The sequence below is a fragment of the Rhodococcus quanlei genome, from assembly GCF_055231015.1.
The window spans coordinates 1-56167 of record NZ_JBUYWD010000024.1; the positions used below are offsets into that span (position 1 = coordinate 1).

The 56167-nt window shown below is 64.5% G+C and carries 57 protein-coding genes (1 of these 57 cut by a window edge); 31 read left to right on the forward strand and 26 right to left on the reverse strand.

The genetic code is table 11. The features are described 5' to 3' along the window. Window positions 1-413: 413 nt before the first annotated feature. Together ACZI8Q_RS17200 and ACZI8Q_RS17205 are read left to right on the forward strand one after the other, a co-directional pair. Window positions 414-785, forward strand: a complete 372-nt coding sequence (locus tag ACZI8Q_RS17200) for a DUF3054 domain-containing protein (protein WP_463374783.1) — start codon at window positions 414-416, stop codon at window positions 783-785. A 40-nt stretch (window positions 786-825) separates the two neighbouring features. Next, entirely contained in the window at window positions 826-2298 is a 1473-nt protein-coding gene (locus ACZI8Q_RS17205) for a peptide MFS transporter (RefSeq protein WP_463374784.1), read from the forward strand. 30 nt (window positions 2299-2328) lie between these two features. Here ACZI8Q_RS17205 and ACZI8Q_RS17210 read toward each other — a convergent pair whose 3' ends face one another. Together ACZI8Q_RS17210 and ACZI8Q_RS17215 are read right to left on the reverse strand one after the other, a co-directional pair. Next, a complete protein-coding gene (locus ACZI8Q_RS17210; RefSeq protein WP_463374785.1) occupies window positions 2329-4017 on the reverse strand; it encodes an NTF2-like N-terminal transpeptidase domain-containing protein in 1689 nt (562 codons plus the stop codon). Between the two features lie 96 nt (window positions 4018-4113). Continuing rightward, window positions 4114-5886: a penicillin-binding transpeptidase domain-containing protein gene (locus ACZI8Q_RS17215; RefSeq protein ID WP_463374786.1), complete on the reverse strand. Its 1773-nt coding sequence runs from the start codon at window positions 5884-5886 to the stop codon at window positions 4114-4116. 77 nt (window positions 5887-5963) lie between these two features. Between ACZI8Q_RS17215 and ACZI8Q_RS17220 the strand changes: the two genes are divergently transcribed. The 4 genes from ACZI8Q_RS17220 (at window position 5964) to ACZI8Q_RS17235 (ending at window position 10248) form a co-directional block, all read left to right on the forward strand. Next, window positions 5964-6521, forward strand: coding sequence for a hypothetical protein (locus ACZI8Q_RS17220; protein WP_463374787.1), 558 nt, complete (start codon window positions 5964-5966; stop codon window positions 6519-6521). 166 nt (window positions 6522-6687) lie between these two features. Next, complete coding sequence (locus ACZI8Q_RS17225) at window positions 6688-8274, forward strand: ABC-F family ATP-binding cassette domain-containing protein (protein ID WP_463374901.1); 1587 nt, start codon at window positions 6688-6690, stop codon at window positions 8272-8274. Next, a complete protein-coding gene (locus ACZI8Q_RS17230; RefSeq protein ID WP_463374788.1) occupies window positions 8271-9089 on the forward strand; it encodes an alpha/beta fold hydrolase in 819 nt (272 codons plus the stop codon). Before ACZI8Q_RS17225 ends, ACZI8Q_RS17230 begins: the two co-directional genes overlap by 4 nt. 73 nt (window positions 9090-9162) lie before the next feature. Beyond that, the gene (locus ACZI8Q_RS17235; RefSeq protein WP_463374789.1) at window positions 9163-10248 is read left to right on the forward strand and encodes a class I SAM-dependent methyltransferase; all 1086 of its coding nucleotides are present in this window, start codon (window positions 9163-9165) and stop codon (window positions 10246-10248) included. Between the two features lie 4 nt (window positions 10249-10252). On the opposite strand, the gene ACZI8Q_RS17240 is transcribed toward ACZI8Q_RS17235, so the two are convergent. Next, window positions 10253-11482, reverse strand: coding sequence for an acyl-CoA dehydrogenase family protein (locus tag ACZI8Q_RS17240; protein ID WP_463374790.1), 1230 nt, complete (start codon window positions 11480-11482; stop codon window positions 10253-10255). A 108-nt stretch (window positions 11483-11590) separates the two neighbouring features. Between ACZI8Q_RS17240 and ACZI8Q_RS17245 the strand changes: the two genes are divergently transcribed. After that, complete coding sequence (locus ACZI8Q_RS17245) at window positions 11591-12190, forward strand: phosphoribosylanthranilate isomerase (protein ID WP_463374902.1); 600 nt, start codon at window positions 11591-11593, stop codon at window positions 12188-12190. A 71-nt stretch (window positions 12191-12261) separates the two neighbouring features. Next, the gene (locus ACZI8Q_RS17250) at window positions 12262-12708 is read left to right on the forward strand and encodes a hypothetical protein (RefSeq protein ID WP_463374791.1); all 447 of its coding nucleotides are present in this window, start codon (window positions 12262-12264) and stop codon (window positions 12706-12708) included. 37 nt (window positions 12709-12745) lie between these two features. Here the strand turns inward: ACZI8Q_RS17250 and ACZI8Q_RS17255 are convergent, their stop codons facing one another. From ACZI8Q_RS17255 to map, 3 genes are read right to left on the reverse strand one after another with little or no spacing between them, the layout of a single operon-like run. Further along, window positions 12746-13675 carry an alpha/beta fold hydrolase gene (locus tag ACZI8Q_RS17255; RefSeq protein ID WP_463374792.1) on the reverse strand — a complete coding sequence of 310 codons (930 nt, stop codon included), beginning with the start codon at window positions 13673-13675 and terminating at the stop codon, window positions 12746-12748. After that, a complete protein-coding gene (locus tag ACZI8Q_RS17260) occupies window positions 13672-14310 on the reverse strand; it encodes an alpha/beta hydrolase family protein (RefSeq protein WP_463374793.1) in 639 nt (212 codons plus the stop codon). Before ACZI8Q_RS17260 ends, ACZI8Q_RS17255 begins: the two co-directional genes overlap by 4 nt. A 9-nt stretch (window positions 14311-14319) precedes the next feature. After that, window positions 14320-15090: a type I methionyl aminopeptidase gene (map, locus tag ACZI8Q_RS17265; protein ID WP_463374794.1), complete on the reverse strand. Its 771-nt coding sequence runs from the start codon at window positions 15088-15090 to the stop codon at window positions 14320-14322. A 101-nt stretch (window positions 15091-15191) separates the two neighbouring features. On the opposite strand from map, the gene ACZI8Q_RS17270 reads away from it, so the two are divergent. The 6 genes from ACZI8Q_RS17270 to ACZI8Q_RS17295 all read left to right on the forward strand — a co-directional run bounded on the left by ACZI8Q_RS17270 (window position 15192) and on the right by ACZI8Q_RS17295 (window position 21256). Continuing rightward, window positions 15192-15458, forward strand: coding sequence for a helix-turn-helix domain-containing protein (locus ACZI8Q_RS17270; protein ID WP_463374795.1), 267 nt, complete (start codon window positions 15192-15194; stop codon window positions 15456-15458). Window positions 15459-15540: 82 nt separating this feature from the next. Beyond that, window positions 15541-16503: a pirin family protein gene (locus ACZI8Q_RS17275; RefSeq protein ID WP_463374796.1), complete on the forward strand. Its 963-nt coding sequence runs from the start codon at window positions 15541-15543 to the stop codon at window positions 16501-16503. Window positions 16504-16562: 59 nt separating this feature from the next. Continuing rightward, on the forward strand, window positions 16563-17342 hold the full coding sequence (locus ACZI8Q_RS17280; protein ID WP_463374797.1) for a pirin family protein: 780 nt from the start codon (window positions 16563-16565) through the stop codon (window positions 17340-17342). Between the two features lie 88 nt (window positions 17343-17430). Continuing rightward, entirely contained in the window at window positions 17431-18198 is a 768-nt protein-coding gene (locus ACZI8Q_RS17285) for a pirin family protein (protein WP_463374798.1), read from the forward strand. Window positions 18199-18305: 107 nt separating this feature from the next. Further along, complete coding sequence (locus ACZI8Q_RS17290) at window positions 18306-19250, forward strand: intradiol ring-cleavage dioxygenase (protein WP_463374799.1); 945 nt, start codon at window positions 18306-18308, stop codon at window positions 19248-19250. Window positions 19251-19306: 56 nt separating this feature from the next. Beyond that, window positions 19307-21256, forward strand: coding sequence for a M13 family metallopeptidase (locus ACZI8Q_RS17295; RefSeq protein ID WP_463374800.1), 1950 nt, complete (start codon window positions 19307-19309; stop codon window positions 21254-21256). Between the two features lie 99 nt (window positions 21257-21355). Here ACZI8Q_RS17295 and ACZI8Q_RS17300 read toward each other — a convergent pair whose 3' ends face one another. From ACZI8Q_RS17300 to ACZI8Q_RS17320, 5 genes are all read right to left on the reverse strand, one after another. Beyond that, window positions 21356-21682 (reverse strand): YnfA family protein, encoded by a 327-nt coding sequence (locus tag ACZI8Q_RS17300; RefSeq protein WP_463374801.1) that lies wholly within the window; start codon window positions 21680-21682, stop codon window positions 21356-21358. 26 nt (window positions 21683-21708) lie between these two features. Next, window positions 21709-22662: a L,D-transpeptidase gene (locus tag ACZI8Q_RS17305; protein ID WP_463374802.1), complete on the reverse strand. Its 954-nt coding sequence runs from the start codon at window positions 22660-22662 to the stop codon at window positions 21709-21711. Window positions 22663-22805: 143 nt separating this feature from the next. Continuing rightward, entirely contained in the window at window positions 22806-24485 is a 1680-nt protein-coding gene (locus ACZI8Q_RS17310; RefSeq protein WP_463374803.1) for an FAD-dependent oxidoreductase, read from the reverse strand. 86 nt (window positions 24486-24571) lie between these two features. Continuing rightward, a complete protein-coding gene (locus tag ACZI8Q_RS17315) occupies window positions 24572-24793 on the reverse strand; it encodes a dodecin (protein ID WP_463374804.1) in 222 nt (73 codons plus the stop codon). A gap of 75 nt (window positions 24794-24868) precedes the next feature. Continuing rightward, window positions 24869-25384 carry a DUF6764 family protein gene (locus ACZI8Q_RS17320; RefSeq protein WP_463374805.1) on the reverse strand — a complete coding sequence of 172 codons (516 nt, stop codon included), beginning with the start codon at window positions 25382-25384 and terminating at the stop codon, window positions 24869-24871. A gap of 120 nt (window positions 25385-25504) precedes the next feature. Here ACZI8Q_RS17320 and ACZI8Q_RS17325 point away from each other — a divergent pair, with 120 nt between their 5' ends. Next, a complete protein-coding gene (locus tag ACZI8Q_RS17325) occupies window positions 25505-26779 on the forward strand; it encodes a flavin monoamine oxidase family protein (protein ID WP_463374806.1) in 1275 nt (424 codons plus the stop codon). A 22-nt stretch (window positions 26780-26801) separates the two neighbouring features. On the opposite strand, the gene ACZI8Q_RS17330 is transcribed toward ACZI8Q_RS17325, so the two are convergent. The 4 genes from ACZI8Q_RS17330 to ACZI8Q_RS17345 are packed head-to-tail and all read right to left on the reverse strand — an operon-like array spanning window position 26802 to window position 29316. Continuing rightward, the gene (locus ACZI8Q_RS17330; RefSeq protein ID WP_463374807.1) at window positions 26802-27830 is read right to left on the reverse strand and encodes a DNA polymerase domain-containing protein; all 1029 of its coding nucleotides are present in this window, start codon (window positions 27828-27830) and stop codon (window positions 26802-26804) included. Continuing rightward, window positions 27830-28876 (reverse strand): ATP-dependent DNA ligase, encoded by a 1047-nt coding sequence (locus ACZI8Q_RS17335; RefSeq protein WP_463374808.1) that lies wholly within the window; start codon window positions 28874-28876, stop codon window positions 27830-27832. Before ACZI8Q_RS17335 ends, ACZI8Q_RS17330 begins: the two co-directional genes overlap by 1 nt. A gap of 41 nt (window positions 28877-28917) precedes the next feature. Further along, a complete protein-coding gene (locus ACZI8Q_RS17340) occupies window positions 28918-29073 on the reverse strand; it encodes a hypothetical protein (RefSeq protein WP_463374809.1) in 156 nt (51 codons plus the stop codon). A gap of 39 nt (window positions 29074-29112) precedes the next feature. Next, window positions 29113-29316: a hypothetical protein gene (locus ACZI8Q_RS17345; protein WP_463374810.1), complete on the reverse strand. Its 204-nt coding sequence runs from the start codon at window positions 29314-29316 to the stop codon at window positions 29113-29115. 287 nt (window positions 29317-29603) lie between these two features. Here ACZI8Q_RS17345 and ACZI8Q_RS17350 point away from each other — a divergent pair, with 287 nt between their 5' ends. Beyond that, entirely contained in the window at window positions 29604-30287 is a 684-nt protein-coding gene (locus tag ACZI8Q_RS17350; protein ID WP_463374811.1) for an exonuclease domain-containing protein, read from the forward strand. 8 nt (window positions 30288-30295) lie between these two features. On the opposite strand, the gene ACZI8Q_RS17355 is transcribed toward ACZI8Q_RS17350, so the two are convergent. Further along, the gene (locus ACZI8Q_RS17355; RefSeq protein ID WP_463374812.1) at window positions 30296-31147 is read right to left on the reverse strand and encodes a helix-turn-helix transcriptional regulator; all 852 of its coding nucleotides are present in this window, start codon (window positions 31145-31147) and stop codon (window positions 30296-30298) included. Between the two features lie 144 nt (window positions 31148-31291). Between ACZI8Q_RS17355 and ACZI8Q_RS17360 the strand changes: the two genes are divergently transcribed. The 4 genes from ACZI8Q_RS17360 to ACZI8Q_RS17375 all read left to right on the forward strand — a co-directional run bounded on the left by ACZI8Q_RS17360 (window position 31292) and on the right by ACZI8Q_RS17375 (window position 35916). Then, window positions 31292-32929: an AMP-binding protein gene (locus ACZI8Q_RS17360; RefSeq protein ID WP_463374813.1), complete on the forward strand. Its 1638-nt coding sequence runs from the start codon at window positions 31292-31294 to the stop codon at window positions 32927-32929. 55 nt (window positions 32930-32984) lie between these two features. Beyond that, window positions 32985-33695 carry a TetR family transcriptional regulator gene (locus tag ACZI8Q_RS17365; protein ID WP_463374814.1) on the forward strand — a complete coding sequence of 237 codons (711 nt, stop codon included), beginning with the start codon at window positions 32985-32987 and terminating at the stop codon, window positions 33693-33695. Window positions 33696-33828: 133 nt separating this feature from the next. Next, entirely contained in the window at window positions 33829-34989 is a 1161-nt protein-coding gene (locus ACZI8Q_RS17370) for an acyl-CoA dehydrogenase (protein WP_463374815.1), read from the forward strand. A 78-nt stretch (window positions 34990-35067) separates the two neighbouring features. After that, the gene (locus ACZI8Q_RS17375; RefSeq protein ID WP_463374816.1) at window positions 35068-35916 is read left to right on the forward strand and encodes a 3-hydroxybutyryl-CoA dehydrogenase; all 849 of its coding nucleotides are present in this window, start codon (window positions 35068-35070) and stop codon (window positions 35914-35916) included. A gap of 64 nt (window positions 35917-35980) precedes the next feature. Here the strand turns inward: ACZI8Q_RS17375 and ACZI8Q_RS17380 are convergent, their stop codons facing one another. Further along, window positions 35981-36424 carry a DoxX family protein gene (locus tag ACZI8Q_RS17380; RefSeq protein ID WP_463374817.1) on the reverse strand — a complete coding sequence of 148 codons (444 nt, stop codon included), beginning with the start codon at window positions 36422-36424 and terminating at the stop codon, window positions 35981-35983. 275 nt (window positions 36425-36699) lie between these two features. Between ACZI8Q_RS17380 and ACZI8Q_RS17385 the strand changes: the two genes are divergently transcribed. Both ACZI8Q_RS17385 and ACZI8Q_RS17390 read left to right on the forward strand, forming a co-directional pair. Next, a complete protein-coding gene (locus ACZI8Q_RS17385; RefSeq protein WP_463374818.1) occupies window positions 36700-37689 on the forward strand; it encodes an LLM class flavin-dependent oxidoreductase in 990 nt (329 codons plus the stop codon). Window positions 37690-37728: 39 nt separating this feature from the next. After that, entirely contained in the window at window positions 37729-38379 is a 651-nt protein-coding gene (locus ACZI8Q_RS17390; RefSeq protein ID WP_463374819.1) for an SDR family oxidoreductase, read from the forward strand. Here the strand turns inward: ACZI8Q_RS17390 and ACZI8Q_RS17395 are convergent. Both ACZI8Q_RS17395 and ACZI8Q_RS17400 read right to left on the reverse strand, forming a co-directional pair. Further along, complete coding sequence (locus ACZI8Q_RS17395) at window positions 38376-39011, reverse strand: NAD(P)-dependent oxidoreductase (protein WP_463374820.1); 636 nt, start codon at window positions 39009-39011, stop codon at window positions 38376-38378. The genes ACZI8Q_RS17390 and ACZI8Q_RS17395 overlap by 4 nt on opposite strands. Continuing rightward, window positions 39011-39946: an EamA family transporter gene (locus ACZI8Q_RS17400; RefSeq protein ID WP_463374821.1), complete on the reverse strand. Its 936-nt coding sequence runs from the start codon at window positions 39944-39946 to the stop codon at window positions 39011-39013. Before ACZI8Q_RS17400 ends, ACZI8Q_RS17395 begins: the two co-directional genes overlap by 1 nt. Window positions 39947-40047: 101 nt before the next feature. Between ACZI8Q_RS17400 and ACZI8Q_RS17405 the strand changes: the two genes are divergently transcribed. From ACZI8Q_RS17405 to ACZI8Q_RS17420, 4 genes are read left to right on the forward strand one after another with little or no spacing between them, the layout of a single operon-like run. Next, window positions 40048-40578: a MarR family winged helix-turn-helix transcriptional regulator gene (locus tag ACZI8Q_RS17405; RefSeq protein ID WP_463374822.1), complete on the forward strand. Its 531-nt coding sequence runs from the start codon at window positions 40048-40050 to the stop codon at window positions 40576-40578. 54 nt (window positions 40579-40632) lie between these two features. Beyond that, entirely contained in the window at window positions 40633-41067 is a 435-nt protein-coding gene (locus ACZI8Q_RS17410; protein WP_463374823.1) for a MerR family transcriptional regulator, read from the forward strand. Further along, the gene (locus tag ACZI8Q_RS17415; RefSeq protein ID WP_463374824.1) at window positions 41064-42098 is read left to right on the forward strand and encodes an aldo/keto reductase; all 1035 of its coding nucleotides are present in this window, start codon (window positions 41064-41066) and stop codon (window positions 42096-42098) included. Before ACZI8Q_RS17410 ends, ACZI8Q_RS17415 begins: the two co-directional genes overlap by 4 nt. Before the next feature lie 18 nt (window positions 42099-42116). Next, entirely contained in the window at window positions 42117-42500 is a 384-nt protein-coding gene (locus ACZI8Q_RS17420; protein WP_463374825.1) for an RNA-binding S4 domain-containing protein, read from the forward strand. Window positions 42501-42508: 8 nt separating this feature from the next. On the opposite strand, the gene ACZI8Q_RS17425 is transcribed toward ACZI8Q_RS17420, so the two are convergent. The 7 genes from ACZI8Q_RS17425 to ACZI8Q_RS17455 all read right to left on the reverse strand — a co-directional run bounded on the left by ACZI8Q_RS17425 (window position 42509) and on the right by ACZI8Q_RS17455 (window position 52397). Further along, window positions 42509-43408, reverse strand: a complete 900-nt coding sequence (locus ACZI8Q_RS17425) for a diacylglycerol kinase (RefSeq protein ID WP_463374826.1) — start codon at window positions 43406-43408, stop codon at window positions 42509-42511. After that, window positions 43405-44985: an FAD-binding oxidoreductase gene (locus ACZI8Q_RS17430; protein WP_463374903.1), complete on the reverse strand. Its 1581-nt coding sequence runs from the start codon at window positions 44983-44985 to the stop codon at window positions 43405-43407. The genes ACZI8Q_RS17425 and ACZI8Q_RS17430 overlap by 4 nt, the downstream gene beginning before the upstream one ends. Before the next feature lie 78 nt (window positions 44986-45063). Further along, complete coding sequence (locus ACZI8Q_RS17435) at window positions 45064-46812, reverse strand: FAD-dependent oxidoreductase (RefSeq protein ID WP_463374827.1); 1749 nt, start codon at window positions 46810-46812, stop codon at window positions 45064-45066. Window positions 46813-46832: 20 nt separating this feature from the next. Continuing rightward, window positions 46833-47855 (reverse strand): AurF N-oxygenase family protein, encoded by a 1023-nt coding sequence (locus tag ACZI8Q_RS17440; protein WP_463374828.1) that lies wholly within the window; start codon window positions 47853-47855, stop codon window positions 46833-46835. Window positions 47856-47979: 124 nt separating this feature from the next. Then, window positions 47980-49314 (reverse strand): MFS transporter, encoded by a 1335-nt coding sequence (locus tag ACZI8Q_RS17445; RefSeq protein WP_463374829.1) that lies wholly within the window; start codon window positions 49312-49314, stop codon window positions 47980-47982. 431 nt (window positions 49315-49745) lie between these two features. After that, complete coding sequence (locus ACZI8Q_RS17450) at window positions 49746-50741, reverse strand: aldo/keto reductase (protein ID WP_463374830.1); 996 nt, start codon at window positions 50739-50741, stop codon at window positions 49746-49748. 123 nt (window positions 50742-50864) lie between these two features. Continuing rightward, window positions 50865-52397 carry a phytoene desaturase family protein gene (locus ACZI8Q_RS17455; RefSeq protein ID WP_463374831.1) on the reverse strand — a complete coding sequence of 511 codons (1533 nt, stop codon included), beginning with the start codon at window positions 52395-52397 and terminating at the stop codon, window positions 50865-50867. Window positions 52398-52516: 119 nt separating this feature from the next. On the opposite strand from ACZI8Q_RS17455, the gene ACZI8Q_RS17460 reads away from it, so the two are divergent. The 5 genes in view from ACZI8Q_RS17460 to ilvD are tightly spaced (at most 38 nt apart) and all read left to right on the forward strand, a layout consistent with a single transcriptional unit that may run on beyond the window. After that, window positions 52517-52972: a helix-turn-helix domain-containing protein gene (locus tag ACZI8Q_RS17460; RefSeq protein WP_463374832.1), complete on the forward strand. Its 456-nt coding sequence runs from the start codon at window positions 52517-52519 to the stop codon at window positions 52970-52972. Then, window positions 52969-53829, forward strand: a complete 861-nt coding sequence (locus ACZI8Q_RS17465; protein WP_463374833.1) for an alpha/beta fold hydrolase — start codon at window positions 52969-52971, stop codon at window positions 53827-53829. Before ACZI8Q_RS17460 ends, ACZI8Q_RS17465 begins: the two co-directional genes overlap by 4 nt. Next, window positions 53826-54197 (forward strand): DUF4180 domain-containing protein, encoded by a 372-nt coding sequence (locus tag ACZI8Q_RS17470; RefSeq protein ID WP_463374834.1) that lies wholly within the window; start codon window positions 53826-53828, stop codon window positions 54195-54197. Before ACZI8Q_RS17465 ends, ACZI8Q_RS17470 begins: the two co-directional genes overlap by 4 nt. A gap of 19 nt (window positions 54198-54216) precedes the next feature. Beyond that, entirely contained in the window at window positions 54217-54783 is a 567-nt protein-coding gene (locus tag ACZI8Q_RS17475) for a TIGR03086 family metal-binding protein (RefSeq protein WP_463374835.1), read from the forward strand. A gap of 38 nt (window positions 54784-54821) precedes the next feature. Continuing rightward, window positions 54822-56167, forward strand: the 5' portion of a protein-coding gene (ilvD, locus tag ACZI8Q_RS17480) for a dihydroxy-acid dehydratase (RefSeq protein WP_463374836.1). 355 nt of this gene lie beyond the right edge of the window; only the first 1346 of its 1701 coding nucleotides appear in the window; it begins with the start codon at window positions 54822-54824; its stop codon lies beyond the right edge, outside the window.

Sequence of the window (56167 nt, forward strand, 5' to 3'; positions counted from 1 at the left end):
TCTCCGGCTCGCCGGCCACGACAACATCGCCGCCGCGTTACGACACCACAGCCGCAACCCGCACCGGCCGATCGACCTACTTCACACCACCTGACATGGGTCTAAACGACTTTGCCGGGGCCCTGGGTTCAGGTTGCCGGCCACTACGGCTACCACTATGTCGGCGATCGCCCGTCCAGGTGGACCAGATACAAGATCGAGCACGTCTTCGTCCGGTCGAGCACGCCCCCGCCGCTTCCGGTCCCGCAACTACGACAGCGATGGGGATACGGCCCCCGATGATCGATTGTGTGGACCACGCCCGTCCTGCGGGACTGAGTGCACACAAATCGACTTCACCGACCGGATTCCGTCACGGAACGCTGCCTGTGTGCACTGAGTCCCACTCGGCTGCACAAGTAGAGTCGATCGCTGTGAAGAAGTACTCCATCGCTCTACTGGTCGACGTCGTGCTCGTCCTCATCTTCTGTGCCATCGGACGCAGCACACATGATGAATCCAACGCACTGGTCGGCCTGCTCACCACCGCGTGGCCGTTCCTGTCCGGCCTGGCACTCGGGTGGATTGCCACGATCGCCCTGTACCGGGACAAGTTCGACCCATATCTGATGCTGCCGACCGGCGTGATCGTGTGGGTCACCACCGTCGGCGTGGGAATGCTGTTGCGCGTGGTCAGCAGCCAGGGGACCGCCTTCAGCTTCATCATCGTGGCGAGTACCGTCTTGGCGGTGTTCCTGATCGGGTGGCGTGCGGTTGTGGCAGCGATTCGGAAACGACAGCGCTGACACGGCACGAATTGCCCCTTCAACTGGAACAGTCTTCAACATGAGCGAGACCGTCGATCAACCGCAGGAATCGAAGAGCGAGGACCACCGCTTCTTCGGCCAGCCGCTCCCCCTCGCCAACCTGTTCGGCGTGGAGATGTGGGAGCGATTCTCCTTCTACGGGATGCAAGGCATCCTCATCTACTACCTGTACTACTCGGTCAGCGACGGCGGTCTCGGCATTGCAGAATCGTCCGCGACCAGCATCGTCGGTGCCTACGGCGGCACGGTGTACCTGTCGACCATCCTGGGCGCCTGGATCGCAGACCGCGTCCTGGGCTCCGAACGCACCCTGTTCTACAGCGCGATCCTCATCATGTTCGGCCACATTTCACTGGCGGCCTTCCCCGGACTGTGGGGCGTCGGAATCGGCCTCACCCTGATCGCCTTCGGCAGCGGCGGCCTGAAAGCGAACGCCACCTCGCTCGTCGGCGACCTGTACTCGGAGAACGACGACCGACGCGACGCCGGCTTCTCGTTGTTCTACATGGGCATCAACATCGGCGCCTTGATCGGCCCACTGCTCACTGGTTGGGCGCAAGACCGCATCGGGTTCCATGCCGGGTTCGCTCTCGCCGCCGTCGGCATGGCGCTCGGACTGATCCAATACACGCTCGGCCGCAAGCAACTCCACGGCATCGGCAGCAATGTGCCCAACCCGCTGCCACAGCACGAACGCAACAAGTTCATGGGCATCGGCGCAGCCGCCGTCCTCGCCGTGGCGGTGCTCTCCCTGACGGGCCTGATCACGGCTGCGAACATGTCCGACGTCGTGGTGGCACTCACCGTCGTTGCAACAGTCATCTACTTCGCGGTCATCCTGGCGAGCAAGCACATCACGTCGATCGAGCGCAGCCGCGTGATCTCATTCATTCCGTTGTTCATCGCCAGCGCCGTGTTCTGGTCGCTGTTCCAGCAGCAGTTCACGATGGTGGCGATGTACGCGGACAAGCGCCTCGACCGCACCCTGTTCGGCTGGGAGTTTCCCGCCGCCTGGGTGCAATCGATCAACCCCGTCTTCATCATCATCTTCGCCGGTGTATTCGCGGCCGCCTGGACCAAACTCGGTCCTCGCCAGCCCGGCACCCCCCTGAAGTTCGCCGCGGGCACGATCCTGATGGGTGTGGCATTCCTGGCCTTCATCCCCATGGCAGGCGGCGGACCGAACAGCGCACCACTCCTCGGCCTGGCAGGCATCCTGCTGCTCTTCACCTTCGCCGAACTGTTCCTCTCGCCGGTCGGCCTGTCCATTTCGACGAAGCTCGCCCCGAAGGTGTTCCACACCCAGATGGTCGCCTTGTTCTTCCTGTCGGTAGCCCTCGGCACCGCGATGGCCGGCACGCTCGCCGGGTACTACGACGAAACGAACGAGGTGCCGTACTACCTGTGGATCGGCATCGGGTCCATCGCGGTGGGTGTCCTGCTGGCCATCTGTTCACCGTGGATCAAGAAGATGATGAAGGGCGTCCACTAGCGCGCGCATGACGTGCCGGTCGCGGGCCGTCTACTTGTTGGCGCGCTCCGCCATCTCGATCAGCAGGCGGTCTGCCATCTTCACCGCACGATCGCTGCCGTCGGCGTCGGCAACAAGCACGGCGAACGCGAAATCGCCGCGCGAACCGAAGAACCAGCGGTCGTCACCGCTCTCTGCGGTCATGCCCATCAGTCCGGGATGACCCTTCAGGTACGAGCCGCCGCCTCGCGCGATGTTGTCGCGCATCATGTTGCGAAGCTGTTCGTTGATCTCCGGTGACAGCGGGGGCGCCTGGATCTCCGTAGTAGCAGGCTGACCGTGCACGATCTTCGGCACGGGGGCGCTGCCGCGCGAGATGGATGCCGCCAACATCGCCATGCCGAAGGGTGTGACGGCCGGGTAGGCGCCGTCCGTGTTCATCGCCTGATCCATGCCGGAACTACTCGCGGTGAACACCGCCGTCTCCTGGTCCATGCCCAGAATGTCGTAGTTTCTGCCAAGGCCGAGCTGATGGCCGGTCGTCTCGATCTCTTCGGCGGACAACGAGTTGGGGTCGACCCCCTTCTGCAGGCCGGCGGCCTTCTTCACCAAATCCAACGTGTTGCCCGCCGGGTAGAGGTGCTCGAACGCGATCGGGCCCTGTTCGATCGCCTGATTGTTCTGGGCGGCGGCCAGCACAGCACCGGTCGAAGGCTGAATCGCCACGATCGCCGACGGAGTACCGGCACTGACCACCGCGTCTTCGGCGGCCAGCTGAATGGTCGAATCCATGGTTGCGTTGATGTTCGGTCCGGGAGGACCCTGGAACCCGGCCTGACGATCCAGTGTTCCGTCCGGCTTGACGATGTGCACGGCCCAGCCCGCCGTCTCGTCGCGGTTCGCCTGCCACACATTCCTGAGCGAATTCTCCAACGGCGAAGTGATGCGACGGTCCGCAGTGATGAGGGTGGGCCGCTTGTCCACGAGAACGCCGGGGATCGCGAATGCGTTGTTGCGGTCGAGGTAGTTGAAATCCTGGTCCCGCAGTTTCACCGCGACGACCCGCTCGCCAGGCTTCTTGTCCAGTTCGGAGAGCATCGATTCGGACGTGACCAGCGGGGCCACCGGCTTGATCACCTCGGCGAGCCGACGCGTGGTGGCGACCGGATCGGGCATCGTCGCCGGGTCGAGGACGATGACGTTGATGATCTGCTCGTTCATCAGCAGCGTACCGGTGTTGTCGAAGATCAGCGGCGGTGCGGCGTCGGTGCGGTCGTAGCGAACTTTGCTCCCGGCGCCGAGGTCGGGAGCCATGACCGAGGGATCCCACTGAACCCGCCACCCCATGGACAGGGCACGTACCCCGCCCTGCACCTGGTAGCCCCAGTCCTTGCCATCGCCGAAGTTCCAGTTGACGGCCATGGTGAAGAAGCCGGTGTCTTCGTTGAGTTTCACGAATTGGCTGAGGTCGAACGAGGCCCGTTTCGGGTCCAGACCTTCGAACATCTGCCCGATCGTCTCCTCGGCGGCGTTCGGGTAAGTGGTCAGTTCCGCGGCCGCTGCCGCATCACCGTCGCCGAGGGCCGCGATGAAATCCTCCACGACGGAGTCGGCGGTCGGTTCCGGCCGGTTGGACACGACGTAGAACGTGGCAACGAGGGCGATCACGACGGCAGCAGCCAGGGCGATCACATTGCGTCTGCGGAAAACCGCCGATCGTCCGTTCCCCATGCTCACCATCTTGCTTTCCGTCACATCCGTAACAAGTACGTTTTGCCTACGAAGGCGTTACGGTTCAGCTACAACTTACCTTCAGCCTGAAATCTACCGGTGAGTTCACCCCAGAAACCGCCCTGCAGCCTGCACGGCAGGTGCCGAACTGTCACCTTCGGCCACGAAGACAGCGAACGCCAGATCATCATGAACTCCCACGAACCAGCCGTGCGCAGGTCGCCCGTCGGTCTCGGCGGTACCAGTCTTGCCGATGAGTCCGGAAATATCTTGCAGTTGGGTTGCCGTGCCGCTGGTGACCACTTCACGCATCATCGTCCGCAACTGTTCGGTTACCGATGCGGGGACCGGCGGCACGGTCTGGTCCGGCGTACCCGGTTGGCCCTGGATCAGCATCGGCGCGGGCGTCGAACCATTTGCGATCGACGCCGCCACCAATGCCATCCCGAACGGAGATGCCGTGACGGCTCCCTGCCCGATCGCCGCCTCGACCCGAGCAGCGGGCGTTTCGGCCACCGGGACACTTCCGGTCACCGTCGTCACCCCGGGCGTCACATAGTCGACGCCCAGACCGAACTGCAAGGCGGCATCGTGTAGACCCTGCGGTGGCAGGTTCACGGCGAGGCGCCCCATCGTGGTGTTGCACGACTGTGCGAACGCGGTGTGCAGCGGAACTTCACCCAGATCGAACTCGTCGTCGTTCGGGATCGTGCGGCCCTCGATGGTGGCCACACCCGGACAGGGCAGCACCGTGTCCGGGTTGACGTTGCCCGACTGCAGCGCAGCCGAGGTGGTCACGGTCTTGAAGGTCGAACCGGGTGGATACAGGCCGGTGAGGGCAATCGGGCCTTGCGCGTCGGCCGCGTCGTTCTGTGCGATGGCGACGAGCGCACCGGTGGAGGGGCGGATCGCGACGATCGCCGACTCCTGCGGCAGTCCAGCCAAGGCGTTCTCTGCGGCCAGCTGACGCGGCAGCTCGATCGTGGTCCGAATGTCCGGCGCATTCTTGCCGGGCTCCCCCGCCAGAGTTTCCGTGGTGCCGTCCGCGGCGACGGATTGCACTGCCCAACCGGCGGCTTCCGCATGTTCGCGCTGCCACAGTTCGGTGAGCCCACCCAGAACCGGCGACGACAACGCCTTGTCGGTCGTGAGCAGCCGGGTCTGCGCCAGCAGTGTCACCCCCGGAGCCTGCTCGAGTTGCGCCCGGATCGGTGCGAGGTCTTCCGCGCGCAGAGTGATGGCGGTGACGGGCTTGCCGCCCGCCGCAGTGATCTGCTCGCTCAAGGACTCCGCTGTGATGGTCGAGACGATCGGCGACAGCAACCCGGCAACCGCGCCCAGGTCGGCCGTCCGATCCACGTTCACGAGCGTGACGACCTGCTGTTCGAGGATCGGCTCGCCGGACGCGGACAGCACCTGTGCGGGTTCACCAGCCGTCGGGGTGTAGCGCAAGGTCGACCCTGCGGTCATCCCCGGTGCCAGAATGTCGGGCTGCCACTCGATCTTCCAGTCGTCCCCCTGCTCGGACGCGGTGCCCTGCGTCGAATACGACCACTGTCGACCCTCCCCGAACGGCCAGGTCGCATCGAGGGTGAACGCCGAATCCTCGGTCCCGGCGACGGCGAACGTCCCGTCCTTGTTCAGACCGTCGTACATCGCCGTGATGGCGGCGGCCGCAGCATCGGGGTCGGTGGTCAACGCGGCCGCTGCGGCGACGTCGTCGTCGTTGAGAGCGTCTGCGAACTGCTGCGCGACGGTGTCCGGTTGGTCGGGGCCGAAGAGACCACATCCGGTCAGCGTGAGCGCGGAGATCGCGACGATCGCGGTCAGATTCCGGGCCGAGCGGCGACTGGTTCGGTTGTGCACCTGCTCGATCATGCCTGAGAACGTGGCGCCGAGCACAAAATGAGAGTAATCATGTAATCAGTGATTCATTCTCGAGTCTGGAGGACGTCATGAGGCACACACAGTCGTCGGGCGACCGACGGTTCGGCAGGACCGGAGGCTGGCAGCAAGCAGAAGCTCCCGATGCCGGCGACGCATCCGAGTGGTTTTCCGGGCGACTCCCGGACGAGTGGTTCACCGGGCCGCCGTCGGTCGAGGTCGATCGTGAGGAGATCGTGGTCATCGGCGAACTGCACCCAGCCGAGTCCGATTCCGACGCGGCGGCCGAAGGGCGCATCTCCCGATTCCGGGAGAGCACCCGAGCGGACCGGATGCGCATTGCCACCGAAGCCGAGGCCCGTTACGGACGCAAGGTTGCGTGGGGCGTCACCTTGTCCGGACGTTCCGCGCTGTTCACACATCTGTCGGTTCCGGTGATGACGCGCCTACGCCAGCCCGAACGCAAGGTGCTCGACACCCTCGTTGATGCCGGAGTCGCCCGGTCCCGGGCGGATGCTCTCAAATGGACGGTGCGCCTGGCCGGCAAGCACAGCGAGCAGTGGCTGACGGAACTGCGAGAGGCGATGACGAAGGTGGACGACCTTCGCACGGAGGGACCTCAGATCTGAGGAGAGAAAACCTGTTGCGCCGTAGCGAACGCACTCGTACTGTCGAATTGTCTTGATGTCGACGAACGGAGACGGGCACTTGCTCCTGTAGAGGTTTCTCACGCGATCCCGCGTACACGCATATTGCTGTGCGCCCGCCGCAACCTCCGGAGTGCCTGTGTCCAATCTGTCTGCTTCCTATCTCTCACTTTCCGATCTCACGTTCTCGTGGCCCGACGGCCAAACCCTGTTCGACGGTCTGAACGCGGTCATCCCCACCGGCCGTACCGGCTTGGTCGGGCTGAACGGGTCGGGCAAGTCCACACTGTTGCGTCTGATTGCCGGATGCAACGCGCCGGAGAGGGGTTCGGTCACGGTCGCAGGGACACTCGCATACCTTCCGCAGGACATCACCCTCGGTACGGACGTACGCGTCGACCGCTTGCTCGGTATCGACGGAATTCGGAAAGCACTGCATCGCATCGAATCCGGCGACGGTGAGCCGAGCGACTTCGAGACTGTGCACGACGACTGGGATATCGAGGAATTCGCCTTGTCGCTGCTTCACCGTCTCGGACTCGAGTCGATCGTCTCCTCTGTGGGCGATCTCGATCGCACGGTGGGTGCGCTCTCGGGAGGCGAAACCGTACTGCTCGGGATCACCGCGCAGCTTCTGCGCAATCCGACGGTGCTTCTCCTCGACGAACCGACGAACAATCTCGACGAGTCCGCCCGCGAACGCCTGTATTCCGTGGTCCAGCAGTTCTCCGGGACGACCGTGGTGGTGAGCCATGACAGGGCGCTGCTCGATCGCATGGATTCGATCGCCGAACTGCGTGGCGGCGAACTTCGGTTGTTCGGGGGCAATTACACCGCGTACGAGGAGATCGTCGCCACTGAACAGGCGGCCGCCGAAGCGACCGTCCGCGATGCACGTGCCGACATGCAGAAGCAGAAACGGGAGCTGATCGAGGCACGGATCAAGCTGGACCGTCGAAAACGGTACGGCCAGAAGATGTACGAGAACAAGCGTGAACCGAAGATCGTCATGGGTCAACGAAAGCGGCAGGCCGAGGAGTCGGCAGGAAAGTTGCGCGGCAATCATATTGCCAAACTGGACGACGCGAAGCAGGCACTCGCCGAGGCCGAGTCTGCCTTGCGGGACGACCGTGAGGTCAAGGTGGAGCTGCCGGCAACCACCGTCCATTCCGGGCAGGTGGTGGTGGAGGCGAGCGACACCACGCTTCGGTCGGGCCAAATCGTGTCGCTGAACATCGTTGGCCCCGAGCGGATTGCACTGGCGGGGCCGAACGGCATCGGGAAGACCACGTTCCTCGACGCGGTGGTGGATTCCGGTCCGCGGACGCCGTACAAGGCGCTGCCGCAGCGTCTCGACGTGTTCGACGAAGCATTGTCCGTGGCGGACAACGTTGCGCTCGCTGCGCCACATGCGTCACCCGAGCGGGTACGGGCACAACTTGCGCGGTTTTTGTTCCGTGGCAACGATTCCGACAAACCGGCGTCGGCGCTGTCCGGCGGGGAACGGCTGCGCGCGGCCCTCGCGACGATCCTGCTCGCGGAGCCGGCACCGAAACTGTTGCTGCTGGACGAACCGACCAACAATCTCGACCTGCCGAGCCTCGCCCATCTCACCCAGGCGCTGAACAGCTACCGGGGCGCGCTGCTGGTGGTGAGCCACGACAAGGAGTTCCTTCGTGAAATCGGAGTCACCCGAACTCTCACTCTCACCGGCCACGGGGTGGTCGAGGAGTGAGGCAGACTGACGGGGTGGAGTACGCGAAGAACCCGGTGGACGGTACGGCCGTTGCCTACGAAACCATCGGCTCGGGCCCGCCGCTGGTACTGCTGCATGGAACGGCCCTCTCCCGTGCCATCTGGCGTGGGTTCGGGTACGTGCGGGCGCTCCGTGACGACCATCGGCTGATCCTCGTGGACCTGCGTGGCCACGGTCGCAGCGAGAAACCTCACGACCCGGACGCCTACGCGATGGACTTGGTGAGCGGTGACATCCTCGCCGTGTTGGACCGGGTGGGCGTACCGAGCGCGAGCGTTCTCGGGTACTCGTTCGGCGGCCGGGTGGCGCTGTCGGTTGCGGAGCGGGCGCCGGAGCGGGTGAATGCGCTGATCGTGGGTGGCGGGAGCAGCAAGCCGCAAGCGGGGGTCTTCGACCGGTTGTTCTTTCCCGGATGTGTCGGTGTGCTCGAGGATCGTGGCATGGACGCGTTTCTGACCGAGTGGTCCGCGGTTCGGGAGTGGCCCATCGACCCGGGCACCCGGGCCGCGTTCACGGCGAACGACTCCGTCGCGCTCGCTGCGTACATGCGCCGATGCGCCGTCGAGCCGGGGGTATCGCCGGAGTCGCTCCACAGGTTGAGGGTGCCCACTTTGCTCTTCGTGGGCTCGGAGGACGTCGAACGCCTGCGGGACACCGAAGAACTTTCCTCGTCGATCCCCGGTGCCCGACTGGCAGTCATCGACGGCTTCGATCACTCGACCACCATCGGGGCGACCGACGAAGTCCTTCGCGTGGTGGCACCGTTCCTCGTCTTCGCCGGTCAGTTCGCCTGACGACCAGTCCTCTGGCGGAGGACGATGGAGGGACGGAAACTCCGCCGGACAGTGCACGCTGGAAGTGAATCCCATGACAGGTCGATCTGCCGAGGCAGTGTCCCAGCGCATCGTCGACGCGTCCCTCGGCGCCGTCGACATGATCGCCGTCTATCTGGGTGATCGTCTCGGCTGGTATCGCAGTCTCGCTGACGACGGTCCGGCCAGCGCGAACGAGTTGGCCGAGAGAACGGGTACGAATGCCCGATATGCGCGCGAATGGCTCGAGCAGCAGGCAGTCACCGGCATGCTGACAAGCGACGACGCCACTCCACGGCGCTTCACTTTGCCGGCGGGCGCCGCAGAAGTACTCACCGATTCCGACAGCCTGATGTTCACGGCTCCGTTGGCACGCATGTTCTGTGGCGCCGCAGTAGAACTCCCCGCACTATTGGATGCCTACCGATCGGGCGGCGGTGTGAGCTGGGCACAGTTCGGCACCGACGCCCGCGAATCGCAGGCCGACATGAACAGGCCGTGGTACCAACAGATGCTCGCCGAGGCACTTGCCTCCGTTCCCGACCTGGATGCGCTGCTGCGCCGCCCCGAAACGGCCATCGCAGACATCGGTTGCGGCAGTGGGTGGTCCACCATCTCGCTGGCACACGCGTATCCGGGGGCGAGCTTGCGCGGCTTCGACATCGACCACGCATCCGTAGAACTCGCCGAGGCGAACCTCTGTGCATACCCCGATCTCGCGAATCGGGTGTCCTTCATCGAGATCGATGCCGTCGACCTACCGACCGCATCGTTCGACGCAGCGTTCGCCTTCGAATGCGTTCACGACATGCCCCGACCGGTCGAGGTGCTGTCGTCGATACGACGTGCTCTTGTCCCCGGCGGCCCCCTCATCGTGATGGATGAGGCCGTCGGCGACGCTTTCGCCCCGCCCGACGGCGCTCGGGGACTCGACGACACCGAGCGGCTGATGTACGGGTTCAGCCTGCTCGTGTGCCTGCCAGACGGCATGAGCTCACAGCCCAGCGTCGGGACCGGCACCGTCATGCGGACCGACACCCTTCGTGCCTACGCGAACGATGCCGGGTTCGTCGACATGACGGTGCTCCCCATCGAGAACTTCGGTTTCTGGCGGTTCTACCGCTTCACCGCGCCGAGCTGAGTTCTCAGGCGCCCAGCAGCCCCTTGGCGATGTGGGTGACCTGGATTTCGTTGCTGCCCGCATAGATCATCAGCGACTTGGCGTCGCGAGCGAGCTGCTCCACCTTGTATTCGGCCATGTATCCGTTTCCACCGAACAACTGCACTGCTTCCATCGCGACTTCCGTTGCAGCGCGGGACGAATACAGCTTCATGGCGGAGGCCTCGGCGAGGGTCACCTTGTCGCCGGCGGCGGTGCGCTCGATCGCGTTGAACACCATGTTCTGCACATTGATGCGGGCGATCTCCATCTCGGCGAGCTTGAGCTGGATCAGCTGGAACTGCCCGATTTCCTTGCCCCACAGCGTCCTCGACTTGGCGTACTCGACGCTCAGACGGTGGCATTCGTTGATGATCCCGAGTGCGAGGGACGCGATACCGATGCGCTCGGCCGCGAAACTTTCCTTGGCGCTGGTCTTTCCATCCGACTTCCCACCGTCCTCGGTCTCACCGAGGAGGCGGTCCTTGGAGATGCGGACGTTGTCGAAGAACAGTTCGCCGGTGGGCGAGGAGTTCATGCCCATCTTCTTGAACGGCGGGCTGAGCGTGAGCCCCTCCATGCCGGCATCGAGAACGAAGGTGAGCACCTTGCGATCACGACGGTCGATCGAGGAATCGCCCTCGTCGACCTTGGCGTACACGACGATGACGTCGGCGTACGGGCCGTTGGTGATGAACGTCTTGTGTCCGTTGAGGATGTAATCCTCACCGTCGCGCCGCACGTACGACTTCATGCCGCCGAAAGCATCCGATCCAGAGTCGGGCTCGGTGATCGCCCAGGCTCCCACCTTCTCGAAGGTGACGAGTCCGGGCAACCACCGCTCCTTCTGCGCGAGCGTTCCGCGGCTGCGGATGGAGCCCACGGTGAGGCCGAGACTGACACCCATCGACGCAACGAGCCCGAGGCTGACGCCGGCCAGCTCGGAGTTCAGGATGACCGCCATACTCCCCGAACCGCTGAACGCGGACTTGTCCCCCGAGGATTCCACAGTCTCGCCGCGTTCCTTCGCCAGCGATTTCTGTAGCGAGTCACGTGCCATCTCGTCGAGGCCGAACGTGGCGTACAGCTTGCGGATGATGTCGAACGGCGGCAGCTCGCCGCTTTCCAATTTGTCGACGTGCGGTCGGATCTCCTTGTCGATGAACCCGCGAACTGCGTCGCGAAGCATCAGGTCGGTATCGGACCACTCATACATGCCGGGAACTCCAAGTCGGGGTGGGAAGAATGCAGACACCGCAAATATAGAACACGTTCTCGTTTTTGCACAGGAGGGCCCCGTAACCGGCTCCCGTATCCTCCAATGGTGACGTTCATCAAGATCTGCGGACTGCGCGACGACGCGAGCGTCGATGTCGCCACGAGCCTGAATATCGACGCCGTCGGGTTCGTCTTCGCAGACAGCTGCCGCCAGGTTCGGCCGGACGAAGCGTCGGTCCTGGTCCGGCGTGTACCCGATTCGGTGCTCGCGGTCGGCGTGTTCAAGTCGAACCCCGTCGACGAGATCATCACCGCTGCGCGAACCGCCGGTCTGAGCACCGTGCAGGTGCACGACCTGTCATCGTCCGAGCAAGTTCGCCGGTTGCACGATGCGGGACTCGAGGTGATCCGGGCCGCGGTGGCCGGCCACGTACGGGACGGGTACGACCTCGACTTCGGCGAGGACCGGCTACTACTCGATGGCGCCAGCGCCGGTGCGGGCATTCCGTGGGATTGGTCGGCCCGTTCAGCAGTACCGAACGGGCCATGGATCCTCGCGGGCGGGCTGCAACCGCGCAACGTCTCCGATGCGCTGAGAGCCACCGGCGCGGCCGGTGTCGACGTGTCCAGTGGGGTCGAGTCGTCTCGCGGCGTCAAAGACCACGACCTGATGGCACAGTTCGTCGCGGCAGTGCGTGACGTTTAGCATGCGTACCAGGCGCGGACACGCCTGCCCGACTCGTTTCGGGCGCGGTAAGCGATGAGAGGAGATCGAACATGACAGTCTCGATGCATCTGAAGCGGGCGTCGGCGGTCGCGGGTTTGTGTACGGCAGGTGTACTCCTGGCACCGGCGGTGGCAACCGCCGAAACGGAGTTCGACAATCCCGCACCGACGACGTTCCTCTGCCCGGCCGGACTCGGAGAAGGCACCGTAGTCGCCGAAGCCAACTCGGACGAGGTGCCCGCCGGCAGTGTCAACTTCGAGATCGACGAGGGTACCGGCGTCGGCGCGAACGTCGCATGGGTCAACACCGATACCTGGCAGTTCGGCGCCGTGCCGCTCGCTCTCTCCGACGACGGCGAACCGGAGGCACTCGTCGAGTCCGGGCCGGGACACGTCAGCGCCGCCGTCTACGGCGTCTACACCAACGCCGAGAACGAAACCTGCGTGCTGGTACCCGGTGTGAACACCAACATCACCGTTCCGCAGCCGGCCGAGTAGGCCACCCCTCCCTCGGCGAATGTCACACCGGTTCGGCTCACGCGAACCGCTGTGACATTCGCCCGGCCGTGCGGTCGTCGGCCGCCCACGATCCGAGGACGGTGCGGATACCGGTGACCAACGAAAGCGGCTGATCGATCATCGCGTGGTGGCCGGCGTCGGGGATGTCCGCGAATATCGCGGACGGACCGAAGCGTCGCCGCATGTCGGCCACCATCTCCTCGGACACGATTCCGTGTTCGGCGCGAAAGAAGGCGATGCGGCAGCGCGGGTCGTCAGCACCCAGATGTTCACTGCCACTGCGGTGGAAGAACGTTGGATCGAACTTCCACCCCCAGGCGCCATTCACTTCGCGCATCGATGTCCGTGCGATGTGATCGAACACGTACGGCAGAGCCGATTGCTGCGGCGGGACGAGCCGGAAGTGAGCAAGGGCGCTGGCCGCGCTCGAATACGGTTTCGGTGGGGCGAAATACTGCCGGGCCCGCGCCTCCTCCTCTTCCGGAGTCCGGGCGCGAACCGGGGAGTCGATGAGCGCGACCCCGCCGAGTTCCTCACCGAACAACCGGGCGGCCGCGAACGAGACCAACCCACCCATGCTGTGTCCGACGAAAATCGGCGCGCCGGTGATCCCTGCCGGTTCCGCCACGGCAAGAGCCTCTTCCGCCCACTGCTCGAGGCCGTATTTCTCCCGGCGCCCGCTGTCGCCGTGCCCGGTCAGGTCGAGTGCCACCACCCTCCTGTCCTCGGCGAGGAAGGGTGCGATGTGGTCCCACCACCGACTGTGGGCCGCACCACCGTGAATCAACACGATTCCGGGTGAACCGCTGGGGCCCCAGGCCCGGAAGTGCACGTCTGCACCCGCCAGATCGATCGCTCCCCGGTCGACGTGCGCTTCCAGCGCGGACGTGAACCACCCCGGCTCCCCGGCAGTGGGTGTGCGCTGAGACTCGTACGCGTAGCTCATCGTCCGAACATATCGGAGAGCATCGACGACACCACACGTTGCACCACCGGGTACTTCGCGATGTCCAGGTCGTGCTTTGCGCCCTCGAACTCGATCAGAGTGACACGTGCCGGGATGAGGTCGAGAGCGGCCCGCACCTCGTCGGTCGTTGCGAAAGGATCCTTGGAACCGTGGACCACGATCGTCGGTGTTTCGAGGTCGGGCAGGTGTTCGGTGCGCATCTTCTCGGGCTTTGCGGGCGGGTGCAGCGGATAGGAGAGAAGAACGAGTCCGTCAACGGCGTTACTCGATTGGGCCGCCACCATGCTCGCCTGACGTCCGCCGTACGAGTGGCCTCCGGCCACGATCGGCCGATCCGTGAGCTCACGCAGGACACCAACCGCGGCGCGTACCCCGTCACGGTCCTCGGCCGCCTTCGACGGGTGGGGTGGGCCGGAGGGTCGCCGCACCCGAAACGGCAGGTCGAAGCGCAATACGAGGACCCCTTGCGCGGCAAATGCTTCTGCCAAGGCGGTCAGGAGAACGGTGTTGCAGTCGCTGCCGGCCCCGTGAGTCAACGCAAGCGCACCGACGACTTCCCCCGCCGGTCGATGCAGGACGCCGCGGACACCGTCTCGATCCAGAACCTCGCTCATGACCTCACGTTAGGTCAACGACTGGGTGAGAATGCGCGGGCCGTCCTCGGTGACGGCGATGGTGTGCTCACTGTGGGCGGTGCGGGAGCCGTCTGCCGACCGGATCGTCCACCCGTCGGGGTCGTAGACGATCTCGTCGGTGGTGCGGGCGAACCAGGGCTCGAGGGCGAGGGTCAGGCCCGGGCGAAGCGTCAGGCCACGACCGGCACGGCCCATGTTGGACACGTGCGGATCCTCGTGCATGGTCCGGCCCAGTCCATGCCCACCGAACTCGGTGTTGACCGGGTATCCGTAATCGGCGGCGACCTTGCCGATCGCGGCGGAGATATCGCCCAGCTTGTTACCTGCCTGTGCGGCAGCGATGCCGGCATCGAGCGCCACTGTCGTGGACTCGATCAGCCGTTCGTCCTCGTCCTTGGCGGTGCCGACGATAATGCTGCGCGCCGAATCCGCGACCCACCCGTTTATCGACACCGCGATATCCATGCTGAGCAGGTCTCCGTCTACGAGCTGGTAGTCGAATGGCAGACCGTGGAGCACGGCGTCATTGACCGACAGGCAGATGACATTCCGGAACGGGCCGCTTCCGAACGATGGCGCGTAATCCCAATAGCAGGACACCGCGCCGCGTTCGTGGATGAGTTCGCGCGCCCGGTTCTCGAGGTCGAGCAGGTTGATGCCGACGCCGGCGAGACCACCGAGGTCGTCGAGGAGTTCGGCGATGAAGGTGCCCGTCACGTTCATCTTCTCGATCTCGTCCTGGGTCTTCAGTTCCAGCATTCGGCCATCTCCCATTCTGCCCACTCAGGCAAGGCGGTATACAAATACCACCCTAACGCAGAGTTCGGTATTAAAATACCGGACACGGTAGACTCGACCACATGGTGCGACTCCCCCTCACTCCTGCGCAGCGCGAAGGCGGCAAGCGACTGGGTGCACTACTCAGGCACGCTCGTGGCGATCGGACACTCACCGACGTAGCTCGCGCCGCGTCGATCTCCCCTGAGACCCTTCGCAAGATCGAAACCGGCCGGATGGCAACCCCCGCCTTCACGACTGTCGCCGCACTGTCGGCGGTCCTACCAGTGTCGTTGCAAGAACTTGCCGACACGTGCATATCCGCGGCAGCGCTCGAAGAGGCCGGATAGCGCCGCGGGAATACTCCAGTTCGACCAGCGTTGAACCAAGCAGTATTAGTTGAATCTTTAACTATCTGAAGCGGAGGCTCCCATGCCTGCAGTGACTGTCGACAACATCCTCACCCTCCCCCGCGTCGACGTGCCCATGCTTACCGACATCGACCGGCCCGTTCGTGCTGTCACCACAGCGCCCACCGGTTACGAAGGCGAAGGCTTTCCGGTCCACCGCGCCTTCGCCGGGGTCGACATGTCGGCGTTGGACCCGTTCATCCACATGGACCAAATGGGCGAGGTGAACTATGCGCCTGGCGAGCCCAAGGGCACGGCCTGGCACCCGCACCGCGGCTTCGAAACCGTCACCTACATGATCGACGGCATCATGGAGCATCAGGACTCCAACGGGGGTGGCGGAACCATCGGCGCCGGCGACACCCAGTGGATGACAGCAGGCGGCGGAATCCTGCATATCGAAGCGCCGCCCGAACACCTGGTCATGAGCGGCGGCCTGTTCCATGGCATGCAGTTGTGGGTCAACCTCCCGCGCAACGCCAAAATGACTGCACCCCGCTATCAGGACATCACCGGCAGCAAGATCGCGCTGCTCTCGTCGCAGGACGGAGGGGCCCTCATCCGTGTCATCGCCGGTGAGATCGCGGGTCATCAAGGCCCCGGTTCGACGCACACACCCATCGCGCTGTCGCACACCACGGTGGCGCCCGGCGCCTCCCTCACGCTGCGCTGGAACCCCGGCTACAACGCTCTCGTCTACGTCATGGCCGGCCACGGCACGGTGGGCGCCGAGCGCAGGCCGGTTCACAGCGGACAGACCGTCGTGTTCGGCAGAGGCGACACGATCACCGTCGCCGGGGCAGACACCCAGGATGGGCGCTCCGAATCGCTCGAAGTCCTCATCCTCGGCGGAAAACCGTTGCGCGAACCAGTGGCGATGGCCGGTCCGTTCGTCATGAATACGCGAGCCGAGGTCATCGAGGCGTTCGAGGACTTCCAGGCCGGGCGACTCGGATCGATCCCTGACGGGCCTCCTGCCCTGTGAGTGGTTAACGAGCCTCTACACCCCTCAACCACTCACAGGGCGAAGCCCAAGGAGCCACCATGACCACACCCGCGAGCATGGTCGAGATTCACCGCAGCGCGGACCGTCGACACCTGAGATACGGCTGGCTCGACGCGCATCACAGCTTCCCCATGGCAGGTAACTTCGACCTGCGAGAGCACGCGCACGGGATGCTGATGGTGCACAACGAAGACACCGTGTTCGCGGGCGAAGGGTTCGACACCCACCCGCACGAGGACATGGAGATCGTCACCTGGGTACTCAGCGGCTCACTGATCCACCAGGACTCCGCTGGCCATTCGGGCCTCGTCCGCCCCGGCCTCGCGCAGCGGATGGGCGCCGGCTCGGGCATCCTGCACTCCGAACGCAACGACAGGATTCGAGCCGGCGGCGAACGCGTCACCGAACCCGTACATGTCGTTCAGATGTGGGTTCCGCCGGACGATTCGGGATTGGTACCGGAGTACCAGGAACTTGATGTCACCGACGAGCTGGCAAGTGGACGGCTGGTCACCGTCGCATCGGGATCGAGGCGCCACGCCGGTGACGCTGCGATCGGTATCCGTAACCGGCACACCGCGTTCTACGCCGCCCGACTCGAGGCCGGTCAGTCGGTGACCGTCCCCGAAGCGCCCTACGTCCACGTCTTCGTGGCAAGCGGAGCGGTCGACATGGAAGGGTCCGGAACACTGCACCAGGGAGACGCCGTACGAATGACATACACAGGAGGTCAACGAATCTCGGCAATCGACAGCGCCGAAGTACTGGTCTGGGAAATGCACGCAGGGTTCACGAAGGGCGCAACGATCACGCCCTGAACGATATGGAATCGGTACCAGCAGTCCGGAATCAAAGGCACCGAACTCGTATCCTGGGACGGGTACAGCCCGAAGGAGGACCCCCGACATGCCTGTAGTCACCACCCCGCACGTCTATGTTCATCGCGCCGGCGATCGGTTGAAAACCCGGGTCTCCTGGTTGGATTCCAAACATTCGTTCTCGTTCGGACAGCACTACGACCCCGACAACACACACCACGGCTTGCTCCTGGTGAACAACGACGACACCGTCCTACCGGATGCCGGTTTCGAAACGCACCCGCACAAAGACATGGAAATCGTCACGTGGGTGCTACGTGGTTCACTCGTGCATCAGGACTCCATCGGCCATTCCGGCATCATCTACCCGGGGCTCGCGCAGCGTATGAGTGCAGGCAAAGGCATCATGCACTCGGAAAAGAACGACAGCTGGCGCGTCCGGGACAACCACCAAGCCCACGAGCCGGTGCACTTCGTCCAGATGTGGGTAGTGCCCGACGAGCCCGGGCTCACCCCCGGTTACGAACAACTCGAGGTAGACCACGAACTACTCGCCGGCGGCCTCGTACCCATCGCGTCGGGGATGAAAGCCTACAAGGAACACGCGGCCATTCGGATCAACAACAAGAACGCGGCCATGCACGTCGCACGTGTACAGCCGGGCCGCGCGATCACCATCCCCGAGGCTCCCTACCTGCATATATTCGTGACGCAAGGTGTCGCCGAGATGGAAGGGGTAGGCGAACTCTACGAGGGCGACGCAGTCCGTCTCTCCAACTCGGGTGGCCAGCAGATCACCTCCCACGACGGCGCGGAGCTGATCGTCTGGGAAATGCACTCGCGTATCGGGGCCTGACCGCTCGTCGGTGCCTCACACTGCCAGGGAATTCACAGCCGACGTCCAGTTCCACACCAGCCACGCCCGCCAGAATCGGTTCGACAGAACAATCATGGAGGTACAGCGTGAACGAGGACGTACAGGCGAGCCGAGCGCGCATCAGTCGTAGACGAGCGCTCACTCTCGGTGGCACCATCGGTCTCGGCGGACTGATCGCAGCATGTGGTGGCGGAAGCAGTTCCTCCACGCCCAGCACTTCGCCTCCAGCGACGACGAATGCAACGGGGGCCACGGTGACCGAACTGCTGGCACAGGCTCCGAACTGCGTGATGAGTCTCGAAGAAACCCAAGGACCGTACTGGTTCGACGTCGACTCGATCCGGACCGATATTCGCGAAGACCGCCCCGGAACCACGCTTGACCTGGCATTGCGCGTCCAAGATGTGACCGGCTGCCCAGCCGACGGGTCCGGTGCCAGCGCGGTATCCGGTGCCGTTGTCGAAATCTGGCACTGCGACGCCGGTGGCGTCTACTCCGGCTTCGAGTCCGGGTCGAGCGGCGGTATGGGCGGACCGCCTCCCAACGGCGGTATGGGCGGACCGCCTCCCAACGGCGGTATGGGCGGTCCACCGGACGGCGGCGTACCGCCCGAGAGTGGTGGCCCCGGCGCGATCTCCGGATCGGGTGAGACGTCCAACGGTTCGTACAGTGTCGGCGACTCCGAGTCCACTCCCACCGACGACGGCACCTACCTGCGCGGCGCACAGCCCACCGCCGCAGACGGCATCGCGAAGTTCACGACCATCTTTCCGGGCTGGTACCAGGGGCGGACCACCCATATCCACGTGAAGGTGCACATCGACAAGGCGACGGTGCTCACCACTCAACTCTTCTTCGACGAAGCCCTCATCGACGAGGTGAACGCAGTGCCTCCGTACAGCCAGCACACCGGCCGGGAAAGCAACACCACCAACGCCGAGGACAACATCTTCGACGAAACGGGTCTCATGACCGTCGCACCTCAGGGCGACGGCTACCTGGCGGTGATCAATCTGGGGATCGACGTGTGACGCACCGGTCTGCCGGAACTGTGGAGCCCGCCGTGAGGGTCGGGTAGACAGGAGGAATGACCACGGCTGAACACTCCGGCATCGACCTCGCCCATCTCGACGACACGACCCGCGCCCAGGACGACCTGTTCGTCCACGTCAACGGAACTTGGCTCGAGCAGTACACGATTCCTGCCGACCGCGCGGTCGACGGCGCGTTCCGCACGCTGTACGACAAAGCCGAGGTCGACGTACAAACCATCATCACCGAAGCTGCGGAATCGGGGGCAGAGCCGGGAACGGACGCCCAGCGGATCGGCGACCTGTATTCGAGCTTCATGAACGAAGAGGCTGTCTCGGCGGCGGGGCTCGGCCCGATCGCCGACGAGTTGGCCGCGGTATCCGGTGCGGAAAACGCCTCGCAGTTGGCAGCCGTACTCGGACGTCTGCAGCGCACCGGCGTCGGCGGCGGCATCGGCCACTACGTCGACACCGACGCCAAGGATTCGTCGCGGTACGTGGTGCATCTGAGCCAGTCCGGCATCGGGCTGCCCGACGAGTCGTACTACCGCGAAGACGCTCACGCGGCGATCCGCACCGCGTACGTCGGCCACATTCGCACGATGTTCGAACTGGCCGGCCTCTCGTACGACGCCCAGACGGTATTCGATCTCGAGACGAAGATCGCGGCAGGTCATTGGGACGTCGTGAAGCGCCGCGACGCCGATCTGACCTACAACCTTCGTGCTTTGGACGCTCTTCCGTCCGAGTTCGACTGGAATGCGTGGATCTCGGCACTGGGGGCCACAGAGAAACAGTTCGCGGAGGTCGTCGTAGGGCAGCCCGACTTCCTCACCACCTTCGCCACATTGTGGGAATCGGAACCGTTGGACTCCTGGAAAGCCTGGGCGACGTGGCGCATCGTCCACTCGCGCGCGCCGTACCTGACCGCCGCCCTGGTGGACGAGAACTTCGCGTTCTACGGCACCACCCTCACCGGCACCGAGAAGAACCGCGAACGGTGGAAGCGCGGAGTGTCGCTGGTTCAGGATCTCCTCGGCGAGGCAGTCGGGAAGCTGTACGTCGAACGCCATTTCCCTGCCGACTCCAAGGCACGCATGCAGGAACTGGTGACCAACCTGCAAGAGGCGTACCGGCGCAACATCTCCGAACTCGAATGGATGAGCCCGGCGACCCGCGAGGCGGCACTTCGCAAGCTCGAGAAGTTCACCCCGAAGATCGGCTACCCCGACAAGTGGCGTGACTACTCGGGTATCGAGATCTCCGCGGGCGACCTGGTGGGCAACTACCGCAACGGGTATGCAGCCGAATACGACCGCGACATGAACAAGCTGGGTGGCCCCGTCGACCGCGACGAATGGTTCATGACGCCGCAGACCGTCAACGCCTACTACAACCCCGGGATGAACGAAATCGTCTTCCCGGCAGCGATTCTGCAGCCTCCGTTCTTCGATCCGGGCGCCGACGACGCTGCCAACTACGGCGGGATCGGCGCGGTCATCGGACACGAAATCGGACACGGGTTCGACGATCAGGGCGCCAAATACGACGGCGACGGCAACATGGTCGACTGGTGGACCGACGACGACCGCACCGAGTTCGGCAAGCGCACCAAGGCGCTGATCGAGCAGTACAACGAGTTCGAGCCCAAGGGCCTGCCCGGGCACAAGGTCAACGGCGAGTTCACGATCGGTGAGAACATCGGCGATCTCGGCGGGCTGTCCATCGCCATCGCTGCCTACCGAATCGCCACCGATGGTCAGGAACCGCCGGTTATCGACGGGCTCACCGGGATTCAGCGTGTCTTCTTCGGTTGGGCACAGGTGTGGCGCACCAAGGCTCGCGAGGCCGAGGCGATCCGTCGCTTGGCGATCGACCCGCATTCGCCACCGGAATTCCGCTGCAATGGTGTGGTGCGCAACCTCGACACCTTCCACGAGGCGTTCGACGTGAATCCCGGCGACGCCCTGTACTTGGAGCCCGACCAGCGCGTCAAGATCTGGTAACCGCCTACCCGACGAATGTCACACCCGTTCGCGCGAGCTGAACGTGTGTGACATTCGTCGAAAATGGGGGGGAGGGCGCCCCGGAGAGGTGTGTTCGGGTCAGCGGGCGTACATGATGACGCCGACGCCCATCAGGCACAGGAGTGCACCTGTGATGTCCCACCGGTCGGGTCGAAATCCGTCCATCACCACACCCCAGAGCAACGACCCGGCGACGAACACACCGCCGTACGCGGCGAGAATCCGGCCGAAGTTGGCGTCCGGCTGCAGAGTCGCCACGAACCCGTAGATGCCCAGCGAGATGACCCCGAGGCCGATCCACAGCCAGCCGCGGTGCTCACGAACCCCTTGCCACACCAGCCAAGCGCCCCCGATCTCGAACAGGGCGGCGATGGCGAACAGAACAACCGAACGAAGCACCGTCATGACGGGCAGTATGGCAGCGCGTCAGGTCAGCGGTTCCAGTCGCCCAGACCGTCCGCACCGCTGAGCACACCACCGGCAGTGTTACGGACGACGACCGGGTCACCCTTCTGCGAGTGCTCGAAGAACCACTTGGCATCCTCGGTGCTGACGTTCAGGCAACCGTGACTGACGTTGGTGTTGCCCTGCGCGCCGACGGACCACGGTGCTGCGTGCACGAAGATTCCGCTGTACGAGATGCGGGTCGCGTACTCCACGAACGTGCGGTAGCCCTCGGGCGAGTCGATCGGGACACCGTAGGTGGAGGAGTCCATGTACATGTCCCGGAACTTCTCGCCGACGATGTAAGTGCCGTTGGGCGTCTCGTGGCCGGGCTTACCCATCGACGTGGGCATGGTCCGCACGACCTCGCCGTTGCGGGTGACGGTGATCGTCTTGGTCGCATCGTCGGCGGTGGTGATGACGGAATCACCGATCGAGAAGTTCGAGGTGGCGTCCCCTGCTCGCACCGTCACCTGGGTGTGTGCCGGCCAGAACTCGGCCGGCTTCCAGCGCACCTGGCTGTCACTGGTCCAGTAGAAGGAACCCGCAACGCCAGGATTCGACGTGACCGTGATGGCACGCTCCGCGGTGCCGCGGTCCCCGATCGGCTCGTCGAAGGTGATGATGATGGGCTGCGCAACACCCACGACCTCGCCGTTGCCGGGGTTCAGCGACGGTGTCGAGAAGTTCGCGGGAGCCTGCTGGAGCTCGGACGGCAGACCTGGAATCGCCGGCAAACCCGGTATAGCGGGCATCTCCGGCAACCCCGGGACGGCCGGCAGGCTGGGCAGTTGCGGAATTTCGGGGCCTCCGGGGAACAGCGGCGCTGCTTGGGCCGGGACGGTGAATGCCAATCCCGAGGCTACGAGTCCGGCAGCCGCCAAGGCCACGCGCGATGTCCAACGTCCACGCGTCGTTCCACCGTTGAGGTTCTTTCGCATTGTCCACCCTTGTTCGACGACGTATTGCTCGCGGTGCCCCCGACGCAATCGTTACCGCTCCGTGTCATTAACACACACACGACGCCGCACTAGCAATTTCTCCGTTACATGCCGGAGTAGCCGTTACATCCCGAAGCAGCTGCTCAGGTATCCGCGCGAGCCGCTTCGAGCATGCTCTCGACGCTGATCAGCTTCAGGCGCGGGCGTCCCGTCGCTTTTCCTTCGGCCCGTTCCGCCTTGTCGATGCGCTGCCACCCTTGGAAATCGACCCGGTCGGGAGCCCGCTGCGCGATCAGTTCGTCGAGCGCATCACGGTTGTCCGGAGCGTGAAGACGGCCCGCCACGAAGTCGTCCACGAGCATCGTGACCGTCTCGGCCGAGCAGTACTTGTTGGTTCCGATCACACCGGTCGGTCCGCGCTTGATCCATCCGGCCACGTAGACACCGGCCACCGGCTCACCGGTCGAGGGGTCGATGACGCGACCGTTCTCGTTGGGAATCACGCCACGCTGGTCGTCGAACGGAACATCGGCCACGGGGGTGCCGCGGTACCCGATGGACCGCAGCACGAGCCCGGTTTCGAGTTCCTCGGTCTCCTCGGTGCCACGTGCGGTGAGGCGACCGGAATCGTCGCGCACCATCTCGTTCTTCGCGATCCGAACCGACTCGACCTTCCCGTTGCCGACGAACTCGACCGGCGAGGCGAGATAGCGCAGGACGATCCTCTTGCGTGACGGGTCCGGTGTGCGCTTCGCGAAGCCCTCGACCTGCGAGACCTTGAGCTTCACCGAGGGTTCTGCGTCGTCGCTGTCGACGAAGGCGCGACTCTCGGAGTCGAGGACGGCATCGTCCGGGTCGACGACGATGTCCACATCGGGCATACGGCCGAGTGCCAGGAGTTCGGGGTTCGTGTAGGCCGCCTGGGCCGGGCCACGACGTCCGAGGATCACCACTTCTTTGATGTTGCTCTTGCGGAGCGCTTCGAGGGCGTGCTCAGCAAGGTCGGTCTTGGCGAGTTCGTCGGGTTCGGTGATCAGAATGCGCGCCACGTCGAGCGCGACGTTGCCGTTTCCGACGATCACCGCACGTTCGCCACTGAGATCGAACTCGCGATCGGCGTAGTCGGGGTGACCGTTGTACCAGGCCACGAACTCGGTTGCTGCATAACTACCGTCCAGTTCCTCACCGGGGATCCCGAGTGTGCGATCGCCTGCCGCCCCCACTGCGTAGATCACGGCGTGATGGTGTGCCAGGAGGTCGTCGTGGGTGAGCGCTTGGCCGACCTCCACGTTGAAGTGGCACCGGACGTTGCGCCGGCCGACCGCCGAGCGGAACTGATCGGTGACCCCCTTCGTACCCGGATGATCGGGGGCGACGCCGGCCCGGACCAGGCCGTACGGGGTCGGCAGCCGGTCGAACATGTCGACCTCGATGCGCGGCTTTGCCGTCAACTCCATCGCGGCATAGCAGGCAGCCGGTCCCGAACCGATGATTGCGACGTGCAGCGTGCCGAGATCCGCCGGAATCGACACGGGCTTGACGACGTCCGGCCAGTCGGGGCCGATCGGATGCTTGGTGAAGTACTGCTCGTTGATCGCGAGGTAGTCCTCGTCCTCTTCGGGCAATTCGTTGTCCGCGTAGATCGCGTCGACTGGGCATTCTTCGACACATGCACCGCAATCGATGCAGGTACCGGGGTCGATGTAGAGCATCTCCGTCGTCGCGAACGGCTTCTCGTCGGGCGTGGGATGAATGCAGTTGACCGGGCACACGTCCACGCACGACGCATCGTTGCAGCATGGCTGCGTAATCACATATGTCACGGTTCGTTCCCCTGCCTGTGCGCTACGTCACTTGCCTACCCCCAGACTATAACGTGTTGCACTTTTAGGCGATAACGAGTCGACGGCTACACCTGGTCGCCCGGTTCCACCCGGAAACCGACCTTCACCGTCACCTGGAAGTGCGCAACGGACCCACCGTCGATGTGACCACGGGTTTCCGTCACCTCGAACCACTCGAGGTTGCGCACGGTCTCGTTCGCCCGGGAGACTGCGTTGCGGATCGCCGCATCGGTTCCTTCCGTGGAGGATCCCACGATCTCCACGACTCTGTAGACGTGATCTGCCATGATCATTTCCCTTCGTCGGGGGCCTGCGGCCCGTACTTTCCGGCCCTGGGGACCGTTTTTCGATCGAACTCGAGATCAGGGCGTGTACCAGCTGGCGGCACCGTTACTGAAACACGCTTGACCTGCGGCGAAGTTGACCGCAGCGGACAAACCTCCCTCGCACAAGATCCGCCTGTTGTCGGCACCGACGAACGAGCGGCCGTTCGGTCCACTCAGGGCGAGAGCCACTCCTGGCTGGTCGACGACGCCGATGGCGACACTCTGCGGCCCGATCGCGACAGCAGCCACCAGTCCGCGAGCCGCCTCTGCGGCACCTGTGCCGCCGGCATGGCCGATCCCGAGGGCCGCACCCGATGCTGCGGCCTGCGCGAATCCCACTCCGGCGTTACCCAGCGCGGCCGCGGCACCGAAACGATCACTTTTCGCTCCGCATGCAGCTTCGCCGTCGATGACGACCGTCTCGCCGCCCGGTGGTTGCACGCAGGTGAGGGGTTGGGCAGACGCAGCACTCGGTGCGATCAGTAGCGCACCCATGGTTGCTGTCGCGATGCCCAACACGAGTCCGGCACCCTGTGCTGTCGAACGGTACATGCGCCTGAGAGTACGTGATCGAGGTAACTTCCCCACCCACAACGAATGTCACATTCGTTCACACCAACTGAACCGGTGTCACGTTGGGTTTGCTGGCCGGAAAGAGGATAGTGCGAAGCTGTGGGCACCGAATCGGACGTTGTGATCGTCGGCGCCGGCCTCTCGGGGCTGAGCGCGGCTTACCGACTGCACACCCAGGGAGTGGACGTTGTGGTCCTGGAGGCATCGGACCGTGTCGGCGGGCGTACCCGTTCCGAGACCCTTGACGGGTGTGTTGTCGACTTCGGGGCGGAGTGGCTGGGGCCACGGCACACCCACTTGCGGGCTTTGATCCAGGAGCTGGGCCTCACCATCGAACCGGCGCGAATGCTCGGAAGGCCGATCCTCTGGCGGGCCGCCGACCGGTATCGGGTCGGGCGCTCGCTGCGGGTGCATGAGGAATTCACCGCTGTTCGGGTGTTGTGGCGACTCCGACAGCTGGCGCGCCACATCGATCCGCAGCGCCCGTGGGACAGCCCCCGGTCGGCCCAGTTGGATCGAATCTCGTTCGGCGAGTGGCTACGCGACAACGGGGTCCGCGGCGATCTGTACACCTACCTCGCCGGTGTCGTGTCGATGCTGACCGGCACACCGGTCGACGAATTGTCGCTGCTGCAGGTCGTGTGGTGGTGTGCCCGAGGTGGCGGGCCGGTCGCCATGATCCGGACGACATTCGCCGCCCGCGTCGTCGGTGGAACCCAAACCATCGCACTGGCTCTCGCAGACGCACTTTCCGGACGCATACGGACGAATTGCACAGTGACGCGAATCGAGCAGAGAGACGACGGCGCAACCATCCACACCACCGGCGACGTGTATCGCAGCCGCCGCGCAATCGTCACCGGGGCGCTCGACACCAAGGCGCCCATCGCCTTCGAACCGGGCCTGCCCACCGATCTCGCCGGCCTCGACGAACTGCGCATACCACCCTCGACGAAGGTGACCGCCCTCTTGCCGCACGGTCACCGACCCCGCCACGTTCTTGCACTGGGCGGGAGCCCCCTCGGCGCGGCCTGGCGCAACGAAACACGCATTACCGGGTTCGTGCTCCCGGAACACGACGACGCGAACGACGACGACCTGATCGCCGACCTCGCCGACTGCTACGAGGCCGAATCACACCACCTACGCGATCCGCAGGTCTACCGCTGGTCCGCCCATCCCGCGATCGGTGGCTGCGACATCGGTTTCCGCCCGGGTCAGCTGTCCCGTCTCGGGCGCCACCTGGCAACCGGGTACGGGCTGATCGATTTCGCCGGGGCCGAACGCAGTAGCTGGCCCAACAACATGGAAGGTGCCGTCGAAAGCGGCAACCGAGCGGCCACCGCAGCTTCCGCTGCCTTGATGCGCGCGTGACCTGACGGACAACGAGACTCGTCTATTTCCGATCCCGGTCACGGCTCGGCTGAACCCGTTTCGGTTCCCCCGGCATTTTCGGGTAGTTGGGCGGATACGGCAGGTCGCCGAGGCCGTTCGCCGTATCACGCTCCGCCATCTCGAGGAGGCCGTCCAACGAGTGCGCGACGTCGTCCAGTGTCGACATCGGGTCGCCCCGCCGGTCCAACAGACCGGGCACCGTGGCGATGGTGAAATCGTCCGGCGACGCATCCACCAACTCGTCCCAGGTGAGCGGCGTCGACACGGTGGCAATGGGGGTCTTGCGCGCCGAGTAGGCCGAGGCGATGGTCTTGTCCCGCGCGTTCTGATTGAAGTCGAGGAAGATGCGTTCGCCTCGTTCTTCCTTCCACCAGGACGTTGTCGCGCGGTTGCCACTGCGTCGCTCGATCTCACGCGCCAACGCGATGCCCGCGCGCCGCACCTCGATGAAATCCCACCGCGGTTCGATACGGATGTACACGTGCAGGCCCCGCCCGCCCGAGGTCTTCGGGAAGCCGATCAATCCCAGTTCGTCGAGCAGCGGGCGCATCACGTCGAGCGCGATCGCGCGGGCGTCGTCGAATCCGGTGCCCGGCTGCGGGTCCAGGTCGATGCGCAGCTCGTCCGGATGATCCACGTCGGGGCATCGCACCGCCCACGGATGGAAGGTGATGTTGCCCAGGTTGGCTGCCCACACGATGTCTGCCGCACTGCACACCCTCAGCACATCCGCCTTCCGGCCGGACGGAAACGTCACTTCACACGAGGCCACGTGGTCGGGACGTTTCGCGGGCACCCGCTTCTGATAGATCTCCTCACCCTCGACCCCATCGGGGAACCGTTGCAAGTGAGTAGGCCTGTCCCGCAGCGCATTCATCAGCGCACCGTGCATCGCCACCGTGCGGTAATAGTCGACGAGGTGACGTTTCGTGCCGCCGTCGACACCCAGTTCCGGGTAGTAGATCTTGTCCGGGCTCGACAACCGGACGGTAACGCCGTCGACGTCGAGTTCCTCTGCGGGCCCTTCCATTACGATTCTCCTGCCAGGACGTCGGCCAGGTCGTAGCGCACCGGAACCTCCAGTTGATCGTATGTGCATTCGTCCGGCACCCGATCCGGCCGCCACCGCAGAAACTTGACCGCGTGCCGGAACCTGGCGCCTTCCATCTGGTCGTACGCCACTTCGAGTACGCACTCGGGCCGAAGCGGGACCCAGCTACGGTCGGTCCCGGACCGCCACCTGGTCGCCTCCCCCTCCGCAACGACATCGTCGCCGACGCGCAGTGGCTGGAGTTCGACCAGCAATTCCCTGCGGCGCGCGTCGGTGAATGCGGAGGCCCCACCCACCATCGCCAACGTGTCACCGTCGTACAAGCCCAGCAGCAATGAGCCGACCCCGTCGATGTTCTTGTGTGGCCGGTACCCGATCAAGACACAGTCGGCTGTGCGTGCATGCTTGACCTTCACCATGTCGCGCTTGTTCGGCTGATACGTGCCGTCGAGCTTCTTCGCGACGACGCCGTCCAGGCCGGCGCCTTCGAACATCGCGAACCATTCGGTGGCCAGGTCGCTGCTCTCGGTTGCCGCCGTGACGTGGCAGCTCGGTCCACGGCCGCCCACCGAGTCGAGCAGCAGTGCCCGCCTGTCCCGGAATGCTTCGGAAGTCAGGTCCCGATCACCCAATGCGAGGAGATCGAATGCGATGAACTGTGACGGTGTCTCCTCCGACAACTTCGCCACACGGCTCGCCGCCGGATGGATGCGTTCGGACAAGGCTTCCCAGCTGAGCCGGGTCCGGCCGTCCACCACACCCGGCACCACCAGCTCGCCGTCCACGACGCATCGCTCCGGTAGCTCGGCGAGCACGGCCGACACCATCTCGGGGAAGTACCGGGCCAGATCCTTGCCACCCCGCGATCCGAGAACCACCTCGTCACCGTCCCGGAAGATGAGCGCACGGAACCCGTCCCACTTGGGTTCGTAGGACCAGGTTGCCGGATCTTCCGACTGTGGGGGCACCGCGGGAGCCGCCTTCGCCAGCATCGGTTGAACCGGCGGATTCACGGGAAGATGCACTGCTACATAGTGGCATCTACGTCATGGCATCGCAGCCGATATCAGTACCAGTGTTTTCGGCCTCCGACGGCCCGTCCGAGCCAACCGAGGACCACCAGTACGATTCCGATGACCGCAAGGATGGTTCCGATCGTCGTGAGTAACGGGATCTCCAGAAAGAGACCGACGACTAGCACGATGACACCGACGATGATCACGGTCCTACCCTTCCGTTGTGCGGGGCTGCGCGACTGCGCTTACGGACTCGGTTGCGGCACCTCGCAATCGACCTGCGGATTGACACCCAGGTAGTTCAGCGGTCCGGCGATGACGGCGACGGCTATCGTTGCCACGCTCGAGCAGTCTGCGGTCGTGTCCTCGTATCCCCGCTGAAATACGGCGATCGCTCCGATGACGAGCCACACCACCACGATCAACGTCACAATCCGTGCGATACGCATGTCCGGCCTCCGTCAATGTCCTTTACGGTTGCGCGACGCGGTCCGCGTCGAGACCGCTACCGGAGCGAGAACGATCAGAACCACGATGATCACGAAATGATCCAGGCGATGGTCATGACTACTCCCTACAGTCCTGTCGAGGAAGTACCCATGCAATGACGTCGGCAAACCGATCGGACCTCGACAAAACGGACACCACACGTACTTGCGAAATGCCACCTCGAGAACGGTGTCGGTGGCACGGTGTTTGATGTTCGCAACGCAGAAGATCAAGGAAGGGACTCCACATGCGCAGTTGGTCCGATCGTCCGGTCTGCGCGTTCGACCTCGAGACGACCGGACGTGATCCTCGCACCGCCCGGATCGTGTCAGCGTCGATCGTTGTCACGGACGGCGCACACACCGAATCACGTAGCTGGCTACTCGATCCCGGGGTATCTATTCCCACGGGAGCTTCGGATGTGCACGGCATCTCCACCGAGTACGCCCGCGAGCACGGCCTCCCCTATCGGGAGGGATACGCAGATGTCAGAGCGGCACTGGACGACGCATGGGCGCGCGACCACGTCGTCGTCGCTTTCAACGCGTCCTACGACTTGACGTTGATGCACTGGGAAGGCATCCGACTCGGGTTCGCCGACCTCGTTACCGGTGTCGTCGTCGACCCCTATGTGATCGATCGAGAGCTCGACAAGTATCGAAAGGGCCGACGCACCCTCGGCGCGATGTGCGCGCATTACGGCATCGCCCTCGATGCCGCCCACGAAGCCCACGCCGATGCCGTCGCCGCTGCCGAGCTCGCACACAGGCTGGCCGTCGCCTTCCCGGAGATTCGCGAACTCGACATCATGGGATGCCAGGCGGACTGGCACGCCGAGCGCCAAGCCGATTTCGCCGAGTATCTGATCCGGCAGGGCCGCGATGCGTCGGATGTCAACGGCGAGTGGCCGATCCGACGTGCCGCCGGATAGCGGTCCCCCTATGCGATGAGTGCCTGCCGTCGTGCCTCCACAACGGCCTCGTGCCTACTCCTGACATCGAGTTTCGCCATGAGGTTTCGCATGTAGGTCTTGACGGTTTCGACACTGAGCGAAAGCCGCTCTGCAACTTCGGCGTTGCGACACCCCAGCGCGACATACGCGAGCACTTCTCGCTCACGTGGCGACAGGTCGACGTGTGTGGCGGCAACGTCGGGTGCGGCGAGGCTACGAAGCTTCATCTCGATCGCTGCAATCTGTGCACCGACTGCATCGTCGCCCAGATGACCGGCCAGTTCCCGCAACGCCAGATAACTCTCCGTGATCCCTTCGGCGATCCTCCGGTCGCAGCCCGCTGCGGGCTGCACCTGCGCCGTGTCGAGAAGGGCGATTCGACGATCGACTTCGTCGCGGATTTCGATTTCCCGCGCGAACCCCGCAGCCGACCGCATCATCGCCTCGGCCACCGCGTCTCCGATCGCGAGGTTTGCACGAAGTCCCCCATACACAGCGCCCCGAGTAACACCCCTGACGACAACCGGCACGGCCAGCAAGGTCTCGATTCCCTCGTGACCCACTTGGAAGTCGTATTCGTGAGTGATGTGACGCGCGTTCGAATAGTCCTGCACGCCGACCGGCCTTTGCTCTGCCAGAGCCCGCCCACCTGCACCACACTCGGCATCGATCACCAGGTCACGCAGGATTCGACTTCGCGTTCCCACGAAACCCGACAATGTCAGACGACGGTCGTCGACGATCCCGCCGAAGAGCACGGGGAGCGCCGTCCGCTGCTGCAAGCTACGAAGTTCGGCGCGCAGGGCGTCCCGATCACTCGGCCTCAGCGTGTTCTTCACAGCACTCTCACTTCGCAGTATTCGCTGCTCTACCCATGACATATACCCACTTCGGAGGGTACCGGGCGTCATTGTGTTCTCGCTAACGTCGACCGAGGCGTTGCATCGCCGGTCACATCAAGCAGCTACAACACGGAGGTTCCAGTGCCCCGACCGACGCTCTCGGCGGCGAACAACACACCGCTCAGCCCACTACGGTTTCTCGAGCGGTCGGCGACCGTGTTCCCGGACCGGACAGCGGTGATCCACGGCGACCGGCGATACACGTACCGGCAGTTCGGCGAAGAAGTGGAGCGGCTCGCGCGAGTCCTCCGAAGCCGGATCAACCCCGGCGACCGTATCGCGTTCCTCTGCCCGAACGTGCCCGAACTGCTGTTCGCGCATTTCGCGGTCCCGTTGGCCGGAGGGGTCCTGATCGCCCTGAACTCGAGATTGGCCGGGCCCGAGCTCGAGTACATTCTGAACCACTCCGAGACGACCTTGCTGTTCGTCGATTCCGAGATGGTCGGCTCCGTGTCGACCGCCCGACAGAACGTGCCGAGTCTTCGCGAGATCGTCGAGATCCCTGACTCCACGATCGACACGGACTCCACGATCGACACGCCTGAGGTACCCACCGGGATCGTCACCGCGCACTACGCGGATCTGCTCGCCGCCGCCGACACCCTCGACGACGCACCGTTGCACTGGGGTGTGGACGACGAGCAACAGGTGATCGCGATCAATTACACCTCGGGAACAACGGGCAAGCCGAAGGGCGTGATGTATTCACATCGTGGCGCCTACCTCAATTCTCTGGGCGAGACTTTCCACAACGGGTTCACCGGTAACACCAAATATCTGTGGACTCTGCCGATGTTCCACTGCAACGGATGGTGCACTCCATGGGCCGTCACGCAGGCTGCGGGCACTCACATATGCCTGCGCGCAGTGCGGGCGGACGCGATCTGGGAGGCCATCGACGAACTCGGTGTGACCAACCTCTGTGGTGCCCCGGCAGTGTGCTCCACCATCGCCGGCGCACCGCAAGCGCATCCCGTCGTCGGCATGCGGATCACGACCGCGGGCGCACCGCCCGCTCCGACGGTGATCGCACAGTTGGAAGGCCTCGGTATCACTGTGGTGCACGTGTACGGACTCACCGAGGTGTACGGCCCGTACACGATCTGCGAGTACCAAGAATCCTGGGACGATCGTTCAGCTGAGGAACGTGCCACGCTTCTGTCCAGGCAGGGCGTCGGAATGGTGCAGGCTGAGAACGCTCGCGTCGTCGACGCGCAAATGTGCGACGTGCCCGCCGACGGCAACACCATGGGCGAGATCGTGCTCCGCGGAAACAATGTGATGATCGGGTATTACAAAGATCCGGCGGCCACCGAAGAAGCCTTCGCGGGCGGCTGGTTTCATACCGGCGACCTCGGGGTGATGCACCCTGACGGGTACATCCAGCTGAAGGACCGCGCCAAGGACATCGTGATCTCGGGCGGCGAGAACATTTCCACCGTCGAGGTGGAGCAAGCGATCATGAAACACCCGGCGGTGATCGACGTTGCGGTGGTGGGCGTGCCGCACGAAAAGTGGGGTGAGCGCCCCAAGGCGTTCGTCATCCTGAAGGAGGGTCGCGCCGCGACGGTGGACGACATCGTCGAACACACCCGCGGCCTGCTGGCGCGTTTCAAGGTTCCCACGGAGATCGCTTTCCCGCTCACACTTCCGCGAACACCGACCGGGAAGGTACTCAAGTACGAACTGCGGAAGTCCGAGGCGGATTCGGCTCGATGACACGTTTACGCCCGGCGTGGTCCGGTGATCCGGGCCGCAGGGAATACTGGGCGGCATGAGCGAGCGCGCCGATACCCCTGGAGCCGATGCCGCCGAGTTTCGAGTTCACGTCGTCGCTCAGGCGATCCGCCTGTTCTCGGAGAACGGCTACGAAGCGACCACCGTGGAGCAAATCGCGTCGGCGGCAGGGGTCTCGCGCAGGACGTTCTTCCGCCAGTTCCGGTCGAAGGAGGACGTGATCTTCGCCGATCACGAGTCCCTGCTCGAGCAGGCCGGCGAACACCTGGCCACTCGTACGACGGAACCGTGGGCCGCCGTTTGCGAGACCGCCAACCTCGTCTTCGACCGCTTCCGCGAGAACCGTGAACTGTCTGCGCGTAGATTTCTGGTGGTCCAGCAGGTGCCGGCGTTACGCGATCGCGAGATCGTCACGGGATTTCGGTACGAGCGGCTGTTCGTCGACTATTTGCGGTCCGCGGTACCCGACGAGCCGGTGCTACGCGTGATCGGATTCGCCGCTGCTGTCACTGCGTGCCACAACTACCTCTTGCGAAACATGACCCGCGGAGACGAGTCCGCCACCAACGAAGCCCTGAACCGCGCGCTCCTCGACGTCCGCCGCACGTACGGCGTCGCAGCGGCCGATCCGACCCTCACCGGGGAGTCTGTGCTGGTGGCGACATACCCAACCGGGACTCCGGTCGACGAGATCATGCGTCGACTCCAGGCCCGGCTGACTGGCCGAACACCTACCGGAGACAGCTGATACCGGCTGTTTACCGCCGCACCCCTTGACTGGCACTCAGTGCCGTGGTTGACTTCCGCAGGATGGCCGACGTGTGCCCGAGGTGGCTCGACGCGGTCAACGAACCCGCAAACCCATCAGAGGAGCACCCCACATGGCCGGAAATCCGGACTTCGATCTCTTCAAGCTCGCCGAGGAGCACGACGAACTGCGTTCCGCGATTCGCGCACTCTCCGAAAAGGAGATCGCGCCGCACGCCAAGGACGTCGACGAGAACGCACGCTTCCCCGAGGAAGCACTCACCGCGCTCGTGAACTCCGGATTCAACGCGATCCACGTCCCCGAGGCCTACGACGGCCAGGGCGCCGACTCGGTTGCCACCTGCATCGTCATCGAGGAAGTTGCCCGCGTCTGTGGTTCGTCCTCGCTGATCCCCGCAGTCAACAAGCTGGGCACGATGGGCCTGATCCTCAACGGTTCCGAGGAGCTCAAGCAGCAGGTGCTCCCGCAGCTCGCTTCCGGTGAGGCGATGGCGTCCTACGCGCTGTCCGAACGTGAGGCAGGCTCCGACGCAGCCGCGATGCGCACCCGCGCGAAGGCAGACGGCGACGGCTGGATCCTCAACGGCTCCAAGTGCTGGATCACCAACGGCGGCAAGTCCTCCTGGTACACCGTTATGGCCGTGACCGACGCCGACAAGGGTGCCAACGGCATCAGCGCGTTCATGGTGCACAAGGACGACGAGGGCTTCACCGTCGGACCGCTCGAGCACAAGCTCGGCATCAAGGGTTCGCCCACCGCAGAGCTGTACTTCGAGAACTGCAAGATCCCCGGCGACCGCATCATCGGCGAGCCCGGCACCGGCTTCAAGACGGCGCTGCAGACGCTCGACCACACCCGTCCGACCATCGGCGCACAGGCCGTCGGCCTGGCGCAGGGTGCACTCGACGCCGCGATCGAGTACACGAAGGACCGCAAGCAGTTCGGCCGTGCGATCGCCGACAACCAGGCTGTGCAGTTCATGCTCGCCGACATGGCAATGAAGGTCGAAGCTGCCCGTCTGATGGTGTACACCTCGGCGGCCCGCGCCGAGCGCGGCGAGAAGAACCTCGGGTTCATCTCCGCGGCCGCGAAGTGCTTCGCCTCCGACACCGCCATGGAGGTCACCACTGACGCCGTGCAGTTGTTCGGCGGCGCCGGCTACACCACCGACTTCCCCGTCGAGCGCATGATGCGCGACGCCAAGATCACCCAGATCTACGAGGGCACCAACCAGATCCAGCGCGTGGTCATGTCCCGCGCCCTGCTCAAGTAATAGCGCGACTTCGTCGCCTGTGAGTGGTTAACGAGTCCAGAGACTCGTTAACCACTCACAGGCCGTTAAAGGAGAACTGTGGAACTCGTAGGAGTTATCGGCGGCGGCACCATGGGTGCCGGCATCGCCGAAGTTTGTGTCAAGGCCGGTAGTTCGGTCCTCATTCTCGAGACCAAGCAGGAGTTCGCGGACGCGGCTCTCGGGCGTATCGAGAAGTCCCTCGCCCGAGGCGTGAAGTCCGGCAAGCTCAGCCAGGAGGACGCCGACGCCGCCCGCGCGCGCGTAGACGTCACCCTCGCCATCGAGGATTTCGCGGACCGCGACCTCGTGATCGAAGCGGCACCGGAAATCGAGTCGCTCAAGCTCGAACTGTTCGGCAAGCTCGACAAGATCGTGAAGCCGTCCGGCATCCTGGCGACCAACACGTCGTCCATCCCGGTCATCAAGATGGCCGGCGCCACCGAACGTCCGGGCCAGGTGGTGGGCGTTCACTTCTTCAACCCGGTGCCGGTAATGCCGTTGGTGGAGATCGTCGTCGCACTCACCACCTCGGAGGAGACCGTCACTGCGGTGATGGACTTCGCGGCGAACACGCTGGGCAAGAAGGCCGTTCGCGCAGGCGACCGCGCCGGATTCATCGTCAACGCCCTGCTGATCCCGTACCTCACGTCGGCCGTACGGATGCTCGAGTCGGGATACGCGACGGCCGAGGACATCGACGCGGCCATGAAGGGCGGCTGCGGCTACCCGATGGGCCCGCTGACGCTGATCGACACGGTCGGCTTGGACATCACCCTCGCCGCAGCGCAGTCTCTGTACGACGAGTTCGGTGAACCGCACCTGATTCCCCCGCCGCTGCTGCGCCGCAAGGTGGAAGCCGGGCACCTGGGCAAGAAGTCCGGTCAGGGTTTCTACTCGTACGAGTAGCCCTCGCCGCACCACCCGAGCCTGATAGGCAGAATCGAACCAGAGAGGGCGCCCCTCCTGCTCGTCACGAGCGGACAGGGGCGCTCTTTCGGTTGTAAGGCAGTTTCGCGCCGAGGAGTCCGTCGAGGCTGAAGCGGCCCGCACCGACCACTGCCAGTATCAGGGACGCGGCACCGAGCGCGAGGACGAACTCGTATCCGCCGTCCGAGACCCAGAGTCCGTTGTCTGCGTGCGTGAAGAAGTAGGCGCCGGCCATGACAACCACCAAGAGCGCGCCGACGACCGGGACGAGCGCCCCCACTATCAGGGCGATGCCGCCGAGGACCTCGAGCCAGGTGACGAGGAACGCGGACACGTCCGGAAGAGGGACTCCCATGTTCTCGAATCCGCTGCTCATCGCACCGTGGCCGTTGCGGACCTTCTGGAGGCCGTGAGCGAGAAAGACGGCGCCGATACCGATTCGTCCGATCAGCAACCCGATGTTCCGAGCAGTCGTGCTTTCTGTCATGCGCTTCGCCTTTCGTCGATGCGCGCGAGGCGCATGTCTCGTGTGGGGACCCCGGCGCACACTCATGTGCACTTCTCCAGGATGTGACCGAGCGTATCGAAATAACGTTGAACCTTCAACTAAGTTTCGGGTTCACGCCCCCGTTTCCTCGACGAATGTCACAGCGGTTCGCGTGAGCTGAACCCGTGTGACATTGGTCGGGGGGTGGGGGAATCAAAAAGGGGTGCCCGACTGTTGTTCATCTCGTCCACTCCAAACGAAAGGCTGGCACCGCCGTGGCTGTCCCCCTCTCCATTCTCGACCTTGCGCTGATCGGTCCCGGCGAAACGGCACGGGAAAGCTTCGGCGCCTCGGTCGAGACCGCCCAGAATGCCGAGGAGTGGGGTTATCAGCGGATTTGGTACGCGGAGCACCACAACATGTCGTCCATCGCGTCGTCGGCGACCAGCGTTTTGATCGCGCACGTCGCGGCCCACACGGAGAAGATCCGGCTCGGCGCCGGCGGCATCATGCTCCCGAACCATGCACCACTGACGATCGCCGAACAGTTCGGCACACTCGAAACCCTGCATCCCGGTCGTATCGACCTCGGCTTGGGGCGCGCTCCCGGCAGCGATCAGAAGACGATGCGCGCACTGCGCCGTGACCCGGCATCCGCCGACAGCTTCCCGCAGGACGTGCTGGAATTGCAGGCCTACCTGGCCGGCAAGTCACGCATCCCGGGCATCGACGCGATTCCCGGCAAGGGAACGAACGTCCCGCTGTACATCCTCGGCTCCTCCTTGTTCGGCGCGAAACTCGCCGCGATGCTCGGATTGCCGTACGCGTTCGCCTCCCATTTCGCGCCGAACGCACTCGAAGATGCCGTCGCCATCTACCGCCGCGAGTTCCAGCCGTCGGAGCAGCTTGCCGAACCGCACGTCATCGCCGCACTCAACGTGATTGCCGCAGACACCACCAACGAAGCGCTCAGCGCGTTCCAGGAAGCGAAGCGTCAGCGCGTCAATCTTCTGCTCGCCCGAGAGCGCAAGTTCACCGACGCAGAAGCGGACATGGTTCTCGAAAGCCCTGCAGGGCAGCAGGTTCTGCAGATGACGAAATACTCCGCGGTCGGCACTCCGACGGAGGTGAAGGACTATGTCGAGCGATTCGCGAAACATGCCGACGCCGACGAGTTGATCGTTGCATCGTCCGCGCCTCGCCGAGAAGGGCGACTTCGCTCCCTGCAATTGCTCGCGGAGGCAACAGACCTCGTTTCGGTATAACCCACGGCCGAGAACAACCCACGACCGAAAGGAATGCACATGTCGAAGATCGCCATCGTCGGAGGGCACGGCAAGATTGCTTTGCACCTGACACGCATCCTCAGCGGACAGGGTCACGAGGTGAGCTCGCTGATCCGCAACCCCGATCACGAAGCCGATGTTCGTGAAGCGGGCGGAACTCCCGTCGTCGCCGACGTCGAGAATCTGAGCACAGAGAAGATCGCGGACAAGATTCGCGGCCACGACGCCCTCGTGTGGTCGGCGGGTGCAGGTGGCGGCAATCCCGACCGCACCTATGCCGTCGACCGTGATGCCGCGATTCGGTCCGTCGACGCCGCGAAGACGGCGAACGTCAAGCGGTACGTGATGGTCTCGTACTTCGGCGCGAGCGTCGATCACGGAGTGCCGAGCGACAGCAGCTTCTTTCCGTACGCCGAAGCGAAGGCGGCCGCGGACAAGTACCTGCGTGAATCCGGCCTCGACTGGACCGTCCTCGGCCCCAGTGCCCTCACTCTGGACGAACCGACCGGCAAGATCGCGCTCGGACCGGACACCGGCAAGGGCGAGGTATCGCGAGCGGACGTCGCCCACGTCGCAGCTCACGTCCTCGACACCGCGGCCACCATCGGAAAGACCATCGAGTTCAACAACGGCGACACCCCCATCGCCGACGCGGTAGCGGGAGCCTAGTTCGCGACGGTGAAATGCCGTTGATCCGTGGGCGCCTCGATCGCATCCACGACAGCAACAGCCAGGTCCTCCATCGAGATTCGAGAGTCACCGTCGCCCGTGGTGAGCAGTCGGGTCGTGCCGGACCGGTACGACCCGGTTCGCTCGCCCGGCTCGAGCGTTGCCGGGGGGCTGAGGTACCGCCACCGCGCGCGGTGATCGCGGCACACGTCGAGTTGCTCGACGCTCGCCATCGCACTGTGACGCCACCCCACGCCGACGTACCGCGAGTCGTCGACGACCAGGTGCTCGTCGGGCAGCGGTACGAGAAGCGGGCCTGCGCCACCCACCACGATGATCGGCCGATCGGCGGAAGCCGCCGCGTCCAGCAGTGACATCGTCGTACTCGATACCGATGATTCGTCACCCGGATCCGGACGTGTTGCCGCGACGACAGCGTCGTGTTGCGCGAACAGTTCGGCGAGGACGATGGTCTCGGTGGCGTCCACGGCCAGCACGTCCACTGACGGGGGCAGCCGGTCTACACGGCGACTCGTTCTCGCCACCCCGGTGACGACATGCTCGCGGCGCACTGCTTCTGCGGCGATACGCGATCCGGTAGAGCCGGTAGCTCCCACGACGACGATTCTCATTACTTTCCCTCTCCAACAGTGACTTCCACGCGCTTCTGACCAATTACGGACTTCTGACTACCTACGAACGTCGTGGCCGGTACACGCGACGGGACCAGTTGTGCGCCGACGATCGCGGCCAGCGCCAGCGCGAATCCGACGATCTGCCAGGCCGTCAACAACTGCTCGAGCAGGACGACTCCGAGCGCCGCCGCAGTCAGGGGTGACAGGAGCCCGAGCGCGGCCGCCGAGGTGACGGGCATCCGGCCGATTCCCGAGAACCAGATCGTGTACGCGAGCAGTCCGCCGACTATGCCCAGCCAGGCATATCCCGCGACACTTTCGGCCGTCCACGAACTCGGCACATCTTCCAGCGCAATCATCATGGGCAGCAGGACGATTCCACCGGCGGTGAGTTGCCACCCCGCGAAGGTCATCGGGCCGATCTCCGGCGGGCACCCCCACCGTTTGATCAGCGTGACACCCAGCGCCATCGAGGCTGCACCGGCCGTACCCGCGAGCACGCCGACGAGGTCGAGGGAAGCCGACGCGGTCACGACGACCAAGGCCACCCCTGCGACACCCACCAGTCCCCACGCGAACCTGCGGACGGAGAAGAGTTCCACGCCGATTCCCGCCGCGACGACGGCAACGACCAGCGGTTGAGTCGCATTGAGGGTGGCGGCGATACCACCGGGCAGGCGATAGGCAGCGAGAAACAACAGCGGGAAGAAGAACCCGATGTTGAGAGCGCCGAGCACGGCGGATTTCCACCACCAGGATCCGGTGGGCAAGGTGCGGGTGATCGCGAGCGCCACCAGCCCGGCCGGTAGCGCGCGTAGAAGCGCAGCGAACAGCGGTTGGTCGGCGGGCAACATTTCGGAGGTCACCACATACGTGGTCCCCCATACGACAGGGGCCGTTCCGGTGAGAACTGCGACTCTGGCGATACCCATACAATCTCTTAACGTTGAACGGTTGCCTTACCTGTAAGGTAGCGCGCATACGTATCAACGTCAAACTATTCAATATTGAGAGATTTGAAGGGGCGGGTTGGATGGACGACACCGAACCGCGCGACGCGGTCGACGGACGGCTCGCTCAGTGGGCAGTGGCGAGACCAGACCTCGACGTCTCCGCAATGGGCGTACTCGGTCGGCTGTCCCGGCTCACAAAGATCTCCGAACGCGCACTCCAGACGGTGTTCGCGCGCCACGACCTGCAAGCCGGCGAGTTCGACATCCTCGCCACACTGCGGCGTACAGACCCGCAGCGGCACGGGCTCACGGCCGGGCGCCTTGCAGATCAGGCGATGCGCACGTCCGGGGCGATCACGAATCGACTCGATCGCCTCGTCGCGAAGTCGCTGGTCACACGAGTGGTCGACCCGGCGAACCGGCGAACCGTTCTTGTGGCCCTCACCGACGAAGGGCGCGAGGTTCTCGACAACGCCCTTGTCGAGCACGTCGCCAACGAGGAGAACTTCCTCGCAGCACTGACGACGACCGAACGCGACACGCTGGCCGCACTGCTGAAGAAGCTGCTGGTAGAACACGGAGACGCGCACTCCGACGAAGCGAGTCCGTGACCCGACGATGCTGACTTGCGCTGGAGCGCACTCCAGCGCCTAGCGTCGGTACCCATGACGACCGCACTGGGCATCGCGCAGGTTTCCGAAGCAACCGGACTGACCCATGACACGCTCCGCTGGTATGAACGTGAAGGTCTGATCCCACGCGTCGAACGAGGCAGTGACGGACGTCGACGATACGACGACGCATCGCTGCAGATCATTCAGCTGATCGTTCGACTACGCCGTACCGGTATGCCGGTCGCAGACATCCGGTGGTTCCTCGCGCTCATCGAGGAGGGGGCAGCCAGTCACGGGCGCCGGATGGCACTTCTCCGCGGTCACCGTGAACGGGTTCTCGCCCAACTCGATCAACTCGATCAGGACCTCGGAGCGATCGACAACAAGATCGAGCACTACCGCGGACTAATCGACCTCGGCCTGGACTGCGACAACACACCGATCGTCGACCGCACCACCCTCGAACGACAAGGAGATTCCGCATGAGTCAGGTATCGACCATCGAACTCGGCCATGGGCTTCAGGTCAGTCGCATCGGCTTCGGCGGGATGGCGCTGAGCCATGTCTACGGACCCACCGACCCTGCCGAGGCGCGACGCACCCTCCACCATGCCCTCGACATCGGTGTCACTTTCATCGACACTGCGGACGTGTACGGCCAGCCGCGGCCGGGCACCACCGGGCCCGCCGGCACCAACGAAGAGTTGATCGCGGAGGTGCTGCGCACCCGACGGGACGAGGTCCAGCTGGCGACCAAGTTCGGGATCACCGGCAAGATCGGCGACCAGCCCGGCGAGACCCCGACCCGCGGTGATCGCGATTATGTGCGGGCGGCGTGTGAGGCCTCCCTCCGCAGGCTCGGCACCGACGTCATCGACCTCTACTACATGCATCGGCGTGACCTCGATCAGCCGATCGAGGAGACCGTCGGCGCGATGGCCGAACTCGTTCACGAGGGCAAAGTGCGGCATCTCGGGCTGTCCGAGGTGACCGGTGACGAGCTTCGCGCTGCCGCAGCCGTGCATCCGATCTCCGCCGTACAAAGCGAATGGAGCATCTGGTCGCGGGACGTCGAACGCCACGTCGTGCCTGCCGCGATCGAGGTGGGTTCGGGCTTCGTGCCCTATTCGCCGCTCGGCCGCGGATTTCTCACCGGCACGCTGACCAAAGAGAGCGTGTTGGGCTCGGTGCGCAAGGGACAGCCACGGTTCGACGAGAACTTCGAGGCCAACGGCGCCGTCGTCGACGTGGTACGCGCCGTGGCAGACGAGGTTGCCGTTTCCCCCGCACAGGTGGCCCTTGCCTGGTTGTTGGAGCAGGGAAGACGGCGGGGCCTTCCGGTTGCACCGATCCCCGGCACACGCCGGGCCACACGAGTGGACGAGAACGCACGCGCGGACGGGTTGAGGCTCACCGACGACCACATGGCGATGCTCGACCGTGCGGCCGATCTGGTGACCGGCGGCCGGAACCTGACCTTCAACGGACCGCAATGGATCTCGGCGGGTCGAGAGTGACTTTCGTATCCTGAAACGATGACCACTCTCGGCGCCGGCCCCTCGACCGTCCGCGTGGACAGCTGGACCTGGGCGGTGCGCCTGTTCAAAACCCGCTCCCAGGCTGCGGCGTCGTGCAAGTCGGGGCACGTTCGGGTGAACGGGACCACCGCCAAGGCGTCCACACCTGTACGGATGGGCGACGAGGTTCGTATTCGCGGTGGCGGCACCGAGCGCATCGTGGTGGTGGTCCGCACTCTCACCAAACGGGTGGGCGCACCCATCGCAGCCGAGTGCTACCGGGACGAAACACCGCCGCCTCCACCACGTGAGCTACTCGCGACCGTCCCGAAACGCGATCGTGGGGCCGGCCGACCCACCAAGCGTGAACGCAGGGAGATCGACCGACTCCGCGGTCTCTAGCCGGAGTCTCAGGCCTGCCGGCGGCTGAGAATGCGCAAAGCTTCCGGCACGGCCTCGATCGTGATCGGCAAGGGGCCGACCTTGTCACCGTCCGCATAGGCCGTGATGCCTTCGGAACGCAGCACCACCTTCCTGGTGCGGAACGTCTGCACTTCCGGCAGGTTCACGTGAGTTCCCTTGAATACCAGTGGGAAGAACCGCACCAGCCGTAGGCGGCTGCCGTGTCCGACCACGGTGAGATCGAGCATCCCGTCCGTCTTGTCGGCGTTCGGGCAGATCTGCATGCCGCCGCCGTACGAACGCCCGTTGCCGACCGCGACGAGCGTCGCGTCCAACTCCAGGGTCCGATCGTCCAACTCGATGGTGTACGGGAGAGGGCGCAGTCGAGCGAGTTCGGCAACCATGGCGAGGTTGTAGCGCATACGACCCTTCGGCCACGTCATCCGATTTGCACGCTCGGTGACCAGCGAGTCGAACCCACTGGCAACGATTGTTCCCGCCCACACGTCGGTGCCGTCTTCGAGAGTGATCCTCGCGAGGTCCGAGGACCGCACTTCACCGTCCGCGATGACGTCGGCTGCGGCCGCCGGATCACCCACGGGGATACCGAATTCGCGGGCATGATCGTTGCCGGTGCCGGCCGGCACGAGTCCGATGGGAGTGCCCGACTGCGCGGCCGCCTGCAGCGCGATGCTGATCGCACCGTCACCGCCGACGACGACGAGCGCATCGGTGCCCTCGGCGATCGCACGCTCTGCCGCTTGCCGCGCGTCCTGCGCGTCGGTACCGATGATCTCGGTGACGCCGATTCCGCGCTCCCGCAGACGTGCGACCGCTTTACGTCCCGCGACGGGCCCATGCCCGTGCCCCGAGAGCGGGTTGATGAGTACCGTTACCTTTTCGATCATGGAATCAGCTTCCCCGGGTTGAGGATTCCGGCCGGGTCGAGCTCGTCCTTGATCGCGCGCAGTGCGCGCACACCGACGTCGCCGATCTCGCCGCGCATCCAAGGCTTGTGGTCGACACCGACCGCGTGGTGGTGGGTGATGGTTCCGCCTGCGGCAATGATCGCATCCGACGCCGCGGTCTTGGCCTTGCCCCACTGCGCGATCGGGTCATCAGTCTGTCCACACACCACCGTGAAGTACAGGGACGCGCCGGTGAGATAGGTGTGGGAGATGTGGCACATTACCAGCGGAGGGGTGCCCTGATCGGACAACACGGTCGTCAGCGCGGTGGTGACCGCCACCTTGAGGTTGTCGAGGTTGCCCCAGTTGGTCGCCGTCTCGAGGGTCTCGCACAGCGCGCCCGCGTCCAGCAGCGAATCGCGCAGATAGGGGGCATCGAACCGGCCGTGTTCCCAGCCGTTTCCGGGTTCGACGCCCAGGGATGTTCCGCCGTGTGCCTTCAAGACCGCTCGTGCTTCCTCGGCTCGCTCCGCAGTGTGTTCCGCCGTTCCCTCGAACGTCGTGATGGACAGGCATCCGCCGGTCACGGAGTCTTCACCGATCTTCTCGGTGGTGGCCAGGTTGACGCCGGTCTCGGCCTCGTCGGACAGGCGCAGCACGGTCGGCACCGTGCCTGCCTGCACGAGCGCACGCAAGGCAGCGGCACCGGTGGCGAAATCGGGGAAGTTCCATCCCTCGCGCACAGTCGTTTCCGGGACGGGATGGACCCGCACCCGAACCTGAGTGATGACGCCGAGAGTGCCTTCGGAACCGACGAACAGCTCGCGAAGATCCGGTCCGGCGGCGGACGCCGGCGCACGCCCGGTATCGATGGAGCCGGTGGGGGTCACCACGCGTAGCCCCTGCACCATGTCCTCGAACCGGCCGTAGCCGGCAGACGCCTGACCGGACGAGCGGGTCGCGGCGAATCCGCCGATCGTGGCGAACATGAAGCTCTGCGGGAAGTGGCCGAGCGAATAGCCCTGCTCACGGAGCAGGTCCTCGGCGCGGGGGCCGGTGAGTCCTGCCCCGAGGACTGCGATCCCGGACTCGGTATCGAGGTCCGACAACGCATCGAAACGGCGCAGATCGAGTGAGATGACGGCGTCGAAGCGGTCTCGTACCGGATCGAGACCACCGACGACGCTGGTGCCGCCACCGAACGGAACGACCGCGATCGCATTCTCGCTCGCGTAGGTGAGGACACGGGCAACCTCGTCGTCGGAACCGGGGACCACGACGGCGTCGGGAGCGTTCTGCGCTTCGGTGCTCCGGCGGCGGAGGAGATCGAGTGTGCTCTTGCCGCCGGCGCGCAGCAGCCGGTCGTCGTGGGCGGTACTGACGTAGTCGTCGCCTACGACCGCTGCCAGCCCGGCAAGCTGCTGGTCGGTCAGCGCGGATCGGGTCAGGACCGCGGCCCCAGATGCGATGTTGCCGCCCTCGGCGGGCACGACTCCGAGCGCTTGCTGCAAAAGCCCCTTCACGCCGTCCGACAGGACCTTACGCTTGTCCGGGTCACCCCACCGATCCCATTGCATCGGGGGACGGTCTGCCAACTGATCGCTCGTCATGCCCCATAGTGTTACACATTCATCTAATGTGTAACAGGGTATGTCTCAGCGACCGGCGCGCTGCAGCACCGAAAGCTTCAGCAGCTTCCGTGGAGTCGGCACCGTTTCCGCGATCCGGGCCATTTCGCTGCGGTCGACGATCTTGGCACGGGCACGATTCTGCTCGGCGCCACGTTGCAGTTCGACCTTGTCGATGGCGTGCCAACCGGCGCGATCGACCATCGCCGGCTGACGATCACGAACCAGATGTTTCAATGCCGAGACCTTCGTGGTGGGCGCAGGCAGCAGACCCGCATTGAAGTCGTCGACCAGCGCGTTGACCGTCTCCTGAGCACAAGACTTGTTGGTGCCTATGTAGCCGGACGGACCACGTTTGATCCAGCCCGCCGTGTACGTGCCGGGGAACGGTTCTCCGTTCCGACCGCTGAGCACACGCCCACGGGAATTGGGCAGGACCCCCGCCTTGTCGTCGAACGGAATATCGCGCACGGGAACGCCGCGGTATCCGATCGAGGTGAGGACGAGACCGGCATCGAGGGTCTCGACCTTGTCGACCTGCTTGGCGCGCACCGTGCCGTCCTCGTCCGTGACGAGCGAGTTCGCGGCAACCTCGACACCGGTGACGCACTCGTCACCGAGGATTCGCGTCGGACTGGACAGGTATCGCAGGGTGATCTGCTTGCCTCCGTCGCCGGTCACCTCGCGGGTGCTCAACTCCCGCAACATGCGCAGCTTCTGCTCGACCGAATGCTCCAACTCACCGTTGCGTTCGCGATCGAGAGTGGCCTCGTCGAGTTCGAGATCTTCGGGGTCGAGCACTACGCGCAGGTTCGGGACGGCAAGCAACCCGGCGAACTCGGGGACGGTGAACGCCGACTGCGCGACTCCACGTCGTCCGATGATCACTACCTCTTCGATCCGGCTGTTCCGCAACGCTTCCAACGCCGGTGCGGCGATATCGGTGGCGGCGAGCTCTTCGGGGTCCGCGGCCAGGATGCGGGCCACATCGAGCGCGACGTTGCCGTTGCCGATGATCACGGCGCGGCGGTGAGACAGGTCGTACTGGTGATGCGCGTGATCGGGGTGACCGTTGTACCAGGCGACGAAGTCGGTCGCCGAGGTGCATCCGGGCAGGTCGGCGCCGGGGACGTTCAGGCGCCTGTCCGTCGACGCACCTACCGCATAGATGACGGCATGATGATGCTCGAGCAGTTCCTGGTGGGACAGGTCCTTGCCCACCTCGACATTGAGGTAGTACTCGAATCCCGGCTGCGCCGAGATCGTGTCGTAGAGCGCGCTGACCTGCTTGGTGCGCTGGTGATCCGGTGCGACACCCGCACGGACCAGCCCGTGCGGGGTGGGCAACCGGTCGAATACGTTCACCTGCACACCCGGTTGGGTGAGCAGCTCGTCCGCGGCGTACATGGCGGCCGGCCCAGAGCCGACGATCGCAACCCGCAGCGCCGCAACATCCTGACGGGCAGACGGTGGCGGCGTCACGGGCGCGAGCAGCGGACGCTCGCGCAGGCCCTTGTCGGAGTCGGCGCTGTAGAAGTCCGCATTGATGCCGAGGTACCGCTGTTGCGAATCCGTCAGCTTGGCTTGCGGAACGATGGCATCAACCGGACAGGCGGACACGCACGCACCACAATCCACGCAGGACGCCGGGTCGATGTGCAGCATCTCGGCGGTCAGGAAGTCGGGCTCGTCGGGTGTCGGGTGAATGCAGTTCACCGGGCACGCGTACACGCACGAGGCGTCGCTGCAGCACGACTGGGTTACGACGTGAGGCATCAGTGAGTCCGTTCTTGCGGCTACGCCGCGTGCCGTGCCGGAATCCGGCTGGGTTCACTGCGGAAGCGTGACGGTTTGCCGTCGATCTTCAACGCCTTCCACACCCGCCGTGAGACGGGGTTCATCAGGCCCGCTTCGTCGGCGAGCATGCGAACATCTGCGAAGTAGTCGCGCAGTGTTTGCCGCGCCTCCGGCTTCCGCCAGAAAAGCTCCTTCTTGACCGATTTCGGGATGTCGAACTCGGACCAGAACGCGGGTGGCGGAATCACGATGACGTCACACAGCACACGCATGATGACGGGGAAGAGCAGCGAGACCGCGAACCGGCCGGGCTTGCTCATCCGCGGGATGTGCTGACGCAGGAACTCGTGCGCGAAGGAGATGTGGCGCGCCTCCTCGGCGACGTGAATCGACATCACACTCGACATGATCGGGTGGATGTCCGCCTGCGAGCGCAGGATGGTCTTCTGAATGTGATCGATGGGCTCTTCGCCGGCCAGAATGCCGATGAAGAACACGATCGGGAAGGCACTTCCCGCCAACGGCAGGAACGGGGCTACGGCGCGAAAGGCCTTCCGCCCACCGGGTACGTCGACACCGACCCGGTTCACCATCTCCTGAAACATCAGGGTGTGGTTGCATTCTTCGACCATCTCGTGGGTGCAGTACCGAAACTCGGGTGACCCGTTCGGCGCCTTGAACACGTACTGCAGAACCCCACCGATGAGGACGGATTCGAATTGCAGGCCGACCTTGGCGATGTTGGCCTGACGCCACATCCCGATGGCGATCTTCTTCTCGTCGGGTAGCGCCTTGTACCAGGGGTGCTTACCCAGCGGGTCGGCCTGGGGGAGAATCCACCGCGGATCATTCGGTGTCACCTCGAACTCGGGCGAATCCCAGGCGATGTCCACATAGGGGTCGAAGTGTTTGTGCACCGACCCCTCGGACAGCAACGCCAGGGTTTCCGCATAAGAAGTGTCTGCATGTGTCACGTCGGACTCGTTGTTCGATCCGCGTGCTGCCGTATTCGACAACGTCATCGCTTCTCCCAGTGGTTCGAGTTCGGATCGCGCTGGTCGCGCCTGGTCGATTTACCCGTAACTATTGGTTACGTATAAAGAACCGTAACTCGAGGTTACGCATAACACCACCCCTCATGCGGAGCTATTCGTTCCGCGTTCCTCGCTCCCGCCACACCTGACGCACAGGGCGCAGGACGACACCCATCTCCCTCCTCGCCTTGCCGCGAGTCACGAGCACACCCGTGATCGCGAGAATCCAGATCGGGTACTGAACGAGCCACGCCATCCGGAACCCGTCGAAGGTGTACCCACCGGAGGCATCGAGGATCAGTCCGATCGCTTGAATCACCAGCAGTGACGCCAGGAATCCACCGATGTTCACCATGCCCTGCGCGGTGCCCATGGAGGTGGAGGGATTGAACATCCGGGCGTAGTCGAACCCGATCATGGAGCCGGGGCCGCCCACCGAGATCACCACCACGAGCAGCACCAGCAACCACAGGGGCGCGGGCCCGGGCAGCACCAACACCGCCGTCCACACCGCGGCGTTGCTGATCATGATGGTCAGCACGAGGTACGAGCGGCGCATCGGAAAACGCCCACTGAGGATACCGATGATCGGACCGGCGAAGACCGCCGAGATCACGACCAGCGTGAGAAGTGAACCCGCAGCGCTCGCCGACAACCCCTGCGCGGACCGGAGATACGGCACCCCCCACAGCAGCGCGAACGATGTCACCGAGAACTGGGTGCCCATGTGGGTGAAGAAACCCAGCCTCGTACCAGGACGCTTCCACACGGTGCCGATCTGCCGCCCCACCTCTTTCAGTCCCGCCGGCACGGCGGTCACCTCGTGGCCCGGTGGGGAATTACGTATCACCGTCAGCGCCAGCACGAACGACAGAACCCCGATGGCTGCCGCAGAACCGTAGGCAAAACTCCATCCCGGCCCACTCAGCAACAGTAGAAATGGCAATGCGGACAGAATCTGGCCGAACTGCCCGAAGAGGCCGGTCAACTGGGTGACCACCGGCACCCTACGGGGCTCGAACCATTGCGGAACGAGCCGGAGGACCGAGATGAACGTCATCGCGTCGCCGACGCCGACGAACACGCGGGCCCCGATCGCCACCGGCAGCGACTCGGTGAGCGCGAGCGTCAACTGAGCGGCCGCCATGATCGACGCACCGGTCGCGATCATCCGCCTCGACCCGAACCGGTCGAGAAGCACACCGGAAGGAATCTGCATTCCGGCATAGACCACGATCTGCAACACGACGAACGACGACAGGACGCTCGGTGTTATCGAGAACCGTTCGGTGGCGACGAGACCGGAAACACCGAACGAGGTTCGATGAAGTACCGCGACCAGGTAGGCGAAGACGCCGACACCCCAGACGATCCATGCCCGCTTCGCCGGGATGGCCGTCGTCGGTTCCTCCGTCGTCGATTCCTGGTGGGCCTCCACATCGTTCATCGTGCCCGATGACACACCTGTCGGCGCACCGAACGAATGTGTCGGACCCCTCTGTCATTCTGTACGGCTCCTCATCGGAGCGACGCGCGTGCCACACTCGACTGACCCTCAATCACCTGTACGGCACCGAGTGCATGCCGATCGGCGCGACGGAGGGATGTCGACCGCAGCTTCCTCATCGCCATGTCACATGATGACGGACCCAGACCCAGCAAGACCAGCGAAATCGCCCAACGCCTAGGTGTCAGCACCACCGATGCAGGCCAATACCGACTTCGCCTGATCAACGCCGGCCTCATCACTCCCGAGCCATGTCGTCGCTCTGCACTCAACGCTGTTACCCGACGAGCGGCACCAAGGGGCTCCGTCCCGTGCAGAACTGGATCGGCGGATCGAACTGGAATCCGCTCTGGTCCGGCTTCGTGTCACCCTCACTCGCGACCTTGCGACACCCATTGTGGATCGGCAGAGCGGGCACCCACTGTGATGTCGGCGAGCAGATCCAACCGGGCGACCTGGTTGGTTGTGAGGGTCAGGTCGAATGCGCCCGCGTTTTCGGTCACGCGCGAGGCATACCGGGTGCCGGGGATGGCCACCGACGGCAGACCGAACTGACGAGCCTTGGCGTCCAGCCAGGCCAGAGAAACCTGTGCGGGTGTCGCGTCCGCCTCGGACGCCACCTCGCGGATCACATCGAGAACTTTCTGGTTGGCCGACAACGCGTCGTCCGTGAAACGTGGGAAACGTCGCCGCAGGTCCTTGTCACCGAGAACCTGGGGGTCGTAGGTTCCGGTCAGGAACCCGCGCCCCACGGGCGAATAGGGCACGAATCCGATACCGAGTTCGGCTGCCGCCGGAACGACAGTGTTCTCCACGTCACGCGACCAGACGCTCCACTCGCTCTGGATCGCCGCGATGGGGTGAACACCGTGCGCACGGCGCAGCTCGTCACCGGTGGCCTCCGACAAACCTATGTGCCGCACCTTCCCCGCTTTCACCTGCGCTGCCATGGCACCAACGGTGTCCTCGATCGGAACCTCCGGGTCGACCCGATGCAGGTAGTAGAGGTCGATGACATCGACGCCCAACCGCGCCAACGACTCGTCCAGCGCCCGCCCCACATGTTCGGGCCTGCCGTTGATGGATCGCTGACCGTTGGCGATGTTGCCGACCAGCCCGAACTTGGTGGCCAGCTGCACCTCGTCGCGCCGATCTTTCAAGATCTGCCCCACCGCAAGTTCGCTGGCACCCTCGCCGTACACATTGGCGGTGTCGATGAACGTCACACCGATGTCGACGGCATGGTTGAGGGTCGACAGTGCCTCCGCCGTGTCGACCGGGCCGTACACCGGTGCGACGGACATTGCTCCGTAACCCTGCGCGCTGACGGTCAGGCCAGGTGCAAGTTCGACGGTGGGGATGGGCATGCGGCCTCCGGTACCTCGGTGGTGATTGTCCACACCCATCCTGTCTGCCATCAGCCACTTCCGCATCCAATAAAATCGACCTGCGCGACGCGGGTTCGACACTCGAGAAAGTCCCGCGTGAACCTAACCCTGCAGGTCGCTCAGTATGACGCGGGCGGCGTTACGTCCGGGCATCATCGACACACCCGGCCCCGGATGGCTGCCCGCACCGCAGAGATAGAGCCCGGACACTGGTCCCCGATACTGGCCGAGCTGCAACGTCGGCCGCATCGCCCCCTGCTGATACAGCGTCATCGCACCGTGGGTCACCGTGCCGTGCAGCGCCGTGGCGACATCGGCCTCGTAGTCGACCGGCGACATGACAGCCCTACCGATGATCTTCTCATTGAGGTCCGGGATGTACTGGCGGGCAATCTGATCAATGATCCGCTGCGCGTAATTGGTGCGTTCGCGCCGCCAGTCGATACCGTAGGGAACAGTCGTGAGGATGATCTTCAGCGATGCTTTCCCCTCGGGAACGCGGCCCGGATCCACAGCGCTTTCGTTGACCAGAAACAGCGACGGCATCTCGGGTAGCCGTTGCGCACGGATCGCGCGGAAGGCTTCGGCGAGTCCATCGGTTGTCGGGGGCATCAAGTGGACTTGGGTGGCGGTCGCCGCTTCCTCACCGGCGAGGTATGTCACCGGCGCGGACAGTGCCAGATAGATCCCCATCTGGGATACGCCGACCTCGTACCGTTCGATGTCGTCGATGACGGAACGCTCGATATCGGCTTCGCGCAATAGCTGCAACACCAGTTGGCGCGGGTGAACACTGGACACGACGCATCCGGCGCCGATGTAGCTGCCATCGGCCAGTTCGACGCCGGTCGCGGCGCCGCGCTCGACCCGAATCCTCGTCACCGGCGACCCGGTGCGGATCTCGCCACCGTGGTGGGCGAGGCAGGCTGCGAGCGCGTCCGGCAGGCGGCCCATTCCGCCGACCACCGCCCGGTTTCCCTCGTCCTGAATGACCGAGAGGAACAGGAGCGAGAAACCGGCTCCCCCAGCGTCGTCCGGAGCGAATCCGGCGTGGCCGGCGAAATCCGCGAGGAGGTCGCACATCGCCTCCGATTCGAAGGTTTCACTCGCCCACGAACGCACCGACTGGTAGCGCATCCGCGTCTTCTCCTGGGCGCGCGGGTCGCCCGCCAACTGTGCGGCCACCTCCGCTGGGGAGGGAGGCGGGTTCTCGAGCTCCTGCCGCAACGCGGCCTTGTTCGAGAGGTAGCCGTCGTACAGCGACCGCCATGTGTGCGCGTCCTGCGCCGAGAACGTCGCGATGCTGGTACATGTCTGGTCCAAGGTGGCGCCGATGCTGACGCAGCGGTTGTCCGAAAAGACCTTGCTCAGTGCGACTTCGGGGCGGACGAGCTCGAGGCCGAACTGCGTCAAACGCAGTTCGGCGGCGGCGGAGGACAGGTTGGCCAGCTGGTAGCCGCTGGCATGAACGTCCGTCTTGAAGCCCGGAAGCACCAGCTCCTCGGTGCTGGTCATGCCGCCGATGGTGGCCCCGCTCTCGGTCACCAGCACACGCATGCCAGACCGAGCGAGATAGCTCGCGCAGGTCAGACCGTTGTGCCCGGCGCCCACCACGACGGCGTCATAGTGCGGCATGAGAACACCTTCCAGTCGGTGGTGTCTCAGATGATTTTAGCGCCCCGTGGACATATACATCCATATCATTCCTTATAAATACCTACCACCCTCTATATAGGGAATGATACGGTAGTTTCATGCAGCAGGATTGGTACAGTGCAGACGAGGTCGCCGAGCAACTCGGGCTGCATGTCCGCACGGTGCGCGGCTACGTGCGCGACGGGCGGCTCGCAGCGGTGCGGATCGGCAAGCAATACCGCATTGCGCGCGAGGATCTCGAGACCTTCGTCGGCCGGCCCGCAGCAGCGTCGGTCCGCGAATCGACCACTCGGCATCGCGTCGTCGAAGTGTCGAGCGCGGTGGAGATCAGCGCCGTCGACCGGCACATCGTCGACCGCATCAGCACATTGCTGACCTCGGCAAATGCCCACCAACGCGAAGGCGACGATCGCCTCCGCATCCAGGCGATCTACGACGAAGAGCGTGCGCATCTGAAGGTTGTCGTGTTCGGCAGCCTCATCACCAGTGCCAACATCTTCGAAATGATCGACGCCATCCTCGCTGATGGGAAAGTCGAGGTCGCAAACTCATGAGCACATTCCGTTCGAAAGAGGGCGCCCGCATACTCCGCGAGGGTCAGATGGAGACGCTCGAAGCCTGGCCGGTGCCGAACGAGCAGCGACATGTACCCACCCCGGAAGGCGACACGTTCGTCATCGTCTCCGGGCAGGTGGGCGCTCCACCGTTGGTGCTGCTGCACGGATCAGGAAGCAACTCGACGGAGTGGATGGATCGAGTCCCTCTTCTGTCCAAGCACTTTCGGGTGTATGCCGTCGACGTGATCGGCGAGCCGGGACTCAGCGCTCCATCACGTCCATCCCTGCAGTCCGACGCTTGTGCACGATGGCTGGACGCGGTTCTCGACTTCTTCGACCTGGACCGAGCACATTTCATGGGCGTGTCCTTCGGAGGTTGGCTCACCACCGACTACGCGGTTCGGCGACCGCATCGCCTGAAACGAATGTCGTTGCTGTGCCCGATGGGTATCGGCAGACAGAAGAAGGGCTTCTTGATGGAGGCCATCGTGCTGAGCCCCTTCGGTGAATGGGGTCACCGGAAAACCCTCTCGAGGATGCTCGGTGCGGAGTTGTCGACCATGCCCGAGGACCGGTACAGGACACTGCGCGAGCGGATACGTCTCGTCTCGAAGCACTTCCGCTACCGATCCACGTTTCCCACCTTCGACGACGACAGTCTTCGCACGCTGACCATGCCGATGCGGGTCGTCCTCGGAGAAGAGGACGCGGTGGTCGATTCCGCCGAGACAGCGACTCGGCTGGCGGCGGCGACGCCGCACGCAGAGGTGCAGGTACTGGCGGGCATCGGCCACATGTTGCCGGCCGGCCCCGAAGAAGAACTCGAATTTCTGACCCGCGAGGAACGAACATGACCGACAGCATCACCGACATCCACGGCACGAAGGTGTTCCACTTCCCGTCCGACGGTTACCCGATCGCTTCCGAGCGGGCAGCAACCGACGTCATCGGCGAGGTGTGGGTTCACTGGCCGGATATCGCCGCCATCCCGGTCGAACGATTCCCGGAGGAATTCTTCGATCTGGAAACCACGATTGCCGGCGGCGTCACACAGAAGTTCGTGACCTACGGACTCAGGGTGGCGCTGGTCGGCGACATCTCCGAGCACACGGCGCGCAGCTCTGCCCTGGCGAGCTACGTCCGCGAATCGAACCGTGGCAGACACATCTGGTTCGTCAGCGATCTCGACGAACTGGCTCAACGCCTACGTCCCACACCCTGAATGTCCGTACGCTGGCGTTATGCCTTTCGATTGGATCGATCTCCAACGCGCCGCGCACCGCGGGTTCGGGGCGCGGGTCGACGCGGTCACCGACTGGTCGGCGCCCACACCCGACACCGACTGGAACGTGACCCAACTGATCCGGCACGTCATCGTCGAACAACAGTGGATCCCGCCGCTACTGGCCGGAAAATCCATGACGGAAGCCGAGCAGGAGGTCGTCCCGCTGCATGGTGACATGCGCGCCGAATGGTGGCGATACTCCGATGCCGCGTCGACCGCATGGGCGAACGCCGACCCGAAGGCGCCCGTTCAACTCTCGTTCGGGACGGTCGACACCGAGTTCTATCTGCGACAGCAGACCGCAGACGTCGCGATACACACCTGGGACCTGGCCCGGGCAAGCGGCGCCGACGAACAGCTGGACTCCACGCTCGTCGAAGCGGTGTGGACAGACATGAACGAACAACGCGACATGCTCGCCGCCAGCGGCCTGTTCGCGGCGCCCGTGGCCGTCCCGGAGAAGGCATCGCTGCAGGACAAACTGATTGCGCTCACCGGACGAGACCCCCGGCCCGGCCAATAGTCCGATGCCCGTTTGCGTGCGGGCCTACTCTGAAGAACATGAGCCCAGACGCACCGGACATCAAACCCCGTAGCCGCGACGTCACCGACGGACTCGAGAAAACGGCCGCACGTGGCATGCTGCGCGCAGTCGGCATGGGCGACGACGACTGGGTGAAACCGCAGATCGGTGTCGGGTCCTCGTGGAACGAAATCACGCCGTGCAACCTGTCGCTCGATCGTCTCGCCAAGGCGGTCAAAGAAGGCGTGCACGCGGCGAGCGGCTACCCGCTCGAATTCGGCACCATCTCCGTCTCCGACGGCATTTCGATGGGACACGAGGGCATGCATTTCTCCCTCGTCTCGCGCGAGGTGATCGCGGACAGCGTCGAGACCGTGATGCAGGCCGAGCGACTCGACGGTTCGGTCCTGCTGGCCGGGTGTGACAAGTCGTTGCCGGGAATGCTGATGGCGGCCGCTCGTCTCGACCTTGCCAGCGTGTTCCTCTACGCCGGCTCCACGCTTCCCGGTACGGCCAAACTGTCCGACGGCAGCGAACGCGAGGTCACCATCATCGACGCCTTCGAGGCCGTGGGCGCGTGCTCGCGTGGCCTGATGAGCCGCGAAGACGTCGACACCATCGAGCGTTCCATCTGCCCCGGTGAGGGCGCCTGCGGGGGCATGTACACCGCCAACACCATGGCCAGCGCCGCCGAGGCGCTCGGAATGTCACTGCCCGGCAGCGCGGCTCCACCCGCACCGGATCGACGGCGCGACGGATTCGCCCGGGCCAGCGGTGAGGCTGTCGTCGAACTGCTCCGGCGCGGAATTCGCGCCAGTGACATCCTCACGAAGGAAGCATTCGAGAATGCGATCGCCGTGGTCATGGCCTTCGGCGGGTCCACCAACGCGGTTCTGCATCTGCTCGCCATCGCAAACGAGGCCGGCGTCGCATTGGACCTCGAAGACTTCGCCCGCGTCGGTTCCCGCGTGCCACACCTGGCCGACGTGAAACCCTTCGGCAACTTCGTGATGACCGACGTCGACCGCATCGGAGGCGTTCCCGTCGTCATGCGCGCACTCCTCGACGCCGGCCTGTTGCACGGCGACTGCCTCACCGTCACCGGCAAAACGCTGGCGGAGAACCTCGCCGACATCGCCCCACCCGACCCGGACGGCAAGGTGTTGCGTGCGCTGAAGGAGCCGATTCACCCGACGGGCGGAATCACGATCCTGAAGGGCTCACTCGCCCCGGGCGGCGCGGTGGTGAAGTCCGCCGGGTTCGATTCGGACGTGTTCACCGGAACCGCACGCGTCTTCGACCGGGAGCGGGCGGCGATGGACGCGTTGGAGGACGGCACCATCACCGCTGGGGACGTCGTCGTCATCCGGTACGAAGGCCCCAA

Bases quoted from the DNA above. Each gene is read 5' to 3' on its own strand.
- ACZI8Q_RS17460 (WP_463374832.1), top strand. From the start codon at position 52,517: ATGCAGCAGGATTGGTACAGTGCAGACGAGGTCGCCGAGCAACTCGGG.
- ACZI8Q_RS17240 (WP_463374790.1), bottom strand. From the start codon at position 11,482: ATGTATGAGTGGTCCGATACCGACCTGATGCTTCGCGACGCAGTTCGC.
- ACZI8Q_RS17345 (WP_463374810.1), bottom strand. From the start codon at position 29,316: ATGCGTATCGCACGGATTGTGACGTTGATCGTGGTGGTGTGGCTCGTC.
- ACZI8Q_RS17260 (WP_463374793.1), bottom strand. From the start codon at position 14,310: ATGAGCGAGGTTCTGGATCGAGACGGTGTCCGCGGCGTCCTGCATCGA.
- ACZI8Q_RS17430 (WP_463374903.1), bottom strand. From the start codon at position 44,985: ATGCAATGGGATCGGTGGGGTGACCCGGACAAGCGTAAGGTCCTGTCG.
- ACZI8Q_RS17285 (WP_463374798.1), top strand. From the start codon at position 17,431: ATGCCTGTAGTCACCACCCCGCACGTCTATGTTCATCGCGCCGGCGAT.
- ACZI8Q_RS17455 (WP_463374831.1), bottom strand. From the start codon at position 52,397: ATGCCGCACTATGACGCCGTCGTGGTGGGCGCCGGGCACAACGGTCTG.
- ACZI8Q_RS17450 (WP_463374830.1), bottom strand. From the start codon at position 50,741: ATGCCCATCCCCACCGTCGAACTTGCACCTGGCCTGACCGTCAGCGCG.
- ACZI8Q_RS17365 (WP_463374814.1), top strand. From the start codon at position 32,985: ATGAGCGAGCGCGCCGATACCCCTGGAGCCGATGCCGCCGAGTTTCGA.
- ACZI8Q_RS17410 (WP_463374823.1), top strand. From the start codon at position 40,633: ATGACGACCGCACTGGGCATCGCGCAGGTTTCCGAAGCAACCGGACTG.
- ACZI8Q_RS17220 (WP_463374787.1), top strand. From the start codon at position 5,964: ATGAGGCACACACAGTCGTCGGGCGACCGACGGTTCGGCAGGACCGGA.
- ACZI8Q_RS17445 (WP_463374829.1), bottom strand. From the start codon at position 49,314: ATGAACGATGTGGAGGCCCACCAGGAATCGACGACGGAGGAACCGACG.
- ACZI8Q_RS17295 (WP_463374800.1), top strand. From the start codon at position 19,307: ATGACCACGGCTGAACACTCCGGCATCGACCTCGCCCATCTCGACGAC.
- ACZI8Q_RS17205 (WP_463374784.1), top strand. From the start codon at position 826: ATGAGCGAGACCGTCGATCAACCGCAGGAATCGAAGAGCGAGGACCAC.
- ACZI8Q_RS17415 (WP_463374824.1), top strand. From the start codon at position 41,064: ATGAGTCAGGTATCGACCATCGAACTCGGCCATGGGCTTCAGGTCAGT.
- ACZI8Q_RS17400 (WP_463374821.1), bottom strand. From the start codon at position 39,946: ATGGGTATCGCCAGAGTCGCAGTTCTCACCGGAACGGCCCCTGTCGTA.
- ACZI8Q_RS17215 (WP_463374786.1), bottom strand. From the start codon at position 5,886: ATGATCGAGCAGGTGCACAACCGAACCAGTCGCCGCTCGGCCCGGAAT.
- ACZI8Q_RS17470 (WP_463374834.1), top strand. From the start codon at position 53,826: ATGACCGACAGCATCACCGACATCCACGGCACGAAGGTGTTCCACTTC.
- ACZI8Q_RS17390 (WP_463374819.1), top strand. From the start codon at position 37,729: ATGTCGAAGATCGCCATCGTCGGAGGGCACGGCAAGATTGCTTTGCAC.
- ACZI8Q_RS17475 (WP_463374835.1), top strand. From the start codon at position 54,217: ATGCCTTTCGATTGGATCGATCTCCAACGCGCCGCGCACCGCGGGTTC.
- ACZI8Q_RS17235 (WP_463374789.1), top strand. From the start codon at position 9,163: ATGACAGGTCGATCTGCCGAGGCAGTGTCCCAGCGCATCGTCGACGCG.
- ACZI8Q_RS17210 (WP_463374785.1), bottom strand. From the start codon at position 4,017: ATGGTGAGCATGGGGAACGGACGATCGGCGGTTTTCCGCAGACGCAAT.
- ACZI8Q_RS17380 (WP_463374817.1), bottom strand. From the start codon at position 36,424: ATGACAGAAAGCACGACTGCTCGGAACATCGGGTTGCTGATCGGACGA.
- ACZI8Q_RS17465 (WP_463374833.1), top strand. From the start codon at position 52,969: ATGAGCACATTCCGTTCGAAAGAGGGCGCCCGCATACTCCGCGAGGGT.
- ACZI8Q_RS17425 (WP_463374826.1), bottom strand. From the start codon at position 43,408: ATGATCGAAAAGGTAACGGTACTCATCAACCCGCTCTCGGGGCACGGG.
- ACZI8Q_RS17435 (WP_463374827.1), bottom strand. From the start codon at position 46,812: ATGCCTCACGTCGTAACCCAGTCGTGCTGCAGCGACGCCTCGTGCGTG.
- ACZI8Q_RS17395 (WP_463374820.1), bottom strand. From the start codon at position 39,011: ATGAGAATCGTCGTCGTGGGAGCTACCGGCTCTACCGGATCGCGTATC.
- ACZI8Q_RS17405 (WP_463374822.1), top strand. From the start codon at position 40,048: ATGGACGACACCGAACCGCGCGACGCGGTCGACGGACGGCTCGCTCAG.
- map (WP_463374794.1), bottom strand. From the start codon at position 15,090: ATGCTGGAACTGAAGACCCAGGACGAGATCGAGAAGATGAACGTGACG.
- ACZI8Q_RS17270 (WP_463374795.1), top strand. From the start codon at position 15,192: ATGGTGCGACTCCCCCTCACTCCTGCGCAGCGCGAAGGCGGCAAGCGA.
- ACZI8Q_RS17275 (WP_463374796.1), top strand. From the start codon at position 15,541: ATGCCTGCAGTGACTGTCGACAACATCCTCACCCTCCCCCGCGTCGAC.
- ACZI8Q_RS17280 (WP_463374797.1), top strand. From the start codon at position 16,563: ATGACCACACCCGCGAGCATGGTCGAGATTCACCGCAGCGCGGACCGT.
- ACZI8Q_RS17255 (WP_463374792.1), bottom strand. From the start codon at position 13,675: ATGAGCTACGCGTACGAGTCTCAGCGCACACCCACTGCCGGGGAGCCG.
- ACZI8Q_RS17330 (WP_463374807.1), bottom strand. From the start codon at position 27,830: ATGGAAGGGCCCGCAGAGGAACTCGACGTCGACGGCGTTACCGTCCGG.
- ACZI8Q_RS17320 (WP_463374805.1), bottom strand. From the start codon at position 25,384: ATGTACCGTTCGACAGCACAGGGTGCCGGACTCGTGTTGGGCATCGCG.
- ACZI8Q_RS17350 (WP_463374811.1), top strand. From the start codon at position 29,604: ATGCGCAGTTGGTCCGATCGTCCGGTCTGCGCGTTCGACCTCGAGACG.
- ACZI8Q_RS17440 (WP_463374828.1), bottom strand. From the start codon at position 47,855: ATGACGTTGTCGAATACGGCAGCACGCGGATCGAACAACGAGTCCGAC.
- ACZI8Q_RS17250 (WP_463374791.1), top strand. From the start codon at position 12,262: ATGACAGTCTCGATGCATCTGAAGCGGGCGTCGGCGGTCGCGGGTTTG.
- ACZI8Q_RS17305 (WP_463374802.1), bottom strand. From the start codon at position 22,662: ATGCGAAAGAACCTCAACGGTGGAACGACGCGTGGACGTTGGACATCG.
- ACZI8Q_RS17300 (WP_463374801.1), bottom strand. From the start codon at position 21,682: ATGACGGTGCTTCGTTCGGTTGTTCTGTTCGCCATCGCCGCCCTGTTC.
- ACZI8Q_RS17370 (WP_463374815.1), top strand. From the start codon at position 33,829: ATGGCCGGAAATCCGGACTTCGATCTCTTCAAGCTCGCCGAGGAGCAC.
- ACZI8Q_RS17315 (WP_463374804.1), bottom strand. From the start codon at position 24,793: ATGGCAGATCACGTCTACAGAGTCGTGGAGATCGTGGGATCCTCCACG.
- ACZI8Q_RS17420 (WP_463374825.1), top strand. From the start codon at position 42,117: ATGACCACTCTCGGCGCCGGCCCCTCGACCGTCCGCGTGGACAGCTGG.